The 54,593-nt window shown below is 33.3% G+C and carries 53 protein-coding genes, 35 tRNA genes and 2 riboswitches; of the genes, 13 read left to right on the forward strand and 75 right to left on the reverse strand.

All coding sequences use genetic code 11. The features are described 5' to 3' along the window. Positions 1-177: 177 nt before the first annotated feature. The 7 genes from ribH to KA878_RS01655 form a co-directional block, all read right to left on the reverse strand. Positions 178-636, reverse strand: a complete 459-nt coding sequence (gene ribH / locus KA878_RS01625) for a 6,7-dimethyl-8-ribityllumazine synthase (protein WP_053030536.1) — start codon at positions 634-636, stop codon at positions 178-180. 11 nt (positions 637-647) lie between these two features. Then, complete coding sequence (gene ribB / locus KA878_RS01630) at positions 648-1,829, reverse strand: 3,4-dihydroxy-2-butanone-4-phosphate synthase (protein WP_193839194.1); 1,182 nt, start codon at positions 1,827-1,829, stop codon at positions 648-650. 15 nt (positions 1,830-1,844) lie between these two features. Continuing rightward, positions 1,845-2,477, reverse strand: a complete 633-nt coding sequence (locus KA878_RS01635) for a riboflavin synthase (RefSeq protein ID WP_193839193.1) — start codon at positions 2,475-2,477, stop codon at positions 1,845-1,847. A 6-nt stretch (positions 2,478-2,483) separates the two neighbouring features. Continuing rightward, positions 2,484-3,527, reverse strand: coding sequence for a bifunctional diaminohydroxyphosphoribosylaminopyrimidine deaminase/5-amino-6-(5-phosphoribosylamino)uracil reductase RibD (ribD, locus tag KA878_RS01640; RefSeq protein WP_193839192.1), 1,044 nt, complete (start codon positions 3,525-3,527; stop codon positions 2,484-2,486). Between the two features lie 141 nt (positions 3,528-3,668). Continuing rightward, a riboswitch (FMN riboswitch) is annotated at positions 3,669-3,811 on the reverse strand. A gap of 153 nt (positions 3,812-3,964) precedes the next feature. Beyond that, the gene (locus KA878_RS01645; protein ID WP_193839191.1) at positions 3,965-5,455 is read right to left on the reverse strand and encodes an FAD/NAD(P)-binding protein; all 1,491 of its coding nucleotides are present in this window, start codon (positions 5,453-5,455) and stop codon (positions 3,965-3,967) included. 321 nt (positions 5,456-5,776) lie between these two features. Continuing rightward, complete coding sequence (sagB, locus tag KA878_RS01650) at positions 5,777-6,628, reverse strand: peptidoglycan release complex glucosaminidase SagB (protein WP_053030546.1); 852 nt, start codon at positions 6,626-6,628, stop codon at positions 5,777-5,779. A gap of 206 nt (positions 6,629-6,834) precedes the next feature. Beyond that, the gene (locus KA878_RS01655) at positions 6,835-7,056 is read right to left on the reverse strand and encodes a hypothetical protein (RefSeq protein WP_011275450.1); all 222 of its coding nucleotides are present in this window, start codon (positions 7,054-7,056) and stop codon (positions 6,835-6,837) included. A 257-nt stretch (positions 7,057-7,313) separates the two neighbouring features. On the opposite strand from KA878_RS01655, the gene KA878_RS01660 reads away from it, so the two are divergent. Beyond that, positions 7,314-7,790 (forward strand): sigma-70 family RNA polymerase sigma factor, encoded by a 477-nt coding sequence (locus KA878_RS01660; RefSeq protein ID WP_193839190.1) that lies wholly within the window; start codon positions 7,314-7,316, stop codon positions 7,788-7,790. A 1-nt stretch (position 7,791) separates the two neighbouring features. Then, complete coding sequence (locus KA878_RS01665; RefSeq protein ID WP_075109193.1) at positions 7,792-8,238, forward strand: competence protein ComK; 447 nt, start codon at positions 7,792-7,794, stop codon at positions 8,236-8,238. On the opposite strand, the gene KA878_RS01670 is transcribed toward KA878_RS01665, so the two are convergent. Both KA878_RS01670 and KA878_RS01675 read right to left on the reverse strand, forming a co-directional pair. Continuing rightward, a complete protein-coding gene (locus KA878_RS01670) occupies positions 8,222-8,692 on the reverse strand; it encodes a hypothetical protein (protein ID WP_075109192.1) in 471 nt (156 codons plus the stop codon). The genes KA878_RS01665 and KA878_RS01670 overlap by 17 nt on opposite strands. A gap of 226 nt (positions 8,693-8,918) precedes the next feature. Further along, positions 8,919-9,632: a transaldolase gene (locus KA878_RS01675; RefSeq protein ID WP_075109191.1), complete on the reverse strand. Its 714-nt coding sequence runs from the start codon at positions 9,630-9,632 to the stop codon at positions 8,919-8,921. A gap of 263 nt (positions 9,633-9,895) precedes the next feature. On the opposite strand from KA878_RS01675, the gene KA878_RS01680 reads away from it, so the two are divergent. The 3 genes from KA878_RS01680 to KA878_RS01690 all read left to right on the forward strand — a co-directional run bounded on the left by KA878_RS01680 (position 9,896) and on the right by KA878_RS01690 (position 10,978). Next, entirely contained in the window at positions 9,896-10,201 is a 306-nt protein-coding gene (locus tag KA878_RS01680; RefSeq protein WP_075109190.1) for a hypothetical protein, read from the forward strand. A 61-nt stretch (positions 10,202-10,262) separates the two neighbouring features. After that, positions 10,263-10,628, forward strand: a complete 366-nt coding sequence (crcB, locus tag KA878_RS01685) for a fluoride efflux transporter CrcB (protein ID WP_075109189.1) — start codon at positions 10,263-10,265, stop codon at positions 10,626-10,628. Further along, a complete protein-coding gene (locus tag KA878_RS01690; protein WP_193839189.1) occupies positions 10,625-10,978 on the forward strand; it encodes a fluoride efflux transporter FluC in 354 nt (117 codons plus the stop codon). The genes crcB and KA878_RS01690 overlap by 4 nt, the downstream gene beginning before the upstream one ends. A gap of 58 nt (positions 10,979-11,036) precedes the next feature. Here KA878_RS01690 and KA878_RS01695 read toward each other — a convergent pair whose 3' ends face one another. The 3 genes from KA878_RS01695 to metK form a co-directional block, all read right to left on the reverse strand. Beyond that, the gene (locus KA878_RS01695; protein WP_193839188.1) at positions 11,037-11,870 is read right to left on the reverse strand and encodes an aldo/keto reductase; all 834 of its coding nucleotides are present in this window, start codon (positions 11,868-11,870) and stop codon (positions 11,037-11,039) included. Positions 11,871-12,089: 219 nt separating this feature from the next. Next, entirely contained in the window at positions 12,090-12,998 is a 909-nt protein-coding gene (locus KA878_RS01700) for an NERD domain-containing protein (RefSeq protein ID WP_075109186.1), read from the reverse strand. 95 nt (positions 12,999-13,093) lie between these two features. Continuing rightward, positions 13,094-14,290, reverse strand: a complete 1,197-nt coding sequence (gene metK, locus KA878_RS01705; RefSeq protein WP_053030566.1) for a methionine adenosyltransferase — start codon at positions 14,288-14,290, stop codon at positions 13,094-13,096. Between the two features lie 115 nt (positions 14,291-14,405). Continuing rightward, a riboswitch (SAM riboswitch) is annotated at positions 14,406-14,516 on the reverse strand. Positions 14,517-14,681: 165 nt separating this feature from the next. On the opposite strand from metK, the gene pckA reads away from it, so the two are divergent. Next, positions 14,682-16,274, forward strand: coding sequence for a phosphoenolpyruvate carboxykinase (ATP) (pckA, locus tag KA878_RS01710; protein WP_193839187.1), 1,593 nt, complete (start codon positions 14,682-14,684; stop codon positions 16,272-16,274). Positions 16,275-16,335: 61 nt separating this feature from the next. On the opposite strand, the gene KA878_RS01715 is transcribed toward pckA, so the two are convergent. Then, positions 16,336-17,106: an alpha/beta hydrolase family protein gene (locus KA878_RS01715; RefSeq protein WP_193839186.1), complete on the reverse strand. Its 771-nt coding sequence runs from the start codon at positions 17,104-17,106 to the stop codon at positions 16,336-16,338. Then, positions 17,087-17,560: an RNA deprotection pyrophosphohydrolase gene (ytkD, locus tag KA878_RS01720; RefSeq protein ID WP_193839185.1), complete on the reverse strand. Its 474-nt coding sequence runs from the start codon at positions 17,558-17,560 to the stop codon at positions 17,087-17,089. The genes KA878_RS01715 and ytkD overlap by 20 nt, the downstream gene beginning before the upstream one ends. A gap of 66 nt (positions 17,561-17,626) precedes the next feature. Here ytkD and yidD point away from each other — a divergent pair, with 66 nt between their 5' ends. Continuing rightward, positions 17,627-17,875 (forward strand): membrane protein insertion efficiency factor YidD, encoded by a 249-nt coding sequence (yidD, locus tag KA878_RS01725; protein ID WP_075109182.1) that lies wholly within the window; start codon positions 17,627-17,629, stop codon positions 17,873-17,875. Here yidD and menC read toward each other — a convergent pair. The 15 genes from menC to hemE form a co-directional block, all read right to left on the reverse strand. Further along, positions 17,872-18,879, reverse strand: coding sequence for an o-succinylbenzoate synthase (gene menC, locus KA878_RS01730; protein WP_193839184.1), 1,008 nt, complete (start codon positions 18,877-18,879; stop codon positions 17,872-17,874). The genes yidD and menC overlap by 4 nt on opposite strands. A 10-nt stretch (positions 18,880-18,889) precedes the next feature. Beyond that, a complete protein-coding gene (menE, locus tag KA878_RS01735; protein WP_193839183.1) occupies positions 18,890-20,275 on the reverse strand; it encodes an o-succinylbenzoate--CoA ligase in 1,386 nt (461 codons plus the stop codon). Positions 20,276-20,634: 359 nt separating this feature from the next. Beyond that, the gene (locus KA878_RS01740) at positions 20,635-20,793 is read right to left on the reverse strand and encodes a hypothetical protein (protein WP_193839182.1); all 159 of its coding nucleotides are present in this window, start codon (positions 20,791-20,793) and stop codon (positions 20,635-20,637) included. A 513-nt stretch (positions 20,794-21,306) separates the two neighbouring features. Then, positions 21,307-21,396: transfer RNA gene (locus KA878_RS01745), tRNA-Ser, on the reverse strand. Positions 21,397-21,454: 58 nt separating this feature from the next. Next, positions 21,455-21,526, reverse strand: a tRNA-Glu gene (locus tag KA878_RS01750). Position 21,527: 1 nt separating this feature from the next. After that, positions 21,528-21,602: transfer RNA gene (locus KA878_RS01755), tRNA-Asn, on the reverse strand. A gap of 9 nt (positions 21,603-21,611) precedes the next feature. Beyond that, positions 21,612-21,685 (reverse strand) — tRNA-Gly (locus KA878_RS01760). A gap of 14 nt (positions 21,686-21,699) precedes the next feature. Next, positions 21,700-21,775: transfer RNA gene (locus KA878_RS01765), tRNA-His, on the reverse strand. Between the two features lie 13 nt (positions 21,776-21,788). Continuing rightward, a tRNA-Phe gene (locus tag KA878_RS01770) sits at positions 21,789-21,861 on the reverse strand. Between the two features lie 11 nt (positions 21,862-21,872). Beyond that, positions 21,873-21,948: transfer RNA gene (locus tag KA878_RS01775), tRNA-Asp, on the reverse strand. A gap of 15 nt (positions 21,949-21,963) precedes the next feature. Further along, positions 21,964-22,037, reverse strand: a tRNA-Met gene (locus tag KA878_RS01780). A 580-nt stretch (positions 22,038-22,617) separates the two neighbouring features. Further along, a complete protein-coding gene (locus KA878_RS01785; protein WP_193839181.1) occupies positions 22,618-23,178 on the reverse strand; it encodes an RBBP9/YdeN family alpha/beta hydrolase in 561 nt (186 codons plus the stop codon). A 96-nt stretch (positions 23,179-23,274) separates the two neighbouring features. Continuing rightward, positions 23,275-24,669, reverse strand: a complete 1,395-nt coding sequence (gene hemY, locus KA878_RS01790; protein WP_193839180.1) for a protoporphyrinogen oxidase — start codon at positions 24,667-24,669, stop codon at positions 23,275-23,277. Positions 24,670-24,687: 18 nt separating this feature from the next. After that, positions 24,688-25,611 (reverse strand): ferrochelatase, encoded by a 924-nt coding sequence (gene hemH, locus KA878_RS01795; RefSeq protein WP_075108986.1) that lies wholly within the window; start codon positions 25,609-25,611, stop codon positions 24,688-24,690. A gap of 39 nt (positions 25,612-25,650) precedes the next feature. Further along, a complete protein-coding gene (gene hemE, locus KA878_RS01800; protein WP_193839179.1) occupies positions 25,651-26,685 on the reverse strand; it encodes a uroporphyrinogen decarboxylase in 1,035 nt (344 codons plus the stop codon). Positions 26,686-26,972: 287 nt separating this feature from the next. Between hemE and KA878_RS01805 the strand changes: the two genes are divergently transcribed. Continuing rightward, on the forward strand, positions 26,973-27,473 hold the full coding sequence (locus KA878_RS01805) for a signal transduction protein TRAP (protein ID WP_193839178.1): 501 nt from the start codon (positions 26,973-26,975) through the stop codon (positions 27,471-27,473). A gap of 64 nt (positions 27,474-27,537) precedes the next feature. On the opposite strand, the gene ecsB is transcribed toward KA878_RS01805, so the two are convergent. After that, positions 27,538-28,761 carry an ABC transporter permease EcsB gene (gene ecsB / locus KA878_RS01810; protein WP_193839177.1) on the reverse strand — a complete coding sequence of 408 codons (1,224 nt, stop codon included), beginning with the start codon at positions 28,759-28,761 and terminating at the stop codon, positions 27,538-27,540. Beyond that, positions 28,754-29,494 carry an ABC transporter ATP-binding protein EcsA gene (ecsA, locus tag KA878_RS01815; protein WP_053030592.1) on the reverse strand — a complete coding sequence of 247 codons (741 nt, stop codon included), beginning with the start codon at positions 29,492-29,494 and terminating at the stop codon, positions 28,754-28,756. Before ecsA ends, ecsB begins: the two co-directional genes overlap by 8 nt. A 130-nt stretch (positions 29,495-29,624) precedes the next feature. Here ecsA and KA878_RS01820 point away from each other — a divergent pair, with 130 nt between their 5' ends. The 4 genes from KA878_RS01820 to prsA all read left to right on the forward strand — a co-directional run bounded on the left by KA878_RS01820 (position 29,625) and on the right by prsA (position 32,414). Next, positions 29,625-30,050 carry an HIT family protein gene (locus tag KA878_RS01820; RefSeq protein ID WP_075108982.1) on the forward strand — a complete coding sequence of 142 codons (426 nt, stop codon included), beginning with the start codon at positions 29,625-29,627 and terminating at the stop codon, positions 30,048-30,050. A 143-nt stretch (positions 30,051-30,193) separates the two neighbouring features. Then, positions 30,194-30,568, forward strand: coding sequence for a YtxH domain-containing protein (locus tag KA878_RS01825; RefSeq protein WP_193839176.1), 375 nt, complete (start codon positions 30,194-30,196; stop codon positions 30,566-30,568). Positions 30,569-30,710: 142 nt separating this feature from the next. Then, a complete protein-coding gene (locus KA878_RS01830; protein ID WP_193839175.1) occupies positions 30,711-31,268 on the forward strand; it encodes a DUF3267 domain-containing protein in 558 nt (185 codons plus the stop codon). A gap of 171 nt (positions 31,269-31,439) precedes the next feature. Beyond that, positions 31,440-32,414: a peptidylprolyl isomerase PrsA gene (prsA, locus tag KA878_RS01835; protein ID WP_193839174.1), complete on the forward strand. Its 975-nt coding sequence runs from the start codon at positions 31,440-31,442 to the stop codon at positions 32,412-32,414. A gap of 159 nt (positions 32,415-32,573) precedes the next feature. Here prsA and yhaM read toward each other — a convergent pair whose 3' ends face one another. The 8 genes from yhaM to KA878_RS01875 all read right to left on the reverse strand — a co-directional run bounded on the left by yhaM (position 32,574) and on the right by KA878_RS01875 (position 42,222). Next, positions 32,574-33,515: a 3'-5' exoribonuclease YhaM gene (gene yhaM, locus KA878_RS01840; RefSeq protein WP_075108979.1), complete on the reverse strand. Its 942-nt coding sequence runs from the start codon at positions 33,513-33,515 to the stop codon at positions 32,574-32,576. Then, complete coding sequence (locus tag KA878_RS01845) at positions 33,512-36,448, reverse strand: AAA family ATPase (RefSeq protein ID WP_193839173.1); 2,937 nt, start codon at positions 36,446-36,448, stop codon at positions 33,512-33,514. The genes yhaM and KA878_RS01845 overlap by 4 nt, the downstream gene beginning before the upstream one ends. Continuing rightward, positions 36,438-37,634: a metallophosphoesterase family protein gene (locus KA878_RS01850; RefSeq protein ID WP_075108977.1), complete on the reverse strand. Its 1,197-nt coding sequence runs from the start codon at positions 37,632-37,634 to the stop codon at positions 36,438-36,440. Before KA878_RS01850 ends, KA878_RS01845 begins: the two co-directional genes overlap by 11 nt. A gap of 262 nt (positions 37,635-37,896) precedes the next feature. Further along, positions 37,897-38,241, reverse strand: a complete 345-nt coding sequence (locus KA878_RS01855; protein WP_011275418.1) for a YlbF/YmcA family competence regulator — start codon at positions 38,239-38,241, stop codon at positions 37,897-37,899. Positions 38,242-38,310: 69 nt separating this feature from the next. After that, on the reverse strand, positions 38,311-39,441 hold the full coding sequence (locus KA878_RS01860) for a DUF445 domain-containing protein (protein WP_210142057.1): 1,131 nt from the start codon (positions 39,439-39,441) through the stop codon (positions 38,311-38,313). Between the two features lie 297 nt (positions 39,442-39,738). Beyond that, on the reverse strand, positions 39,739-40,203 hold the full coding sequence (xdrA, locus tag KA878_RS01865; protein ID WP_053030612.1) for an XRE family transcriptional regulator XdrA: 465 nt from the start codon (positions 40,201-40,203) through the stop codon (positions 39,739-39,741). A 263-nt stretch (positions 40,204-40,466) separates the two neighbouring features. After that, entirely contained in the window at positions 40,467-41,090 is a 624-nt protein-coding gene (locus tag KA878_RS01870; protein ID WP_053030614.1) for a response regulator, read from the reverse strand. 22 nt (positions 41,091-41,112) lie between these two features. Next, positions 41,113-42,222, reverse strand: a complete 1,110-nt coding sequence (locus tag KA878_RS01875; RefSeq protein ID WP_193839171.1) for a GAF domain-containing sensor histidine kinase — start codon at positions 42,220-42,222, stop codon at positions 41,113-41,115. 188 nt (positions 42,223-42,410) lie between these two features. Here KA878_RS01875 and KA878_RS01880 point away from each other — a divergent pair, with 188 nt between their 5' ends. Then, positions 42,411-43,235 (forward strand): RluA family pseudouridine synthase, encoded by an 825-nt coding sequence (locus tag KA878_RS01880; protein WP_210142058.1) that lies wholly within the window; start codon positions 42,411-42,413, stop codon positions 43,233-43,235. A 64-nt stretch (positions 43,236-43,299) separates the two neighbouring features. Here the strand turns inward: KA878_RS01880 and fumC are convergent, their stop codons facing one another. From fumC to KA878_RS02060, 36 genes are all read right to left on the reverse strand, one after another. Then, positions 43,300-44,685 (reverse strand): class II fumarate hydratase, encoded by a 1,386-nt coding sequence (fumC, locus tag KA878_RS01885; RefSeq protein ID WP_075108972.1) that lies wholly within the window; start codon positions 44,683-44,685, stop codon positions 43,300-43,302. A 192-nt stretch (positions 44,686-44,877) separates the two neighbouring features. Continuing rightward, positions 44,878-45,285, reverse strand: coding sequence for a hypothetical protein (locus KA878_RS01890; protein ID WP_193839169.1), 408 nt, complete (start codon positions 45,283-45,285; stop codon positions 44,878-44,880). A 194-nt stretch (positions 45,286-45,479) separates the two neighbouring features. Beyond that, on the reverse strand, positions 45,480-45,629 hold the full coding sequence (locus KA878_RS01895; RefSeq protein WP_142237138.1) for an SAS053 family DNA gyrase inhibitor: 150 nt from the start codon (positions 45,627-45,629) through the stop codon (positions 45,480-45,482). A gap of 22 nt (positions 45,630-45,651) precedes the next feature. Beyond that, a complete protein-coding gene (locus tag KA878_RS01900) occupies positions 45,652-46,251 on the reverse strand; it encodes a 6-phosphogluconolactonase (RefSeq protein ID WP_193839168.1) in 600 nt (199 codons plus the stop codon). A gap of 171 nt (positions 46,252-46,422) precedes the next feature. Beyond that, entirely contained in the window at positions 46,423-46,893 is a 471-nt protein-coding gene (gene trmL / locus KA878_RS01905) for a tRNA (uridine(34)/cytosine(34)/5-carboxymethylaminomethyluridine(34)-2'-O)-methyltransferase TrmL (protein ID WP_053030624.1), read from the reverse strand. Further along, positions 46,894-48,021: a tRNA epoxyqueuosine(34) reductase QueG gene (queG, locus tag KA878_RS01910; RefSeq protein ID WP_075108969.1), complete on the reverse strand. Its 1,128-nt coding sequence runs from the start codon at positions 48,019-48,021 to the stop codon at positions 46,894-46,896. Between the two features lie 154 nt (positions 48,022-48,175). Further along, positions 48,176-48,898, reverse strand: a complete 723-nt coding sequence (locus KA878_RS01915; RefSeq protein ID WP_053030628.1) for an amino acid ABC transporter ATP-binding protein — start codon at positions 48,896-48,898, stop codon at positions 48,176-48,178. Continuing rightward, entirely contained in the window at positions 48,891-50,345 is a 1,455-nt protein-coding gene (locus tag KA878_RS01920; protein WP_193839167.1) for an ABC transporter substrate-binding protein/permease, read from the reverse strand. Before KA878_RS01920 ends, KA878_RS01915 begins: the two co-directional genes overlap by 8 nt. 275 nt (positions 50,346-50,620) lie before the next feature. Further along, positions 50,621-51,679 (reverse strand): PTS sugar transporter subunit IIC, encoded by a 1,059-nt coding sequence (locus tag KA878_RS01925; RefSeq protein WP_193839166.1) that lies wholly within the window; start codon positions 51,677-51,679, stop codon positions 50,621-50,623. Positions 51,680-52,121: 442 nt separating this feature from the next. Then, positions 52,122-52,205: transfer RNA gene (locus KA878_RS01930), tRNA-Leu, on the reverse strand. A 44-nt stretch (positions 52,206-52,249) separates the two neighbouring features. Beyond that, positions 52,250-52,324, reverse strand: a tRNA-Gly gene (locus KA878_RS01935). Between the two features lie 12 nt (positions 52,325-52,336). Beyond that, positions 52,337-52,411 (reverse strand) — tRNA-Gly (locus tag KA878_RS01940). Positions 52,412-52,423: 12 nt separating this feature from the next. Next, positions 52,424-52,498, reverse strand: a tRNA-Gly gene (locus KA878_RS01945). A gap of 8 nt (positions 52,499-52,506) precedes the next feature. Further along, positions 52,507-52,580: transfer RNA gene (locus KA878_RS01950), tRNA-Cys, on the reverse strand. Positions 52,581-52,585: 5 nt separating this feature from the next. Next, positions 52,586-52,657, reverse strand: a tRNA-Gln gene (locus KA878_RS01955). A gap of 14 nt (positions 52,658-52,671) precedes the next feature. After that, positions 52,672-52,744: transfer RNA gene (locus KA878_RS01960), tRNA-His, on the reverse strand. Between the two features lie 2 nt (positions 52,745-52,746). Next, a tRNA-Trp gene (locus KA878_RS01965) sits at positions 52,747-52,820 on the reverse strand. 8 nt (positions 52,821-52,828) lie between these two features. Next, positions 52,829-52,912 (reverse strand) — tRNA-Tyr (locus KA878_RS01970). Between the two features lie 6 nt (positions 52,913-52,918). Further along, positions 52,919-52,994 (reverse strand) — tRNA-Thr (locus KA878_RS01975). A gap of 9 nt (positions 52,995-53,003) precedes the next feature. Further along, a tRNA-Phe gene (locus tag KA878_RS01980) sits at positions 53,004-53,076 on the reverse strand. A gap of 11 nt (positions 53,077-53,087) precedes the next feature. Continuing rightward, a tRNA-Asp gene (locus tag KA878_RS01985) sits at positions 53,088-53,163 on the reverse strand. A gap of 11 nt (positions 53,164-53,174) precedes the next feature. Next, a tRNA-Met gene (locus KA878_RS01990) sits at positions 53,175-53,248 on the reverse strand. Positions 53,249-53,259: 11 nt separating this feature from the next. Beyond that, a tRNA-Ser gene (locus KA878_RS01995) sits at positions 53,260-53,352 on the reverse strand. 35 nt (positions 53,353-53,387) lie between these two features. Beyond that, positions 53,388-53,463 (reverse strand) — tRNA-Asp (locus KA878_RS02000). Between the two features lie 9 nt (positions 53,464-53,472). Next, positions 53,473-53,562 (reverse strand) — tRNA-Ser (locus tag KA878_RS02005). 9 nt (positions 53,563-53,571) lie between these two features. Then, positions 53,572-53,645 (reverse strand) — tRNA-Ile (locus KA878_RS02010). A 28-nt stretch (positions 53,646-53,673) separates the two neighbouring features. Continuing rightward, positions 53,674-53,747: transfer RNA gene (locus KA878_RS02015), tRNA-Met, on the reverse strand. A 24-nt stretch (positions 53,748-53,771) separates the two neighbouring features. After that, positions 53,772-53,847, reverse strand: a tRNA-Ala gene (locus KA878_RS02020). Between the two features lie 25 nt (positions 53,848-53,872). Continuing rightward, positions 53,873-53,946, reverse strand: a tRNA-Pro gene (locus tag KA878_RS02025). A gap of 8 nt (positions 53,947-53,954) precedes the next feature. Next, positions 53,955-54,028: transfer RNA gene (locus KA878_RS02030), tRNA-Arg, on the reverse strand. Positions 54,029-54,039: 11 nt separating this feature from the next. Further along, positions 54,040-54,128, reverse strand: a tRNA-Leu gene (locus KA878_RS02035). Between the two features lie 14 nt (positions 54,129-54,142). Then, a tRNA-Gly gene (locus tag KA878_RS02040) sits at positions 54,143-54,217 on the reverse strand. Positions 54,218-54,220: 3 nt separating this feature from the next. Then, positions 54,221-54,302: transfer RNA gene (locus KA878_RS02045), tRNA-Leu, on the reverse strand. Between the two features lie 9 nt (positions 54,303-54,311). Continuing rightward, positions 54,312-54,384, reverse strand: a tRNA-Lys gene (locus KA878_RS02050). Between the two features lie 8 nt (positions 54,385-54,392). After that, positions 54,393-54,468 (reverse strand) — tRNA-Thr (locus tag KA878_RS02055). A gap of 20 nt (positions 54,469-54,488) precedes the next feature. Continuing rightward, positions 54,489-54,564 (reverse strand) — tRNA-Val (locus KA878_RS02060). Between the last annotated feature and the right edge of the window lie 29 nt (positions 54,565-54,593).

Below are 54,593 nucleotides of genomic sequence, written 5' to 3' on the forward strand. Positions count from 1 at the left end.
TTCGCAGTAGCTGACTGAACTGAGAAGGCGCTTAATTCAAGCTTTTCTCAGTTCTAGTCATAGTTGGGAGTCGGGGCCCCAGCAAAGAGAATTTCATCAAGAAATTCTACAAACAAAGCAAGCTGGGAGTGGACGACGAATTTAAAAGAATTCTGTCCCACTCCCTATCATTTCAAATTAAAACTGTTTTAATAAATTAGCCATTTCAATCGCACTCACTGCCGCTTCGGCACCTTTATTTCCTGCTTTAGTACCCGCTCTTTCAACTGCTTGTTCAATACTTTCTGTTGTTAATACACCAAATATAACTGGTGTATCACTCACGTCATTTGCCTTAGAAACACCTTTAGCTACCTCATTACATACATAATCATAATGAGATGTTGCGCCTCTTATAACACAACCTAAAGTTATAATTGCGTCATATGCACCTTTCTGGGCAAGTTTTTTTGAGACTAATGGAATCTCAAATGCACCAGGGACATATGCAACATCTATATTACTCTCTTCAACACCATGACGTACGAGTGTATCTTTCGCACCATCTAATAGACGATTGGTAATAAAATCATTAAAACGACTTACTACAATTGCTACTTTTAAATCTGTTCCTACTAATTTACCTTCAAAGTTCATATTTATTCCTCCTAAATTAAATGACCCATTTTGATTTTTTTAGTATTCATATACTCATGGTTATATTCAGTTTCTGCCACTATAATTGGTGTACGATCCGCAACTGTAATACCATATTCAGATAAACCTTCAAATTTTTTGGGATTATTACTTAACAAGTTCACTTGTTGTACATTAAAATAATTTAATATTTGTGCTGCAATGTGATAATCTCTCAAATCTTCATCAAAACCTAAAGCTAAGTTCGCTGTTACTGTATCATGACCCTGTTCAATCAATTCATATGCTCTTAGTTTATTTATTAACCCTATCCCTCTACCCTCTTGAGGTAAATAGATAATTAAGCCACCATGCGAATGAATATATTTCATTGCCGCTTCTAGTTGTGCACCACAATCGCATCTTTGACTATGGAAGATGTCACCTGTTAAACAAGCAGAGTGAATACGTACATTTTCAGTCGCACGCGGTTTACCCTTAGCAAGTACAACAATTTCTTCATTTGTTAATGGTGATTCAAATCCATACATTTCAAAAGAACCGTAATCTGTTGGCATATTTACCTTTGCTTTCAATTCAACATTAGCGTTTTTGTCCTTCTGGTATTTAACTAAACTTTTAATTGTAATCATTTTAAGGTCATGACGTTGTTTAAAAGCTTCAAGTTGTTCACCTTTAGCCATAGTGCCATCTTCGTTCATAATTTCGCATATTACACCAGCTGGCTTAGCTTGCGTAAGTTTGGCTAAATCAACAGCCGCTTCAGTATGACCGGTACGTTCTAATACACCCTTTTCCTTAGCAATGAGTGGAAATAGATGACCAGGTTTATGAAAATCCGACGGTGTAGATTCAGGATTAATTAAAGCACGTGCCGTTGCCATTCGGTCAAATGCACTTATACCAGTTGAAGTTGTTACATGATCGACACTAACTGTGAAATTCGTTCCAAAGTCATCCGTATTATGGTCAACCATCGTTGTTAGATTTAATCTTTGAGCTATATCTTTACTAATTGGTGCACAAATTAATCCTCTACCTTCTTTTGCCATAAAATTGATGGTATTATCATTCATCCATTGCGTAACAGCAACCAGGTCACCTTCATTTTCACGATCTTCATCGTCCACTACAATAATACTTTCACCACGTTGTAAAGCATTTAGTGCATCTTTTATCTCATCAAATTTCATTTTATCTTACGCCTCCTAAAATCCAAATGCTTTCAGCTTATCTAATGTAAGTTCTGATTCATTTCTACTCATCATTCGCTCAACGTATTTGAAAAGAACATCCGTTTCAAGATGAACTGAATCTCCTTTTTGCTTTGAAGATAAAATCGTTGAACGTCTCGTTTCAGGTATTAAATGAATATCAAAACTATCATTTCGAAGATCGAAAACAGTTAAGCTTACACCATCTACAGTGATAGAGCCTTGTTTAACCATTTGTTTAATAATCGTTGGCGATGCTTTAATCGAAACAATTCTTGAATTAGGTGTTTCGTTTACATGCGTAATCACACCTTTATCATCGACGTGACCTAAAACGAAATGACCTCCAAAGCGACCATCTCCTGGCATTGCGCGTTCTAAATTCACTTCATCATTTTGCTTAATTTGTGATAAGTATGTTTTATCTTCAGTACCTTTAATAACTTGTACCGAAAAAAAGTTACTTGTAAAATCAATCACCGTTAGACATGCACCATTCACACTAATAGAATCACCAATGTGCATGTCTTCTACAATCGTTTGACAAGCAATATCCAGTGTTCTAACTGATTGATGCGTACGAATATTCTTAACAGTACCAATTTCTTCAACGATACCTGTAAACATGAGTTGTCACTTCTTTCGCAAGATCATTTTTAAGTTTTGATTAATTAACTCAGTAGAAATAATTTCAAATTGCGTGGCGTGGTTTAAATCAATGACATCATTCGTTTGATAGAATTGATTTTTCCCAGAACCACCTATTATTTTCGGGGCGTAATAAATAATAAGTTGATTGATAAAATGTGTTTGGAGAAATTCTGAAGTTACACGAGGTCCAGCTTCTATTAATAACTTACCAATACCTCGCTTATAAATATCTTTTAAAATATCTTTTAAATTACATTCAGTTAAATAGATTATTTTGACATTTGAATTTGGACTTTTTAGATGCTCATTTTCTGTGTATATCCATACTTCGCTTGAAGAATCTTGGAACAATTGCTTTGTAAAGTCAATGTTGCCACTTCTTGATAAAACGATTCGAATTGGATGTTTACCGTTTGGAATACGTGTCGTATATTGGGGATTGTCAGCGATAATTGTGCCATTACCCGTTAATACAGCATCATGCGTATGTCTTAAATGATAAACATCTTGTTTCACATCTGAATTTGTAATCCATTTGCTTTGACCCATATCAGTAGCCTGTTTACCATCTAATGATACAGACACTTTCATCGTGATTTCAGGTAATTGTTCTGACTTAGCTTTGAAAAAGTCACGATACAACGCAGCTGCATCTTCAGAGTATTGATATTCAACTTCAATGCCAGCTTGTTCTAATATAGCATCCCCTTCAGAAGGTAATGTTGTATCTTTAACAGCGTAAACAACTTTACTTAGTCCAAATTCTATAATTTTATTCACACATGGTGGAGTGGAGCCAAAGTGCGTACAAGGTTCTAACGAAATGTAAATCGTTCCACCTTTTGCATTTTCTCCAGCCATATCAAGTGCTTGTACTTCCGCGTGTTTATCACCTTGTTTAAGATGTGCACCCAGTCCGACAATTCTACCGTCATTGACTACGACAGCACCCACTGGCGGGTTAACACCCGTTTGACCTTCAACCATTTGTGCGAGTTGTATTGCATAATTCATAAAATAACTCAATTCATCACCTCAAAATAAAAATTCCCTATACCAATAAAACAATTACAGGCATAGGGAAATTAAATATATGTTCAAATAAGCTTACAACATTTCTTAAATGTGTATGCTAAATAAGCGTCATTAAAACTTAAATTGACGTCTCGATTCTTTCTCCCATCCAGACTTTCACTGTCGGCTCTAGACTTTCACTAGATCAGCCATCAAAGTAGTTAACCATATACTTTGACAGGTCGCAGGCTTAATTTACTGCCGGTTGGGAATTGCACCCCGCCCCGAAAGAATTCATATGAAATTGTGATTATTAGAGTTAATGTAGTTTGATTACTACACTAATCATCATACGCTTATTGTTTAAAAATTACAAACCGTCTACGCTATATAATATTAAACAGTGTAACCATTGATGCAATTTAGTCATTTAAGTGTAAACATGCACTTTAAGCATCGAAGTGATCAAACTTACTTTGATTGTCGTACATATAGTTGACAGAACTCACTGCTTGATCAACGATCATCTTTACACCATTTCTTAACTTGTTAACACCGTTCGTCACTTGTCCAATGGCAATCATATTATTTAATGTTCCATATCTTGGGCTAATGACTTGATTCGTTTCTGGAATAATTTGAATACCGCCCATTGGGTGCGGCTGAACGATTTGTCGATTTTGAAGGTTCAGTATAAGCTGATCTTCATCATCTAAATCTGACAAATGTGTTTTGGATCCAGTTGAATTGATTATGACATCATATGGTTTAGGTTGTCGCTCATCTTTAAATTTTAATAAATAACCGTCATCTGTATGTTTAATATCCTCTAATCCTCTTTTAATAATAAGTGATTGATTACGTATGAGTTTAATAATTAATTCTGCTGTACGTGGTGGCATTGGATTTGAATTTAATTGAATATGTTTCGAAAATCGCTTATCAAAGGCTTGCTGATCTTCTCGACTGAAACTATTCCATATCCAATTCAAATTCTCTTTAACATTTTCAATCAAACTTTGAAATACTCCGATTTCATTTGCACGTTCGAGATCATATTGTAAATCTTTAATTGTATTACCGGTACGTCTATGTATTAATTTATCTAACTCTATATTACGGTCTTCACATTCTTGTTGAAATAATTCAAAAGCAATTTCTAATGGAACATTTCCAAAATGTTTTCCTTTTAGCTCATTAAACTTTTGTTTAGTTAAATATTTGAATTCAATATCAACCATATTCCCTCTTACACTTGGCAGATGTGCTGAACGACTCGTCATAGTAATTGGCAACTTAGGATGATGTGTAGCGACATACCTAACAACATCTAAACTAGCTAATCCAGTTCCAATTATGGCTATATCATCTGATTCTGAAACTTCATCCAATGTATTATATGTAGGATAAGGTGTTTGAATATATCCTTTTTTACCTTTTAATTGATACGGATCATGATAAGCGAAAGTACCTGTCGTTAAGAAGATATAGTCGTATTCTTTCCATTCACTCATATCTTCTGATGTACATACATAATATTTTAATGTCGTCTCATCTATTTCTGAATTTGTAAAAATCTCACGAACTGGACGCTTGATAACGGAAAGATTATCAAATAATAAGTCAAAGTTAGATAGATAAGATTTCATATAATGACCAAACACAAATCGAGGTAAGTACTTAGGATTATCAAATTTAAACTCTGATTGTTCTTGATACCAATTCCAGAATTCTTCATCATCATCTAAATTTAAACTCATCTGCTTTGTTGGCAAATTGATGAGTAACTGACTACTGTCATTTTGAAATGGCACACCTTGTCCCATATTCTTTTCATTATCATAGACATCTACCTCTAAATATTTAAATGCTTCATTTTTGACTAACTGCCTTAAAACACTCACACCAGCTGTACCCATTCCAATTATAGCTACACGCATATATCATCATCCTTCTTTATTACTCTAAAAAGACTTTTTAATATATCTATTATATCAATATCATAAATCGCTTAAAATAATTTATACTTATATGTTATTCTCATCATTTTTCTATTAATTCAGCAATTATGGTAGTATTAAGGTATTGAGGTGAACAAAAATGAAATTTATTTTAAAAGTTTTTGTCGTAATGATTATAGCCTTTAGTTGGTTAACTAAGAAAAATAAAGCAGAATAAATAAATCTATTTTTTATCCTAAAAAGCCAACGTCAACACTAATTCACACAAGTGTCGACGTTGGCTTTTACTAAATAATAATTTTATTTTTGATGTTTATTGTCATCTTTATATACGTATAATTTAAAATATTTACCTTCAGTTTTCATTTCTTTATAAAAATCAGCAATGATTTCAGCATTACTTTCTGCCCATTTTATATCAGTAGCATATTGATGTTCACCTGGATTCTTAGGATTCCATCTCATACTGTAGAGCGTATTTTGATCTTCGTGAGATAAGAAATGTTGGTGAATAAAGTCAGCGCCACCTTTGATTGCTTTTTCAGGTGTGTCCCAACCATGTTTTTTTGCGTACTCTGAACCCGTTTTAATTGGATCACTATCTAACGCGCCTACACCGTAGAAGTTATAATACTTCTTACCGTCAATTTCTACCCCGTTGGCTAATTCACTTTTAACTGAACCTGTTTCTAATAAAGCATGTGAAATTAAATATACTTCGTTAACATGCTTTTCTTTGGCAGCACTAATGAAAGCGTCAGTATGTTTCAATAACATTGGTCGGTCGAATAACATACGTTTAATACGATTTTCATCAATGCCTTGATATTTAGATAAATCTAAAAATTGATACTTTTGTTTGTCATCATCAATGAACTTACTACTGTCCATTGCAGCTTTTATTTCACTATCTGAAGCATCTCTCCAAGCAGTATTATTCTTGTTAGAGACTTGTTGGCTTGTGTAATTATCAATTTGTTTATTCGCAGCTTTATTTAATGTTACATCTAAATGTTCTACGCGTTCTTCTTCATTAACATGCTTAAAGAATATTTGATCTGAAATCATATTAAAGAATATAAAACCTGCTGCAACTAAAACAATCAATAACCCCACTAGGCTAATAATTGAGCCTTTTTTGTGCTTCGTCATATTCACACCTCTTAGGTCAATGTTGTTTTTATTTAAAATCTTTTATGATAATAAAGTTTAACATTATTAATTCTTATAAACAATTTTATACTTGCAATGTTACATATTCATAAAATAAAAGTAATCAAAATGAAACTTTGCAAAATAAAAAGTAATGAAACATATAGAATTTCATTACTTGATTCTCACCAGAAGTACTTTATCTATCAATTATCTTTACGATAATCCATCATAATAAAACTCGCTGCTTGAGATCTATTCTTGTAATAATATTGATTTAAATCAACTGTTCCTTCTATTTCACCATCTCGATACATCATTTCATTTGTAAAATTATTAATCATTACAAATTCAGAACGATCTCTTATAATGTCTAAATCATCATTTCTTGCGAAGAAATGCTCAAGATTTAAATGTGCGTAATCCAACTTTATACCTCCCATGTTACAAATTGACTAAAATTTAAATATATTGATGAATGTAAGGTATGTCCATAATGATTTTGTCGTATTGCTAAGTTATATGCGTCTTTAGACATGATTTTACAGTTTATAGTTAATCTATGCTTACTATTTAACACCCTTTTGTTAAATTACGCAAATGATAATTTAAATAAATTACTTTAAATTATATATATCCGGAAATTTCATTTAAGTACTTAAATTAGGAGCGAATCTCTGAAGTATTGAATTTTAATGACATATATCATAAACATCATAAAATGATTCACTATTTGTTAAAGCATTATAACGTCAAGTATAATTATGATGAATTTTATCAATTATTACTCATAAAACTGTGGCAATTATCTAAGAATTACAATGATAATTCAAATGTAAGTTTATCCTCGTTTCTCTACCAACGACTCAATTTTTATTTAATTGATTTATTCAGAAAAGAAAGTTTAAGACCTGACATGGTCGACGTTGACATCTCAACCTCCCCACACCTTATCTCCGCTTCAATAGAAACATCAATCTTTAATAATAATGATATGACACAATTGTTAAATCCTAGAGAACTTGAATGGTATAACTATTTCATTCAAGGTTATAAACAGTTTGAAATTGCCGAATTAATGCATGTGTCTGTATCTAGTATTAAAAACTATAAAGCTTCTTCTATAAAAAAACTCAACAACTATTATGTCAAAGGTGAGTAATATGATACCACACAACACACACCATCTTCTTTATCTCCAAACTTTGCAGGCTAATACGCATAAAACGACATGTTGTTTTTCAACATATAATATGGTTTTACCTTTTCCAATAAAAAAAGTACTGATTTATTATTTTGAACAGCATAATCAATCGTATTCACAAAGATTAAAGGTAGCGAAACGATTGTTAGCGATTCATAAACTCGTACCTTTATATATATCTGACAAAGCCGTACTGTTCCCTATTAAACATCAACGTGCACCCTTGCAAACCTATATTAATGCATTGAACATTATAGGGTTAACATCAAGTAAAGATGGCGTAATCATAACGTTTGATAATAATATCCAATTACGTGTTGATGAGCCCTACACTTTAATTTATAAAAAGTGGCAAGAGAGTACTTTATTATTTCATTTAATGCATAAAACTATGCAGATTTATTAAATTTGTATTCAAGTAACTTTTTAGTGAAAAATGCAGTAACTGATTTAATCAGCATTAAACTTACGATTGCCAATAGTATTGCACCTATTAAAATTAAGACGACATTCAATATTGGCATTGATACCTGTGGATTGATAAAATAATTGACTGCAGTTAAACTCGTAATAAATCCTGTTAAAAATAAGCCAAGTAAGAAAGCGTAAATAAGCACCATACTAATGAGTAAAAGAAGCAATGTAGTACTTGCTACTTCTTTTTGTTGAAACACATTATTCTTCAAGAATTGATTCGCAAAATGAATAGGTTTACGATACTGCTTCGTCTGAATTTCCCCTTCTTGACGCTCAACTTCATGGCGATATTCCACTAAACTATCATGTAATTGCTTTTTTTCTTTCTTATTCAAAAACCACAATTGTTTTTTTACTTTCTCTTCAAAATCTGTTCGTTTCATACTTTGTGGTTATCTCCTTTTTAAGTTATTTCTTTTTAAAATTTTAACGACGTTGACATTTAGAAACAAGTTGGAATAGTATCTCTTATTAATATAAAAATACCCCGTAGCTATGTTGCTGATATTGTTAATATCATTCTACATTCTAATACGTTTATACCAGTGACTTATAGAATGTCTTAACACTATCTAATGCTACGGAGTCAGTTGTTAAATTTAATTATGCTTAAAGAATAGATAGCCCTGAGCTTTGAATATCTTTAGCAAATCCTTTAACCGTATCTACTGATAATTCATTAATATCTCGCCCTAAATTCGTATTCACTTTCTTCACTACATCGGCAGGACATGTAATTATGTCGGCACCAATTTCATCAGCTTGAATGACGTTAAATAGTTCACGGCAACTTGCCCATAATAATAATACGCCTTCTTTACTGTGGGCAACGTCAACTGATTCTTTCATTAATGGTAATGGATCTACACCTGTATCAGCAATTCTTCCAGCAAACACTGAAATATATGTAGGTACACCTGCAGTGACTGCTTCTGTAATTTCTTTAACTTGTTCAATCGTGTATACCGCTGTTACGTTTAGACGCACATTGTTAGCAGATAACTTTTTAATTAATGGGATAGTTGATTCACCTTTTGTGTTAACCACTGGAATTTTAACAAATACATTTTCGCCGTATTGTTTTAAAATTTCAGCTTCTTTCTCCATTGTTTCTAAATCATCTGCGAACACTTCAAATGAAATTGATGCATCTGGAATCGCTTTAACTGCTTCTTCTGCAAATGTTTTGTAATCCGTTACACCTGCTTTCGCCATTAAACTAGGATTTGTAGTGAAACCATCTACTTCTTTATTCTTATAAGCTGCTTTCATTTGTTCAATGTCTGCACCATCTGCAAATACTTGTACATTTAATTTTGTCATTGTATTTCTTCCTCCTTTAATTTCGATTACGATGATAGTTAAGTTACATCACAATGGAATTTATATGTATGTACGCATGTTCTTATGATGATTATACTATGCCGTAACAATAAAATATTTATAAATTATTTATATCATTCTTAGAATTACTAAGCGAATGTTTTGCCTTTTTATGAAAATAAAATTCAAAATTGACGAGTCACTATTAAATTATAATTAAAATGTGGTAATATGATTAAATGAAATTAGGTAGGAGGAACACAATGTCTAAGCCAAAAAAATACTTCTATATCTCAGTGATTTTACTTATAATAAGCTTTTATTTTAATACATTTAATCCACTATTAAGTCAGCAAATTAATTCTGTTAAATATTTACTCATTGCCTGTAGTATTGTTAATGTTATTGTTTTAATTGCTTCGATTATCTTTTCAGATAAAGCAATCAAACATTTAGGCGATAAACAAGGCTGGATTAGAATTGCTAGTAAAATTTTACCAATCATTATTTTATTCGTAATTGTATTCCATATCTTTGCTTCAATCAAAACGTTTGGCATTCTTTCGTAATCGAGTGGATATGACAGAATAATGATTTAATTGTAATAAAACAAGAAATAGGTGTGACAAAATGCAATATTTATTTGTGTTTATCGGTGGTATGGTTGGTGCATTATTGAGATACATCTTATCAACATTGAATACGGGCTCTGGCTTACCTATTGGGACGTTAGTCGCAAATTTAGTTGGTGCATTATTAATGGGATATTTGTCATCTCTAACCATACAATTTTTCAAACATAAACCCATGCTTAAAAAAGGATTAACTACGGGGCTATTAGGTGCGTTAACTACCTTCTCAACCTTCCAATTCGAGTTAGTGACTATGTTTCATGATCATCGTTTCATATTGCTATGTTTATACGGATTATTAAGTTACGTTGGAGGCATCTTATGCTGCTGGTTAGGCGTTAAATTAGGAGGGGCACGTGTATGATTAATTTAGTGCTCGTTATGGTTGGCGGAGGTTTAGGTGCTGTCGTGAGAGCTTGGCTATCAGATTTCTTTAATAGTAAGGTTTCTTCACCCATACCCGTTGCTACGTTAATTGTCAATATTGTAGGCAGTTTTTTAATCGGGTTCGTATTCGGAATCGCTCTGAATCATCAGTGGTTTTCAATGTTGTTTATCACTGGCTTTCTTGGTGGTTTAACAACTTTTTCAACCCTGTCACATGAACTTGTCCAATTATTGTATCCACATTTTAAACCGATTCGTTTTTTGAGTTATTCCATTTTACAATTTATCGTAGGATTTATATCATGCTATGTAGGTTTCATATTATAAAACACTTCATTGTTAAAAGTTTAAAAGCTTTTAACAATGAAGTGTTTTTAGTTAATTATTAGCCCTCGAATGTTTCTGGATCAGGACCAATACGTTGGTCTTTATTTAAATTGTCAATTCGTTCCATTTGTTCATCAGTTAATTCAAAGTCAAAGACATTGATATTCTCTTCTATTCTTTGTGGCGTGACTGATTTAGGAATCACGATAACACCATGTTGTATATTCCATCGTATCACGACTTGAGCTGCAGTTTTATTCACTTCTTTACCAATTTGGTTCAACGTTTCATCATCTAAAATTTGAGCATTCATAAATGGTGACCATGACTCCATGTAAATATTTTGCACTTCTAAATATTTACGTAATGCCTTTTGCGTGAAATATGGATGAAATTCCACTTGGTTGATCACAGGTTTGATAGAAACTTGAGCTAGTAATGCTTCAAAGTGTTCTGCATTAAAATTACTTACGCCAATATTTTTAACCTTATCATCTTTATATAAATCTTCCATACCTTTCCAAGTATCTATCATGATTGCCTCATTCGTACCAGGCCAATGCACAAGGTATAAGTCTAAATAATCCAAGCCTAGCTTGTTGATGCTTGTTTCATAGGCTTTTGCTACATTTTCTCGACCAAAATCTTCAAAATATAGTTTAGATGTAATAAATAAGTCTTTACGTTCTAGACCTGTAGCAACTAAACCATCCTGGATTCCTAAACCGACTTGTTCTTCATTACCATAAACTTTAGCTGTATCAATACTACGATAACCAGAAACGATTGCGTGTTTAACTGCTTCTCTACATTCATCATTATTTTCTACTCTAAACGTTCCAATACCAACTTTAGGCATTGTGTGACCATTGTAAAATTCAATTGTTTCCATTCACGGTACCCCTTTTCTTTAAAATATGTATTATCTTATTCCCTTATTTAAACCATTTAAAAACGGGAATGGAACAGAATTCTTTTTAAATTCGTCGCTCCACTCCCGCAAGAATAACAATAATCGAGAAGCGCTTAATTTAAGCGTCTTTTCAGTTCAATCAGTTACTGCGAATTTGCAAAGTAGCTGATTGATATGTTTGTTATATCAGATTAGAAATTAATTAAATGATTCAATTTTGTCCATAACATCTTGTAATTCATCCACATTATATTGAATACGTCCATGGAACACAAACTTATTGAAGAACTCATCTAATTGATCAGGTCCTACGAGTACTTTAACACTTGAACTTTGTGCATAATTTGAAATTGTGACGTCTCCATCATGTTTCGGATTGAAATATAAAATCGCTGTTGGCGTATATTTCGCACCCAACTGAGTTTGTAAATCTGACGCTAATTTCTCTATCGCAGCAAGCTGTTCAGAATAATTAACGAATGACAATGACGCTTTATCCTCATTTTGATCAAGTACTAACGTTTGTGGTGACTTAGCATCTAAATCTAACGTGTTAAAGATTTGTTCCATCATTGGTAATTCGTTAAATTGATTACCACTTATGCCTTGATATACATGTCCTTTTAATAATTGCGAATCTATAATATATAGACCAGTACGTGTAAGTACAAGGTGACTAATACGTTCAATATCATTAAACTCATTACTTGGAAGGAAGATATTTGCCATGATATGCATATCTTCAGGTCTGATACGTTTTTCTTTTACTAAACGCTCTCTAATACCAATTAAACGCATATCTGTCACATATTCACTTTTATTCTTAGAGAATAGTTTTAAGGCATCAATTTCACGGTCTTTACCGCTGACAGTTGCATCAAAATCTTCTTTTTGTTTAGTAACTTGCTTTTTATTTTGTATGCGCTCTTTTTCAAGTGCTTCGTCATGAGACGCTTTCATTTGTTTTTCTTTGAGATCATATTCTTCTTTTGTCTTTTGTTTAATATTATTTTTACTTTTAAGTGTAACTAAAAATAGAATTAAACAAATCGCTGCAACTACAATAGCTATGATTAAACCAATTTCAATTGGTCCAAGTGAATTCATTAAATCAACGCTCCTTTAATCTATCAGTATGTCTAATTATAATAGAAACAGTCCTTAATTTCGACAATTTCTTATAATATTATTTAAAGCGTTTATTAACTTTGAACAGCATCTTTTAATACGTTCACTTTGTCTAATTTTTCCCAAGGTAATAGTACATCAGTTCTACCAAAGTGACCATATGCTGCTGTTTGTTTATATATAGGATGTTTTAAATCTAACATTTTAATGATACCTGCTGGTCGTAAATCAAAGTTTGCTCTAACCGCTTCAACAAGTTGTGCTTCTGAAACTTTACCTGTCTTGAATGTATCGATTGAAATTGAAACTGGTTCAGCAACTCCAATTGCATATGCAAGTTGTACTTCACATTGATCTGCCAGTCCTGCAGCAACGATATTTTTCGCTACATATCTCGCTGCATAAGCTGCTGAGCGGTCTACTTTAGTTGGATCTTTACCACTGAAGCAACCACCACCGTGACGTGCATAACCACCATAAGTATCAACGATGATTTTACGTCCTGTTAACCCTGCATCGCCTTGTGGTCCACCGATAACAAATCTTCCTGTTGGATTGATAAAGAATTTAGTTTCACTATCAATTAAACCTTCTGGTACTGTTGGATAAATGACATGTTCTTTAATATCACTTTGGATTTGCTCTAATTCAACATCATCCGCATGTTGAGATGATACAACAATCGTATCAATACGTTTAGGTTTATCATCTTCATCGTATTCTACTGTAACTTGAACCTTACCATCAGGTCTTAAATAATCTAGAATACCATCTTTACGCACATCTGATAAACGCTTCGCTAATTGATGTGATAAAAAGATTGGTAACGGCATATATGTTTCTGTCTCATTAGTCGCATAACCAAACATTAAGCCTTGGTCACCCGCACCTGTAGCTTCAATTTCTTCTTCAGAAATATCATTTCTATATTCAAGTGCTTTGTCAACACCTTGCGCAATATCCGGTGACTGTTCATCGATTGCAGTTAATACTGCCATTGTTTGGTAATCATAGCCAAATTTAGCACGCGTATAGCCAATACCTTTAATTGTTTCTCGTACGACTTTGGGAATATCTACATAAGTAGAAGTTGATATTTCACCTGAAATGAGCGCCATTCCAGTTGTTACAGTTGTTTCACAAGCGACACGTGCATTGGGATCATCTTTCAAGATTTCATCTAAGATAGCATCAGACACTTGGTCAGCAATCTTGTCAGGATGTCCTTCTGTTACTGATTCTGAAGTAAATAAACGTTTATTGTAAGTCATGATTTGCTCCTTTTACCATTGTATTTACGAAAATTCTCTTTAAAATGTGAGCTCAAAAATAAAAGAGCCTTCTTCACTATTCAAGACAGAGAGAAGGCTCTTAAACGTCCATTCGCTCTTATCGTTCAGACGATTATATGTCTGCAAACGGTTTGGCACCTTTCTTTTAAAAAAGAGGTTGCTGGGTTTCATTGGGTCCATGTCCCTCCACCACTCAGGATAAGAGAATCCGTTAAGAACTATACTACCTAATTCACCAATTAATGTCAATTTTGTTTTTACATGTTTTTTTGTCTTTTCCAGGTGGAATAATTATGGCATTATGTTATACTATTTTCATGTAAAGGCTTACAATATTGAATTTCTATAACACACGCTGGAGGGATTGGGTATGTCAGTAGATACATACAGCGAAACACCTAAAATTAAAAAATTATTAGAAAAAGAAAGCTCTCTTTTTCAACTCTCAACAACTCAACTTTATTACAAAATAATGGGTAATAAAGAAGGAGAATTAACTGAACTTGGTGCGATTAATGCGAGCACTGGTAAATACACTGGACGTTCTCCAAAAGATAAATTTATCGTTACAGAACCTTCTTATAAAGATAATATTCATTGGGGAGATATTAACCAACCTATCGATGAAGAAACTTTCTTAAATCTTTACGCTAAAGTTTTAGACTATCTTGATACAAAAGATGAACTTTACGTTTTTAATGGCTATGCAGGTAGTGACAAAGATACACAATTGAAACTTACAGTTATTAACGAACTTGCATGGCACAACCTTTTTGCACAAAATATGTTTATTCGCCCAGATTCTAAAGAAGAAGCAAGTAATATTAAACCTAATTTCACTATTGTTTCTGCACCTCATTTTAAAGCTGACCCTGAAGTTGATGGTACTAAATCAGAAACATTTGTTATCATTTCATTCAAACATAAAACGATTTTAATTGGTGGTACTGAATATGCTGGCGAAATGAAAAAAGGTATCTTCTCAGTAATGAACTATTTACTACCAATGCAAGACATTATGAGTATGCATTGTTCTGCTAACGTTGGAGATAAAGGGGACGTTGCTTTATTCTTCGGATTATCAGGTACAGGTAAAACAACGTTATCTGCAGCACCAGATAGAAAATTAATTGGTGATGATGAGCATGGTTGGAATAAAAATGGTATTTTCAACATCGAAGGTGGTTGTTACGCTAAAGCAATCAATCTTTCTAAAGAAAAAGAACCGCAAATTTATAACGCGATTCAATACGGCACTATTCTTGAAAATACTGTAGTTAACGAGCGTGGCGCCGTTGACTTTGATGATAATTCATATACTGAGAATACCCGTGCAGCTTATCCAATTCATCACATTGATAACATTGTTCTACCATCTAAAGCAGCTCATCCTAATACAATCATTTTCTTAACAGCTGACGCATTCGGTGTATTACCACCAATTGCTAAATTAACTAAATCACAAGCGATGTACCACTTCTTAAGCGGCTTTACATCTAAATTAGCTGGAACTGAGCGTGGCGTTACAGAGCCTGAACCTTCATTCTCTACATGTTTTGGTGCACCATTCTTACCACTTAATCCTATTAAGTATGCAGATTTACTAGGTGAACTTATTGATAAACATGACGTTGATGTATACTTAGTTAACACTGGCTGGACAGGTGGTAAATACGGTGTAGGTAGACGTATCAGCTTACATTACACTCGCTATATGGTAGATCAAGCGATTAAAGGTAAATTGAAAAACGCTAAATTTACTAAAGATGAAAAATTCGGTTTAAGCATTCCTACAGAAATGGAAGACGTACCTAAAACAATACTCAACCCAATTAATGCTTGGAGTGATTCAGACAAATATCGCGCTCAAGCCGACGACTTAATTAAACGTTTTGAAGAAAACTTCAAAAAATTCGGTCCAGAAGTTGAAGAAATTGCTAATACAGGTGGCTTTAATAAATAATTAAATGGTCACATTCAAAAGGCAACGTACTTGGTAAAATTAACCAAGGTACGTTGCCTTTTTATTTACCCTCACATTTCGACATCCAATGATGTACATAGTTAAGTGCTTTTTTCATAGCTGGTGGTCTAGGCACATGACCTTCATCTATTTGATAAAACGTATCAAAGTCGACACCTTTAGAACTCAATTGCTTCTCTAAATAATAAGCATGGTGAATACCTACCTGTTTATCTTTACCCCCATGTACAATTAGGATTGGCGGACTATGCGCATCAATTAATTTTATAGCATCTCTTTTGTCATAGGCGTCTTTATGTTTATCAGGATGACCAACCATACGACGTAACATGCCACGTAAATCAACACGTTCCTCATACATTAAATGCATATCAGAAACCCCACCCCAGATAATATAACTATCTACCGGATAATCTTGATAAGTTAAGAGACCTTGTATTCCCCCTCTTGAGAATCCAATCATATGTACATAAGCATTTGGATATCGTTGTTTAAGTATTCTAATAAGGTACGTTACATCTTTTAAATCAGCGTTAGCAAACTCATCACGACCTTCACTGCCATTACTACCTCGATAGTAAGGTCCTATCACTAAAGTATCATCATTTGCAAACTGCATTAATCTGGCTGCACGTACACGACCAACTTGTCCCTTACCTCCTCGCAAGTACACCACAATTCTATTTACTGCTTTCTTTAGAGGACACATCTGTAATGCTTTTACTTTTAAGCCATCAACTGTATAAGTCATTTCATCAAATTGATGCGTTCTCGATGCTATAGGCATTTTCTTAGTCGCGATAATATCCAAGGTCTATCATCCTTTCGACACACTTCAGAATTGCGTCATCTTGAATTAAGTAACTTTGCATATCCAACGGAACATCACTAATATGCTTAAACAACAATGGACCTGTCGTTTCTAAATAATCACTTTTCTCTTTAATTGATTTGATTCTCACTATATATACATCTTTTTTGAAAATAGCGTTATCCAACGTGTGAACTTGATATTGTGCTATATAGTTAATCGTTTCAGGTATACCTCCAGTTTCTTCAAAAAGCTCTCTCTTGATTGCTTGTATACTTTGTTCTCCCTTTTCAACCTTACCACCTGGAAACTCAATGCCACGCATTTTGTGCTGAGTAAAAAGTAACTGGTTCTTATATAGTGGAATAGCTAAAACATGATTACCATCAGGACAGTCGTTGTTCGTTTTGTAACTCATTGTAACACGTCTATTATCTTTATCTAGAAACTCCATGTTCTATACTACTCCCTTCAATATGTTAAACTAATTTATAATCGTATTACTGGTTGGAGGCCTATAATGTTAAAAAAATTATTTCTTGGAATAATCCATATCTATCAACGCTATATTTCACCTATGACGCCACCTACATGCAGATTTTATCCTACGTGCTCAGAATATACACGAGAAGCGATTGAAGTTTATGGCCCACTCAAAGGTGGCTATATGGGAATTCGTCGCATTCTTAAATGTCATCCACTTCATAAAGGTGGATTTGATCCAGTTCCTTTAAAAAAGGATAAGGATAAGCATAAACATAGACACTAGTTTAATTTATATAATTTTGATTTATCGATTTGAGGAGGATGGAATAAAATCATCCCCTCTTTTAATTTGCCAACACCTTCCGTAAAATCGTCAGTAAAATAATAACCATCTGGGGTGACATCCCCTGGATAATCACCTTCTCGCGCTAACATTGCGGTAAAATATCTACTCAGTCCATATTCATACATGCCACCGATAACTACTTTAATATCATTAGATTTTAATTCACGTATCAATGATTGCACGCTATCAATACCACCCACTCTAAAAGGTTTAACAATCACTACTTTAATCGGGAATCGCTTAACAATTGACATAATACGATTGATATCAGTTGCTTTTTCGTCTATCGCAATCGCAGGATATTGCGTATGATCAATGTGTAAAATTGAAGACAACGATTTGAATGGCTCTTCTATATAAAGTATGTTTTGTGTCTCTATGGCTTCTAATTTCTGAAAATCTGACACATCCAGTGACTCATTAGCATCTAAAGCTAATTCATAATCAAAAGGCAATGCGTCATTTAACAGTGAAATATCATTATTCAATTGACTTGTCCATTTTAATTTAATGCGTTTAGGTTGCGTTTGTACTAAATCATCAAGTTGTTGTGCACTAATACCACTAATGGTTGCACCATATTCTACTTTAAACGTCGGTAAGTCATGATACATCTGGTAAATCGCCATAGCTACAGCACTTCTTGATGCAGGTTGATTGTCAAGCATGGCTAAATAAGGATTCCAATCTTCATATACCTGAAATGACTTATGAATGACACTTTCCGCCCATTGAGAAAGTGTTTCTTTAACTGTATCAATCGTCTCTGCGGCATACCAATCTGATTCAAACGCATTACATTCACCGAAATAAGATTGCTCATCATCACTTAAAAATTCAACAATAAGCGCTTTACGATGCGTCATTTTAACTTTTGGTGTCACAATTGGATTTATAAATTCATGATTATAAAGATAAAAATTTACTGCTTTAATCCACATATTAATGCCCTCAATTTATCATTTTACTACGCTGCAGTTTACCAGTTGATGTATAAGGCAAACGTTCAACTTGATGAAACGCTTTAGGTATTTTATATTTAGCTAAATGAGATTTAAAATAGTTTATTAACGCCGTATCAGAAATGGGACAATCAGCAACGTAATAGAGTACTGGCACTTGTCCCCATGTCACATCCTCTTGTGCAACACATACAGCGTCATTAATATCTGAATGCATTTTAGCAATGGTTTCTATCTCATAAGGATAAATATTTTCTCCACCACTAATGATCAAATCTTTGCGACGATCATAGACCATTACAAATCCTTCCTCATCAATTTCTGCTATATCACCCGTTTTAAAGTAACCGTCTTCAAATGTATCGCTTAAGCCTGTTGGATATAAATAACCATTCATCACATTGTCACCTTTGATAAGAAGTTCGCCATGACCTTCACTATTAGGATGTTTGATACGCACTTTAACGTTTTCGCTTGGTTTACCAACAGTGTCATATCGTTGTGCAAGCATCTCAGGTGTAGCAGTCAGAAATTGAGAACATGTTTCTGTCATTCCAAAAGAATTGTATATTGGGAGGTGATTATTTAGCGCTTCATCAATTAAGGTAGATGATAATTTGGCGCCTCCTAGTAAGATTTTTTCAAGTGAGAAAGGTTGATTCAATCCTGCATCCATAAGCCATTTAAGTGTTTGTGGCACTAAAGATACATGTGTAGGTCTTTCTTCTTTAATAATCGTTAACATCGTTTGCGTATTATATTTTTCCAGTATACGTACCGTAAAGCCCTCGATTATAGAACGTAACAACACACTGAGCCCTGAAATATGATATATCGGTAAAACAGATAACCATTTCGTAGTTTCATCATATCCTAAACTTTTTTTACAACCAATCGCACTTGCATAATGATTTTTAAATGTTTGTGGTACTGCTTTTTGAGGCCCTGTCGTACCTGATGTAAACATGATTGATGCAATACGTTCATCATTAAATGTTTCGTCATTGGCATGACTTGGATATTGTTCTAATTCAGATAAATGTATCACATTGAAATGCGACAAATAAAAAGGTTGCGTCGTAAATATAGTTGTAATATTAATGGAATTCATTTGATTTATCATTTCAGTTTCTGTTAATCGCGTGTTTAACATTGCTATTTCAACATTAGCTAACCAACACGCGTTTATAAGCGTAATAGACTCAATATCATTCTTAATGTACAATCCTACTCTATTCAAATTCAAAGAAAGGATATGTTCTGAAATTGAAAGTGCTTTATCATATAATTCTTTAAATGTTATAGAATGTTTTCCATCTGTAACTGCAATTTTATTTCTATTTTTAATACTTTGCTCTTTTAACCAAAAATCCACGATTCATTCCTCCATCTAGATACATTCTAATTATAACGATATTTGAGTTAGTTAGCATTGGTTGTGTTTAAGAAGCAACATATTTTAATGCCATTAACTTATAACTATAAAGATTTAAAGTGTATTTTAACTATTAAATAATAAGCTACTTTTATTTTAAAAAATAAAAAGAGTTTAAAGTGATGTTTACCACTTCAAACTCTGATAAGCTATGATATTCAATTATTGCCTAGCCTCATAGTAGGCTGGCTACTGGTTTCAATGTATTTCGCTTTATAAGCTCCACGCATTGTCGTTAACATAAATATATTATAATATTTTTATATAATAAAGTCAATATAAATTTTATCTACTAATTCTTACATTTCACCTTCAATTGATAATTGAATAATGCGATCATGATTGTAAATTAAAGATATTCTAGTTTTAAATCTATCAGTATTTTTAATTTGATATAAAAAGAGAGCTAGAGTACCCATTACTCTAACTCCTTTTTCTGCTTGTGTTGAAATTTTCATTTCAAATCCTCGAAAATCAATGTATTTCGTTTTATAAGCTCCACGCATTGTCGTTGAACTAAATATATTATAATGTTTTTATATAATAAAATCAATATAAATTTTAAACTAAATATTTACATCTTATCTCATTGGGAGTGGGACATAAATAATATGATGATGCTATTTGCAAATTCGCAGTAGCTGACTAAACTGAAAATGCGCTTAAATCAAGCTTATTTCAATTCTAGTCATCTTTGCGGGCGGGGCCCCAACACAAAAAATCACGAAAGTGATTTTACAAGCTAAGCAAGTTGGGGTTCGGGGCCCCAGCAAAGAGAATTTCATAAAGAAATTCTACAAGCAAAGCAAGCTGGGAGCGGACGACGAATTTAAAAAGAATTCTGTCCCACTCCCCTATACATTACAACTTACTAACAATAAAAAAGCAAGGTCAACGTGTCAGAGAATTATATTCTTGACACTTTTTTGACACTTGCTAGCTTGAAACCCTATTGTATAGGGCTTAACTTATGGAGAGCAAGGGATTCGAACCCTTGAAACGCTTATGGCGCTTACACACTTTCCAGGCGTGCTCCTTCGGCCAAACTCGGACAGCTCTCCTCAATATTAGTTATATAATACATAAAAAAACAGAAGCGATATTTCACTTCTGTTTGTATGACTCCTACGGGACTCGAACCCGTGTTACCGCCGTGAAAGGGCGGTGTCTTAACCGCTTGACCAAGGAGCCATGGCTCCGCAGGTAGGATTCGAACCTACGACCGATCGGTTAACAGCCGATAGCTCTACCACTGAGCTACTGCGGAATAATATGATGGAGCGGGTGATGGGAATCGAACCCACAACATCAGCTTGGAAGGCTGAGGTTTTGCCATTAAACTACACCCGCGTAGTAAACGATTATGGGGCGGTTGAAGGGAATCGAACCCTCGAATGTCGGAACCACAATCCGATGCGTTAACCACTTCGCCACAACCGCCAAAATGATTGAATGGTTCAGGACAGAGTCGAACTGCCGACACATGGAGCTTCAATCCATTGCTCTACCAACTGAGCTACTGAACCGTAATAAGTAATGGCGGTCTCGACGGGAATCGAACCCGCAATCTCCTGCGTGACAGGCAGGCGTGTTAACCGCTACACTACGAGACCTATTAAAATGGTGTATTGCGGGAGGCGGATTTGAACCACCGACCTTCGGGTTATGAGCCCGACGAGCTACCGAACTGCTCCATCCCGCGCTAATATTATTTGCGTCTCAAAAATCAGTACTTATTAAGTATATCATTTAACATTATTGAATGTCAATAACTTTTTTAAATAAATTTTACATTTAATTCATTGAATCTTCATATTAAAATGCGATAATTAATTAATGGTCATCGCCTTTCGAATACTTTATTAGTATATATAGTATCATTAACTTAGTCAATAACAATTCTAAAGTAATTTGTGTAAAAAAACGCTACATTTAAAATATTTTAATTTAAGATACGAATTGGATATTCAATTGTTGAATGAATGGTCTAAATACATGTGATTTTTTATATTAAAATCAAAAACAGTCTGGGATATAAATAATATAATGAAGCTATTTTGCAAATTCGCAGTAGCTGACTGAACTGAGAAGACGCTTCAATCAAGCTTTTCTCAGTTCTAGTCATTCTTGCGGGCGGGCCCCAGCAAAGAGAATTTCACTAAGAAATTCAACAAGCAAAGCAAGTAGGGAGTGAGACGATGAATTTAAAAGAATTCAGTCCCACTCCCTACTTTGATTAAATTTAATTATTTAAACATTTTTATTATAAATGACACTAACACTTATCTCGTCATGTAATGTTGCATTTTTTCTTGTAACTCAGTGAAGGAAACAAAGCCCTCTTCTTCTAAAAAGTGCCCTCCTTCATCAACAATTTTAGTTTTACCACCCAATTCATTAATTAGTTTTTGTGTTTCTAAATATGACACATAGGCATCGTCTCTTGAAGCAAGTCCGTAGAAATGCTTCACTTTTGATTTAACGTTATCATAATCGATACTAAAATCCCCTACTTTAATGGAATCATCAATTTTTACCGCATCTTCTTTAAACCCTGCTATACTGAAAAAGCCTTCAAAGCAGCCATCAACTGATAGGTCTTCAATATATTTTAAAGTAGCTATTGAGCCATATCCATGTGTTACAAAATAAGTATCTGTAGACAAAATATCAATTTGTTGATGTAATTCATGAACCCAGTTGTCTATATCATCATTTTTATTTTCATCTAAATGAAATAATTGAACATCATAACCTTCTAATTCTAAATTGTGTTGTAACCATGCATACCAATGGTTATGCGAATCCCCTATCTGTGAATGAACGATAACTACATTAGTCATTAACGTATGTCCTCCTTAAAATACTAAATTAGGTTAATTGATATAACAAAACACTTTTAAAGAGATGCCCTGACCTCTGAAAAAGTGTTTAAAACATTATATTTCATCCAATAATTCTTCTACGGCGTTTTTACCTTGTTGAATACAGTCTGGTAGACCAACCGCTTCAAAAGGTGCACCAGTAATTCTAAGTGCTGGATAAGTCTGTTTAACATGTTGTTGAATTTTACGAATTTGACTCATATGTCCAATATGATATTGTGGCATACTTTTAGTCAAACGATTGACAATTGTAAATTCAGGATTGCCTTTAAAGGTCATCATTTTATTTAAATCGCGACGGGCGATTGTTGCTATTTCTTCATCTGTATGATCTTCAACGACAGTATCACCTGGTTTACCTACATACGCTCTAATCAATACTTTACCTTTAGGCGTAGTGAAAGGCCATTTTTTAGTAGTCCAAGTACATGCTGTAATATCCGTCTTACTCGTTCTAGCAATAACAAAACCAGTACCATTATATGTGTTTTCAATATCCTTTTCATCGAATGCAAATACCACTGTTGCTACTGAAGTAGAATCCATTTGATTAAAGTATTTAAATGCTTCGTCATGATTAAACCATTTCATAAATGTTTGATGTGGCGTTGTAATTAAAACCCCATCAAATTGTTCACTACCTTGATCAGTCACAATTTCATAATTATCTTTATTAATATGGATATCATTGACAGGTGATTGATATCGAATCGTAACGCCTTTACTTTCTATATTCTCAGCTAACGCTTCAATAAATGAACTTAAACCATGTCGGAATTGCTTAAACTGACCTTTAGGTGCGCCAGGGTATAATTGACGTTGCTTAATACGTTGAGCCTTTTCATGTTGCATACCTTTAATTAAACTGCCATGTGTTTCTTCTTGTTCTTTGAAATTAGGAAATGTACTCATCAAACTTAATCGATCGATATCCGTGCCGTATATCCCCCCCATAAGAGGCTCTATTAAATTCTCAAGTATTTCATTCCCTAATCGTCTTCTAAAGAATTCCCCAACAGATATATCATCATCAATTTGTATAGGTGGTATAACTAAATCAAGTCCGGCTCTTAGCTTACCAAATGGCGATATGAGTTTCGTTTTGAGAAACGGTTTAATATCAGTCGGAATCCCCATAATTGACCCACCTGGTATGGGATACAATTTATTTTTAGCGTAAATATAAGATTGGCCTGTCTCATTCGTAATCAAATCATCTCCCAGACCAATATCTTTAGCTATGTCAGTCATAATCGTTTTACGTCCAAGATATGATTCAGGACCAAGCTCAATTGTATAACCTTCATTACGATATGTTTGAATCTTTCCTCCAGGTCGATTAGTCGCTTCAAAAATGGTTACATCTACATCTGGTTTATAATGTTTTAAATAATATGCACTTGCAAGTCCAGTTATACCTGCACCAATGATTGCCACTTTTTTACTCACAATGAGTCCCTTCCTTTATTAAAAAACTGTTTTGATTTCATCCACAATTGCATGGATAAATAATGGATCCGTATTAGGCATTTTTGGACGATAATAATTTGCACCTATCTCATCACATACGACTTTACATTCATAGTCATTATCATACAGTACTTCCAAATGTTCACATACAAATCCTACTGGTGTATAAATAAAATGTTTATAGTGATGGTCATTGTACAATGCTCTAGTTAAATCTTGCACGTCCGGTCCTAACCATGGTGTTCCAGTATTCCCCTCGGATTGCCAACCTTGAGCAACGTGTTTAATATTCGAAGCTGCTTGTAATCGGTTCATTGTATCCTTTAATTCATTAGGATATGGATCATTATTTTTCTCAATTAAACCTTTAGGCAAACTGTGTGCAGAAACAACCAAGATGGTCTCATCGTGTTCATCTTGTGGGATTTGCGCTAACGTTTCATTAATTTTATTTGTCCAATACTCGATAAATTTAGGTTGGTGATAATAATGTTCAACATGGTGTAGCTTAATGCCATACTTATCCGCTTCCTCTTTAGCACGTTTATTATATGAACCAACCGAGAAGCTAGAGTAATGTGGTGCCAACACTACAGTTACTGCTTCTTCAATACCGTCATTGTGCATTTTTTCAACAGCTTCTTCAATATATGGAGAAATATGTTTCAATCCTAAATACAATTGAAATTCAACATCTTCATATGATTCATTTAACGCATGCGTCAACGCTTCAGCTTGTCGATCAGTTGTGCCAGCTAAAGGAGAAAGTCCTCCTATAAATTCATAACGATCTTTTAGATCTTGCAACTCTTCTTCAGTTGGTCTCTTACCATGTCTTATATCTGTGTAATATGGTTCAATATCGCTTTCTTTATATGGTGTCCCATATGCCATAACTAATAAGCCTATTGTCTTAGTCATTAAATAAAACCTTCCTTAATCTTTTTTGAATTCTATGTGTTATTTACTTGTATAATCATGAACAAATTGGGTTACACGTTTTAATGTTTCTGGTTTAACTTCAGGGAAAACACCATGTCCTAAATTAAAAATGTGTTTCCCTCTCTCCATACCTTCGTCGAGAATAGCACGGATTCTCTTTTCTAATACATCCCAAGGCGCAAGTAAAAGTGATGGATCTAAATTACCTTGTAGTGTTTTATTGACGCCCATATTTGTCGCTGTCGTAATAGACGTACGCCAATCTAGTCCTAATACATCGATTGATAAGTCATTCCATTCATTAATAAGATGACTTGCTCCTACCCCAAACATAATGATAGGTACATCATATTGCGCTTTTATGCCATTGATTAACTTATTCATAGACGGTTTAATGTAATAGCGATAATCCTCGATATTTAATGCGCCTACCCATGAATCAAAGATTTGAATAAGTTCTGCACCTGCTTCAATTTGAGCTACTACGTAATCAATTGAAACTTGTACAAGATGGTCCATTAAGGCAAACCAAGTTGCTTCATCCCCGTACATCATTGCTTTCGTAAAATTATAATTTTTTGAAGGACCACCCTCAATCATATAAGAAGCCAACGTAAATGGTGCACCTGTAAAGCCAATTAGAGGTACGTTCAACTTCTCTTGTGTTAGCAATTGAATCGTTTCAAGTACATATGGCACATCTCTTTGGGGATCAATTTGCGTGAGTTTTTCAACATCAGATACAGATTTAATTGGATTACTGATAACTGGTCCAATGCCTGATTTGATGTCGACATCCACGCCAATTGGTTTCAAAGGTGTCATGATATCTTTATATAAAACCGCTGCGTCAGTATTATAATTATCTACTGGTAATTGCGTTACATAAGCACATAATTCAGGTTGGTGAGTAATGTCAAACAATGAGTATTTTTCTTTTAATTTTCGATATTCTGGTTGTGATCGGCCGGCTTGGCGCATAAACCATACAGGTGTATGAGATGTTTTTTCACCTTTTATTGTTTGTAAAATTGTCTTATTTTTATTATGCACCTTATAGTCCTCCTAAATTAAAATCATTCTTATCTATAATATCATATGCTAATATAATTATCGTTTATGTACACTTAAATGTCATAAAAAAGACAAAGCATAAATGTACATTTCAATTCATTAAATTATAATAATTTATTAATCTTAATTATAGTATATTTAAGCATTTAAAAATATCCCTCAAACAGACTAATTCGTTTTCAAAATTTTTTAAATATTACATTCATTTAGTATAGCTAGACTTATGAATTAATCGTATAATATAAGCAACAAAGGAGGTATGAGTCATGAACATATATACAACATATGGGACTTATGGTTACTTAAATCAAATTAGAACTAAAAATACTGAAAGAAATCTGTTTTTATTTTCAACAGACGATTCTTCAGTCATTATTGAAGAAACAGATGACAAATCTATTTTAAAACATCCAACGGTTTATACAACGGTTAAAGCAATTAACGATTTAGATCAAACACATTTTTATTCGGCAATATTTATTCCATCATCTGATGATCATGTACATCAGTTAGAAAAACGTATTGCAAATTTAGAGTTGAATTTTGATAACGTTGCTGGGTTTAAGAGCTATCGCTTTTTAAAACCTGTACAAGGAACAACTTATAAGGTTTATTTTGGCTTCGCTAACCGACAAACATACGAAGACTTTAAAGAAACTGACACGTTTAAGGACTATTTTTCAAAAGATGCCTTAAGACATTATTTCGGTTCGAGCAGTCAACATTCAAGTTATTTCGAAAGATATTTATACCCAATTAAAGATTAGTAAATCAAAAAGTTGCCTTTTAACTAGTAACATTTGAATATGTGCTAGCTAAAGGCAACTTTTATTAATCTTTGAGCAGTGATTCTTGATATTGTAATTTTTTAATTGTACTTCTAATCGTTAACCACCCTACTATAAAGAAAATAAGCGCGAAAAAGAAATACTGCGGATAAATACTAATAAATGTAATTGAAAAAATAAGTCCTATGATTAACATTAGTCGATATAAAAACTTTTCGTACCCTTTTATCACTTCAACATCTGACACTGGCCAAACTTGAGGCCATAATCCATAGGCTTGTTGTGTATAAAATTGGGACATTTGTAATAATGTTATATACATGAATAAACATCCAATAATCACAGAAACGATTGGGAAAGATAACCAAATCATTAATACTAATGCAATTATAATTAAACGCAGAATAATACTAAATGCATCTCTTCCACGAACAAAACTTCGAGTGAAAAGGTAAAGATACATATTTTTCGAATTAAATTTACGACCTTTAGGTGTTGGTAAAAAAACATCTAAATATCTACGTCGAACTGCTGTTTCTTTTAAGTGCTTAACATCTGTGAACATATTTACAAATTTATAGTAATTCGTATGATGTCTCTCTTCTATGCTAATCATTCGCTCCCAAGGATATAAATTTGAATGGTTAGCTTTAGGAAGTAGAAACGTTGCACTTAATAAAATAAGTGTAAGGACGATTCCCCAATACATTTGATAGCCTAGGACTAAGTCAAAGGTTACTAAATTAAATAGAAATAGAATGATACTGATGCTCCAACTTGATTTTCTGATTTGATACCATTGCCATCTCAATTTCAACCCTAGCCAAGGATGGATTAAAGTTAAAATACTAAAAATAATATAAGGTGTTAGTACATGATCATCTAATTTAGAAAATAATGGGAACAAGATAATGAGTAATACGATTTGAATAGCAATTCTATTAAAATAACTATATCGTAAACTCAACTTCATATAGTCCTTCATGTGTGTTTCAAACGGAAGTAAAAATATTCTATCTGCATCTTTCAAAAATGTTCGTATCGGAAAGATAGATGTCAAGGCTAACAATACGCTCGCACACAATGCATAATCAATATCGTTAGGAATATGTTGTAACCATTGACCATATCCTAATATAAACGCTCCTAATAAAATTAAAAGAAACACTGAAAAATGACCATTGAAAATAAACTTATTATAATAGCTTTTTTCTTTTCGAATTGCATCTAATCTCGTTCTAAATAAAGACGTAGCTGATTTATCCATCTGCTTGACCACCTTGTGTGACATGTATATAGATGTCATCAAGTGTGCGACCATGTAAACCAGTTTGTTCGCGAAGTTCCTCTAAATCCCCAAATGCAACCACTTTCCCTTTATCTAAAATGATAAAGCGATCACAATATCGTTCTGCAGTCGCTAAAATATGAGTACTCATCAAAACCGTACGCCCTTCGTTTTTCTTTTCAACCATCAAATCTAACATTGATTGAATCCCTAATGGATCGAGACCTAAAAATGGTTCATCTATAATATATAATTCCGGGTTCACTATGAAAGCACAGATAATCATTACCTTTTGCTTCATTCCTTTAGAGAAGTGGCTTGGGAATACTTTCAACTCATTCTCTAATCGAAAAGTTTTAAGTAATGGACGTGCACGTTTCATTGCTTCTTCTTCACTTATTTGATAAGCCATTGCTGTCATGGCGATATGCTCTTCCAATGTTAATTCTTCATATATGATGGGTGACTCAGGAATATAAGATAACTTCTTGCGATACACTTCGATATCATCGGTAATCTCAGTATTTGAGATAGAAAGTTTACCTTCTGTTGGCGTTAGTAAGCCTAACATATGTTTAATGGTTGTACTCTTACCTGCACCATTTAATCCAATTAAACCAACAATTTCTCCTGCTTTTAATTCAAAATTTATATCTTCAATAACAGGACGTTTTCCGTAACCTCCTGTCAAATGTTCAACTTTGACTGTCATATGGCACCTCCATGACTATCATTGTACCAAAATTAGCTTTTAACTACTAAAATTACAATTACTTCATTAACGAAATTTTTAATGAGTAATGCTATAATAAGCTATAAATACGTAAAAGGAGTGCATTCAAATGGCTGAAACAGTATTTAGTAAAATTTTATCTGGAGAAATTCCAAGCTTCAAAGTTTATGAAGATGAATTTGTTTATGCATTTTTAGATATTTCTCAAGTAACTAAAGGACATACGTTACTTATTCCTAAAAAAGCATCACCTAATATCTTTGAAACAGATGAAGAGACAATGGCACATATTGGTGCAGCCTTACCTAGAGTCGCTAACGCAATTAAAAAAGCCTTCAATCCTGATGGTTTAAATATCATTCAAAACAATGGTGAGTTTGCAGATCAATCTGTATTCCATATTCATTTTCATTTTCTACCACGTTACGAAAATGATATCGACGGCTTCGGCTATCATTGGGAAACGCATGAAAATGAAATCAATGATGAACAAAAACAAGCTATCGCTAATCAAATCAAAGCTCAATTTGAATAATTCTGCATATTGAATGTCATTTTAGGGTAATATACAATTAAAATTAGCTTGTCGACATATGTTTGATATAGAAATAGAAATTGTTATGATTTCACTATTCTATTATTATCCGATAACGACATAACAAGTGAGGAGAATAAAACATGAAAGTATCACGCGTATTATTTGGTATTACTGTGGGAGTGGCATCTGGAATCGCTGTTTCATGGTTAAACCGTGATGATCAAAGTGTAAAAAACAACACAATTGATGCAAAAGAACCTACTGGATCTCGTTCTGAACTAGAACGTGAGATAGCATCACTTAAACGTAATTTTTATAATATTATAGATTATGCGAAACAAGTTAAGAATGATGGTGTCTCTTATGGTAGTGACATTGGTGATGAATTTAAAACACTCATTGGTGATTTTAAATCTGACATTAATCTAAACATTGAAAAACTACAATCCCACATTGAGAACTTACAAAACCGTGGCGAAGAAATAAGTAATACTTTTTCTAAAGATAATAAATAATGTACGAAATTAGAGTGGTGTAAGATTCATTTTGAATTAACACCACTCCTTTTATATTTATAGCAAATTGGACTTGACTGTTTACATTGATAGTTAGATAATACGTAGCGTATATAATTAAGACCTATTAAGAGGTGTCCTTATGTTCCTATGTAAACGTCAAATTGACATTCATGCACGGTTTGGTGTGCCAAGAATCGCATTTTTAAGTTTTACGATTACTATCATCGCGTTTTTAATAAGTTATGAAATCATGTACTATTTTGTGAATACACCTTTATCAGATCGTCATTTTATGATTTTATTAGTATTCGCTGTATTGATGTACCCTATTCATAAATCAATCCACTTGCTCTTTTTCTTGCCTTGTATGAATTCATTTAGAATTCATAAATTAAATAAGAAGCGGTGGTTACCTTATTTCAACACTTATGTAAGCACGCCAGTCCATAAACTATATTTTTGTATTAACTTGATTTTACCTTTCATATTAATCACTTTTATTTTAATTGTATTAACGATGCATTTCCCACAATATGGCCACTATTTTATGATTTTATTGGCTTTAAATTTTGGCATATCTGTAACGGATTTTTTATATCTTAAAATTATTATTTTTTCAAATGAAGGTCATTTTATAGAGGAACATCAAACAGGTATTAATATTTTAAATAAAGTGCCCTACCAATCATTTCATTAAAACAAACCATATCGAACTTAAAGCATGTCGCATGTTTCAGGTTCGATATTTTTTAATACTTAAGTCCGATTAAATCTCGTACTTTAGCAGTATCTCGCCTATTTCTAATTGGTGATGCTTTCATAATATGTTATAGTAACTTTGTTATTAATGTAAAAGGAGCTATCAACCATGAAAATTATGAATAAATTAATTGTTCCAGTAACTGCAAGTGCTTTACTTTTAGGTGCTTGTGGATCAAATGCAACAGATTCTGAAAGTAATACATTAATCTCTTCCAAAGCTGGAGATGTAAAAGTTAAAGATGTAATGAATAAAATTGGTGATGAACAAATTGCAAGTACATCATTTAGCATTGCATTAAATAAAATTTTAGAAGATAAATACAAGGATAAAGTCGATACAAAAGATATCGATGATGAAATAAAAAAAGAGCAAAAACAGTATGGTGGTAAAGATCAATTTGAAAGCATGCTTAAACAACAAGGTATGACTTTAAATGATTATAAAGAGCAGAAAAAACTTGCTGCATACCAAAAACAATTACTTGCTGATAAAGTTAAAGTGTCTGATAAAGAAATCAAAGATAACACTAAAAAAGCTTCTCACATTTTAATTAAAGTGAAATCAAATAGTGATGATAAAGAAGGTTTATCAGATAAAAAAGCAAAAGAAAAAGCTGAGAAAATTCAAAAAGAAGTTGAAAAAAATCCAGAAAAATTCGGTGAAATTGCTAAGAAAGAATCTATGGACGCTTCAAGTGCCAAGAAAAATGGTTCTTTAGGTTATGTTGTCAAAGGACAAATGGTAAGCAAATTTGAAAAAGCTTTATTCAAATTAAAAGAAGGTCAAGTTTCAGATGTAGTTAAAACCGACTACGGTTACCATATTATTAAAGCTGATAAAGAAAACGACTTTGATAAACAAAAATCTAAATTGAAAGCTAAACTAATAGAACAAAAAGTAAAAAAAAATCCAGAAATTTTAACTGATGCTTATAAAGATTTATTAAAAGAATATGATGTTGATTATAAAGATAGTGATATTAAAAAAGCTGTAGAAAACACTATCCTAAATCCTGATAAACTTAAACAACAACAATCGTCTTCAGATAGTTCTTCATCAGCATCAAGCTTATCTTCATAATTTTCAAAGATACTAATTAAAAATGAAAGCGCAAGTTAGACCACATCATAAAGTCTAGCTTGCGCCTTTTATTTAGTCATAACAATTTATAAAATAAGCGTTTTTACTTTCCATCGTAAATTGACTTTACATAATGGATAAAGTAAAAACGCTTTTTTATTAATCTAATTTTTCTGGATTGTAGAACTGTCGATTTTCCATACCAAAAATACGTTCGGTAAATTGACCTTTATCTGTTTTCTTAAATGCTTTTTCAAACATATTCATCTTCGCGTCAATATTATCAATAAAGAATAATATTTCTGCTTCTTTTAAGTGTGGTAACTTAGGTGAACCAAATTCCATTTTACCATGATGGGCTAAAATCATATGTCGAAGTAACATGACTTCTTCACCATCAATTCCTAGTTCCCTAGCTGCGTCCGCAACTTCATCACTCGCTATCGAAATATGACCTAGTAAATTACCTTCAACCGTATACGTTGTTGCTACAGGTCCACTTAGTTCCCTTACTTTACCTAGATCATGTAAAATAATTGAACTATATAATAAGCTACGATTTAACAATGGATAAATATCACATAATGATTTGGCTATTTCTAACATGGTTAGCACGTGATAACTCAATCCGCTGGCAAAATTGTGATGATGTGAGCTTGCAGCTGGATACGTAAAGAATTTATCTTGGTACTTTTTCAATAGATGACGTGTGATACGCTGTAAGTTTGCATTTTCAATATCTAAAATATAGTGTGAAATGTTCTCTTGGATTTCGTCAGGTGTCAAAGGTGCACCATCTACAAAATCTTGTGTCTTTAAGCCATCTTCAGGTTTAGCTAATCTAAACTGATTGACTTTCATTTGTTTGCGACCTCGATAGTTAATGACATCGCCTTTAACCCAAACAATCGTCTCTGGTTTAAGTATTTGCATATCTTCTTTACTCACTGTCCATAGTTTGGCTTCAATGTCACCACTTTTATCTTGTAAGAATAATGTCATATAATCTTTTCCTTGAGCAGTAACACCTTGTGTAGCTCTATGGATTAAGAAGAAATTATCAACCGAATCTCCTGGATTTAGCTTTTCTACATTTCTCATCGTTTTCCGCCTTCCTCTACTTTATTTAATATGAGCATCTCTTTAGAAGGAATTGCAGTATCTTTCATACAAGTGAAGTACAATACTTGATAGTCTTTAGCTAATTCTCTTAAATAGTTTAACATCATTGATTTTCTTTGTTTATCAAAATGAACAAATGCATCATCTATAATGATTGGGAATGGATAATATGGTCTTAATATCTTAATCAAACTAATTCTAAGTGCAATATATAATAATTCTTTCGTTGATTGACTTAGTTCAAGTGGGTGATACATTTGACCATTATTATGTTTAACCATTATTGTGTCATTTTCGTAGGTAATCAAATTATAATTACCTTGTGTGAGTGATGTGAAAATATTGACAGCTTCATTGATCACTTGTGGTAAACGCTTGTCCTTGATTTGCTTAATATGTTCATTAATAAGTGCTTCTAGATAACTTAAACTTGCCCAATCTTTAGCTAAATCATTCATTCTATTTTTTAAGTTATAGTATTCGTGTCTTAACTTAGATAATGTTTTGTCTGTTTCCATATAATTAATTTGAGCGGTCAAGTCACTGACTTCTGTTTGTTTATCTAAATATTGGTCATTATAGTCATCTACTTGTTTCGCAAGCGTAGCGTCTTCTTCTTCTAATTGCGCAGTTGTCTTTTCGCTTAAATCTGAACTATCTTCATATGAGAAATCTTGGTTCTCAAGATATAATGTTAAATCATTAAATCTAGTCAATTGTTGATGATAAAGTTGATATTGCTCATACGATTGATAGTATGCCTCTTCACTTGAAACTTCGATATAGTTAAATAATGTATCAATTGTATGCTCATTTTCTTCAAGTTGTTCTTTCAATTGTTTTAATTCATTACTTAATAGCTCGATTTGATTTTTAAGTTGTTCTTTTTTCTCTCTTTTACTTTCATAATTAGAAATCCAATTTTTTAAATCCGTAAATAATGAAGCTTTATTGAATGGACTAATTTCATGTTCAGTATATTCATGTGCAGTTTGATAAAATTGATCCAATTTTTGATTTACTTCTTGATGTTGATGCTTTAATTTATTGCGATAACTATCATTTGATTTCAGTTGATTCATTGTTTTGAAGCTATCAAGCAATAAATCATCTGTCATGTTATTCGGCAATTTCAAATTGGCTTTAACTTCATCTAATTGATGCGTAAGCGTATTGATTTGTTCTTCTGTTTTTTGTAGTAAACTTTCTTGATGATTTAATTTATTTGCTAAGACGCTCTTATTATTACTTGCGTTACTCCAACGCTCGCGAAGTTGAAATTGTTGATCTAAATCGAAGTTTAAATCATATTCAGATTCTAAATCATTTATTTGTTGTTCTAAATCATTTATTTCTTCACTAATTGATTCACTATAATCAATTTCCTTCGTTCTTACTAAGAAAATACCAATAATAAAGACTACTGTTAAAATCGCAAAGATAATACCAAATATAAGGTTCTGCGTTACAAATGAGAAAATGGTTAAACCTAATCCGATGACTGAAAGCACTATGAAACTTAGTCTTAACCACCAATTTCTTTGTTGTTTTCTTTCTTTATCGGAATTAAATGTATCTTTGAGTTTGTTATACAGGTTTTCTTTTTCGTGTAATTCGAGTTTTTGTTGATTATATTGCTTTTTCTTATCTAAAGCGTCTTCAGGGACTAATTCTTTTTCTAAATGATCAATTTCTTGTGTCAGTGCATTTTGTTCGATTTGATTTTCATCAATGGATCTTTCGATTTGTTGTTTCAATACGTTCTGTTCATTACGCGCTTTAATCGTTTCGCTAACATAGTTTTTCTTGGCGTCTGATGTGTCAGTATCGTGATGAACTTCTTGCCAACCAATGCTGGATTTCAAATCTACTTCTTGACGTTCATAATCATCGATGTCTTGTTCGAGTGCAGAAGATTTCAGTTCAGCCTGTTGCATTTCATTTTCGTCACGTGTTAAATCATAAATATGTTTAGCAGTAGTTTCATTAGAAACTACAATTGCATTATATTCATGCTCTAATTGCTTTAATTTCTCTTCTCGCAAGCTTATATCTCTAGTTAATGATTGTTTGTAATTTGAAGCTGTTTCATAGCGTTCAATCCCCTTCTCAGGAAAACGCAATGGCTCGATATTTAATCTCTGTTCTAGATCTTTCCATTCTTGGGCTTGCTCATGTATAGCGAGTTGCTTCTGTTTACTTTCATGCATTTTAGATAATTGGTTTAAATTGGCTTTTAAATGTTCCAAATGACGTTGTGACTTATCTCTATCATCTACTAAACGATGATACTCATCCACCTTCGCCTCTTCTTCTCTAATTTGCGCTTCCAACTGTTTCAGTTCCTCAAGTTGTTGATTAAGTATTGGATTTTTACCCGCTTTTTTATACAATGTTGTTTTCTTTTGACTGACCATTTTATTCATCATAGTAAATTCTGATGAACCGAGTGCGCCAGCTTCAAGTAAATAACTTTGTAATTGATCTTCATCTAAATTACGGTGAATATCTTGTAATCCAAGCACATTAAATGAGAAGATACCTTGATATGTTTTTTTAGAAATATAGTTTAATTTTTTCTTGAGCCATGCTTCATCACGAATTAAGCCATTTTCCAAATAAACTTTCACATCACCTGAAACGCTACCTTTAACGCGCTCAACAACAATTTCTGATTGGTCATCTAGAATAAGCGTCAGTTTACCCCCATACTGATTTCCCATACGAGGTTCTAATCGAGGCTCTTTTTCTTTTTTAGAAGGGAAGCCAAATAAAATGGAATGGATGAAAGCTTGAATCGTTGATTTACCCGCTTCATTCTCTCCAAAAATCTCAGTAAATTCACGATTAAATTCAATCTTACGATGTACAAATTGTCCATAACCATAGATTTCTAAAGATTTAATGATCATCACTTTCACCTCTCATATCTGCTTTTAAAATATTTTCAGCACGATTAACCAGTTCAACCTTATCAAAATCAGTATAGTCTTCTAAATATTTAGAAGCTCTAGGATTTAAATACAATTCCGTCATTGCTGCTTCAAATACTTTATTATCTTTGATTAAATCAGCTGAAAATTCCCTGACAAGAGGTGTTTCATCCATTTGGATATAATTAAATGTTAGCGATTCTATCATTACAAAATGGTGTTCATTCTCTTCGTAATCGTCAATCATTTCCTTAATCTGACTAATATCATGAGAAGATAATGGCTTATCACTATCTAAATTAACCGTTAATCTATAAAACGCTTTTCCATTAGAACGAACGCTTTCTTTGAATGATTGAATTGCTTCATAAATCCCTTGTTTAGAAACTTTATCTGTGTTAATTGTTGCTTCTTCAAATCGAATTTGCTGCGTTGGAATAAATGTTGCATTTAATCTTAAATGATCACCCTCAACTAATAAACAACCTTTAGGCCCTTGTTCGCCAAAGTGACGTCCTTGTATGTTACCCGGATAATGTATTGGGGGCATGTCGCTTAATTCTTGTCTTTCATGAATATGACCTAGCGCCCAATAATGATATAATTTCTGATTTAAATCCTCTAAAATAAATTCAGTGTATCGATCTTTAGTTGACGATTTACTGTATGTACCATGCAGCATGCCAATATGGATTCCTTTTTTACCTTGACTCGATGGAAATTCATCAATCTTATTCTCATAACTTGTATCATGTTGATAACTAAAACCATGGATAAAAATGGTTTCTCCATCTTTAGTAATAGCTTGATAAGTTTCTACTCTATTAGAGAATACTGAAACATTATCTGGCCAATCGTTCGTAATTTTTTCAGTTAATGGGTCATGATTACCATGACTTATATACACAAAAATTTGCTCTTTTTCTAATCGTTTAAATTGTTCTTTCAAAAATACTTCAGCACGCAATGTGCGATTCTCACTATCAAATAAATCTCCAACGATGAGAACAAAATCAACTTCTTCTTTCAATGCAGTATCGACAATCTTCTTAAAGCTTTCATACGCACTGTTTTGAACATCTTCAAAAATGGATGGCGCCAAATGACTTTTAGATTTAAAGGGGCTGTCGAGATGCAAATCCGCACAGTGAATAAATTTTATCATTGATATTAGCTCCTTAATAGCATGTTCATATATCTTTATGTATTCCTATATTTTACCATAATTTGATTACTCGGGTCGAAGAACTTATGTATTAAAAAAAGGAGCGGGACAGAATTCTTTTTGAATTCGTCCCACCCCCGCAAGGATGACTAGAACTGAGAAAAGCTTGATTTAAGCGCCTTCTCAGTTCAGTCAGCTACTGCGAATTTGCTAAATAGCATGATTATATTATTTATGTCCCAGACTGCTCAAATGCTAACAATTAGTCAGCATAAATTTCATCTAAAGGTTTAACAATAATTTGGTTAATTTCTTGGAATACTTGGCTCATTTTTTGCTCAGCTTGCATTAATTCAGAAATATTTTCATCTTTTTCAATAGCTTGAGCTTGTTCTTGAGCTTTTGCTAAATCTTCTTCAGGAATTTCTTCACCTTGCATTTGTTTTTGTTGGAAACTTAATTGTGTTTCACGGAATTCATCAAATAATTTTTTTGATTCTTCGTTATCTTTAACTTTAGAAAAAGCGTCTTTAATAGCTTTATACTCATCGCTATCTCTTAATGCTTGTTCTAGTTGATTTGCATAATCATATAAATTTACTGCCATATCTGTTTGCACTCCTTAGTGTAAAGTAATTTTTGACAACTCTTAATAACCATAACATATTATTTATAGTTAGACAAAGATTGCGACTAAACCTTGGAAAAATCCAATGATACCACCTAAAATAAAACCTAATGACATAATCAGTTTTAACTCTTTATTCGCAATTTCAATGATTAATTTTTCAATGTAATCTAAATCGAATGTATTAATTTGATCTTCAACCATTTGGCGTAAATTAATTTTAGTCATAATGGTTGAAAGGTGATTTGATGCCTGTTTAATAATTAAATCAGTCATTGTACTTGCTACCCCAGCTTGAAGATGTTCAATTAACGTTGGTGCTAAATTCTTTAATGGCATATCCACTTTTTGATTTAATTGTAAATTCGTAGTAATTAAGTGCACGACTGACTCAGTAATATGAGTGAATTGCTCTTCCTTTACAACTTGGCTTAAAGGCTGAGATTTAAGTGTTTCATATTCATCTCGAATCACTTTATCAATAATCACTTTAGCTTTTGGATGTCTGGTCAAACGTATTAATTCATGTTGAATTCGATCAGCAATACTTTCTTTAGTCATAAACATTTGTAATAACCCGACGATTTTACCTTTTTCAGTGAAGGAGGTATCTAACATGTCATAGATATCTCTCGCACCTTTATCTGATGAAAGATAATGACGTGCACGTTCTCTAATTAAATCACCCGCTTGTTCTAACTTCTCATCAGCCATGGTGATCACTTCTGCCGGCAATATTTCATTAATTGAGGTATCTTGTTTATCATAATAATACGAATTTAATTTATTTAATACTACGCGATTCATCTTATTATTAATTAGATCATCTATATCAAAATTAAATTGTTGTGCAAACTTTCGGATAGTTGCATCATCTTTTCTTAAATTGGATAGTTGCTTACTTACCAAATCATTGATAGCATCACGCGTTTGAGGTTCGTTTAACTTATGCTTAATAACAGACTCCGTAATTAAATGTTCCTCTATCACTTGCCCTATTTTAGTAGCAATCTCTTCTCTTCTTTTTGGGATCAACCCTGGCGTGAAGGGTACACGCATTTTAAATAGATAGTATGGTTTAAAGGGATGAAATAACATCCTAATCGCAATAACGTTTGTTACGCCACCAATAACAGCCCCTACTACCACCATAAATAGGATAACTAAAAAAGCCTGCATCTTAATTTCTCCTTAAAATTATTGTTACAATATGATGATTATATCACTTTGTAATTGATGATTCCTTTAATTTACACTTCATTTAAATAGATTATGCATTACAGAAAGAAAATTAAAAACGAGCCATGATATCAATATCACAGGCTCGCCTTAAAATTAGCAATCAAATCAAACTCAAGTTAAATTTGAACTTGCTAGTTATTTTAGATTTATAAATAAAAATATTACTCGGAAGTGATTAAATCGATGAAGATTCTTCTATCACTTTCATACTGAATAATAATGATTTAACTATAATTAAACGTGCATTAGTTCTTCTTTCGCATTTCTATTGAAGTATGTTTCAGCTTCTCTTAATTTTGAAGTACCAAAGATTGGTTGTTTTTCAGAATTTAACACTCTATAGATATTACTTACTTTATTACTTTGCAAAATGAAGCCGTTACGCGTTTCAATTGTATTCCAATAAATATCACTTGTTGTTGAATGATTTGGATATGCACAATGATTACGAGAAATAGTTTGTACAATTTCCAAAGGATCACAACCAAATGTATTATTTAGTACATCTGAATCTCTAAATAATGCACAAATTGATACACATGTCGTCCAGTTAGGTAACACACGTTCTTTCTCAATTTGAACTAACGTTTTTTTTGAAAGGCCAATTGTTTGAGCCATTGTATCTTGCGTATAGCCCGCTTCAATACGAACCATTTTAAATTTTGTTTGAATTAAATCTGTGAAACTCTGTCTATCCATATTTTATTCTCTACCTTTCTAATAGGGGTTAATTTATCCGGACACAAGAAATTGCAATAATACACATTTCTTGAAACACAAATTACATCTTAATATATTTTCAATAAAATGAAAAGAGGAATTTTTGTTTTTGTAGACAATTTTATTAATGCCAAAATTATCAAAATAATTAAATTAATCGATTTTCGAACTTATTTGTCATATTTAACCACATTTAGATGGCAATTGAAATCTATGACCCTATACATTTATAAAATACGATTTTATACAAGTCGATTTTCAATTGCATAAATAGCTGCTTGAGTACGATCAGTCACATTTAATTTATTAAAAATATGACTCACGTGTGTTTTAATCGTTTTTTCTGACACGAACAAAGTATTTGCGATTTCTTTATTTGTTTTACCTTTAACCATTTCTGCTAATACTTCTATTTCGCGTTTAGACAGCTTATTAGTGTTATGTGGTTTTGATGAAACTGTATCTAATACACTTTGAGCATCTGGATGAATAATACGTTTGTCATTCAATACGTCATGTATTGTTTCTATCAATTTTTGAGGTTCAACATCTTTCATTTCATATCCATCAGCTCCCTTATTAATTGCTGATATAACATGTTCATCATCCACATAACTCGTTAATACCAACACTTTAATATCTGGATAGTGTTGTTTCACATACTCTGTCACCTCAATACCATTCATTTCAGGCATAACCAAATCTAGTAGTATAATATCTGGTATATCATGTTCATTTAAATAATTAATTAGAGATTGACCATCTGCTAAACTAGCTAATACTTCTAAATCATTTACAGTTGATAATAGAAACTCAAGTCCTTGTCTTACAATATGATGGTCGTCAATTAGTATGACTGTTGCCACAATGATGACTCCTTTCACCTATTTATAAAGGGATACTGAATCGTAATGTTGTTCCTTTATTTAGCTTTGAATCAATTTTAAACTGCCCGTTTAATGCATAGATACGTTGATTTATATTCCTTAAACCCTGTGATGATTTGTTGATTGCTTTATTCATATCGAAACCAACACCATCATCTTCAACAGAAATCATCAACCGCTCTTTTTCTTGTTTTAAAATAATATGTATTGCTTTGGTTTGAGCATGCTTTTTAGTATTGTTGATACATTCTTGTAAAATTCTATAAACGTGTTCTTCTAAGATGTTAGATAAGTCAATCAACCCATCAACATCGATAGTTACATTCATATTTAGAATTTGGGCATATTGCTTTAACGCGTGCACTAATCCATGCTCAAGCCCTACTGGTTTTAGTTGCCAAATTAATGAACGCATTTCATTAACAGCACTTTGACTTGTTTCTTCAATCGTCTTAAAGGCTTTTTTTGCCATTTCATCAGTTGTTATATCATGTGCTGCATGGGCTGTTAATTTTAAAGAAAATAATAGTTGGTTAACTGAGTCATGTAAATCTCTTGCTAAACGATTTCGCTCATTTATTCTAGCTGCCTCTTTTTCTTGATCCGTTAAATATATACGTTTAATGGCAGAACCTATTTGTAATGCTACAGATTCTAATAAAGCTAAATCCTCTTCACTATAATGTGTTGTATAAGGTGATGCAACATTAAGTAACCCATATTGTTCCGTTCCAGACCGTAATGGCACTGTTGCATGATGGGTCACACCTTCTGTTTCTGCTTTATATGTCTGATTCGCTATATTTATTCTAGAACAGTTAATAATATTAGATGCAGTTGTTAAACGACCATGATGGTATGCAGTTACGCACCAACAAGACCCTTCTTTCATATAACGACAATGATTTCTTTTTAATGCACCTGGAAGATCGACATCAGCAACGATTTCATGTTCTCCATCATCATCTATAAAGAATATCCATCCAGTCGTAAAGTTGCTTCCTTTGATTAAATAATTTAGAGCGCCATGCATCATGTCATATAATTCCGTTTCTTCATTGAGATATTCTGCTATCTCTTTTAATAATGCTAAACGTGTCGGTTTTTCCATCAAATCGCTCCAATTACTCAAATTTGCATTAGTATTATTATACAGTGAGATTTAAATTTTTAAAAATATAAAAATATTTAAGTTACATTTCGTTCTACGTAATGGTGATTTTCATATAAATATGTTTAAGTACATCAATAGCAACTGAAGATATGATATGATAAATGCGAATGCTATAGGAGGAAATTATGAAGTTTAAAATACCTGAGAATTATAATCAAAATACATTGAGAGAAATCTTTCAATCATTGAAATTACCTAAAAAAGATTTACACCAATTAAATATGTCAAAAGAAATAATGATTAATCATCAGCCTGCTAAATTAACAGACAAAGTGGTTACTGGTGATGACGTTTTTATCCCTACTCCTGAAGAAAAAAGTAATTATTTACCTAGTTATCGTTATGCACAAATTAGTTATGAAGATGACGATTTAGCGATTGTAATGAAACCTAAAGGTGTTAAGACACACCCGAATGATTTAAAAGAAAGTAATACGCTAATGAATCACGTTATTTACACCCTAGATAGTGATTATGTAGAACCTATCCATCGGTTAGACCGAGAAACAGTTGGTTTACTTATTGTGGCGAAGAACCCTTTGATGAAAAAAATTCTAGATCGTATGTTAGAAGAAAATGAAATTACTAGAATATATAAAGCGAATGTTAAATCTTTGTTACCTATTAAACCTCAAACGATTGATAGTCCTATAGGTAAAGATAAATTCCATCCTAATAAACGTCGAATTTCAAACACTGGTCAACGCGCAATTACACATATACTATCTTCTAAAATGATAAAAGAAGGCGTATGCCAATTAGATATTAAATTAGATACTGGTCGTACGCATCAAATTCGAGTTCATTTAGCTGAAATTGGTCACCCTGTAATTGGAGATCCTTTATATGGCGATTCAACATTACGTCAGTTAGAACTTAATAGTCATAAAATTGAATTTAGACATCCATTAACTCAAGCACTCATCTCTGTTAGCCTAGATGATGAATAAAAAAATGAGAGTAACTGTCGATATCAGTCGACAGTTACTCCCTTATTTATTTTATGCGTTTTTATTAATGTGGATCTACCATATCTTCAGGTTTAATCCATTCTTTAAATTGTTCTTCTGTCACATGACCAGATTGGATAGCAGATTCTTTTAAAGTTAATCCTTCTTTATGTGCTTTTTTAGCAATTTGAGCCGCTTTTTCATAACCAATATGCGGATTTAAAGCAGTTACTAACATTAATGATTGATTTAAATAATTATTAATATTTTCTTCAATTGGTTCAATGCCTACCGCACAGTTATCATTGAATGTTTGCATACCATCAGCTAGTAAATAGATTGACTGTAATGTGTTATGAAGTATCACTGGTTTAAATACATTCAGTTCAAAATTACCTTGTGAGCTTGCAATACCTACTGTTGTATCATTACCCATAACTTGAACTGCAACCATTGTAAGCATTTCGCATTGTGTCGGATTTACTTTACCAGGCATAATTGATGATCCTGGTTCATTTTCAGGAATTGAAATTTCTGCAAGTCCCGCTCTCGGACCAGACGCTAACCATCTAATATCATTTGCGATTTTCATCAAGTCTGCTGCTAACGCTTTTAACGTACCATGTAATTGAACAACTTCATCATGAGATGTCAATGCATGGAATTTATTGTCAGATGATACAAAGTTATATCCAGTATTATCTGAGATAAATTTAGCAACCTTATTACCAAATTCTGGATGCGCATTAATACCTGTACCAACAGCAGTTCCACCGATAGCTAAGCTTAAGATATGTTTTTTTGATTCTGCTAATAATTCTTCACATTTATCTAACATATAACGCCAACCACTGATTTCTTGTCCTAATTTAATTGGTGTCGCATCTTGTAAATGTGTTCTACCAATCTTAATAATTGATTGATACTTATCCTCTTTTTCTTTAAAAGTATCACGAAGATGTTTTAAAGCGGGTTCAAGTTTTGTTTCCACTTCATGATATAACGCAACATGCATTGCTGTTGGGAATGTATCATTTGAACTTTGAGATTTATTCACATCATCATTAGGATGAATTGATTCGTCAATACCTTGCTCTTTTAAATATTTATTTGCTACAAAGCTAACAACTTCATTAACGTTCATATTACTTTGAGTACCGCTTCCTGTTTGCCAAACAACAAGTGGGAAATGTTCATCTAATTCCCCTTTTAAGATTAAATCACAAGCGTAAATGATGGCATCTTTTTTAGCATCACTTAATTTTCCTAATTCATGATTGGCTAATGCTGCACCTCTTTTTAATTGGGCAAATCCATAAACCACTTCAATTGGCATACGTTCTTTACCTACTGGAAAGTTTCGTTTACTTCTCTCCGTTTGAGCACCCCAATATTTATCTCCGGGTACTTCAATTTCTCCGAATGTATCGTGTTCAATTCTTACTGACATGCGAAAATCTCCCCTTATACAATTATTTAACCATAGTATAGCATTATTTAAAATAAAGGGGCAACGCATTATTAAAGCGGTTTCAACAAATTAAATTAAAGCTCAAATAAAAAAATAACGGTTAGAATATGGATGCATTATTCTAATCGTTATTTTTGATACACTATTCAATTGTTCTTCACCGAATTAACCTTATTCATGCTTGTTATAACCATATTTAACTTTAACTGCTTTAATAACTGCTAAAGCGCTTAAAATATATAACACCACACTAATGATCAATGTAAAAGGACTTAATTGAATTAGAAAGCCTATAAATCCCGTGAGTTGTGCATAAAAATCATTTAATGAATACATTAAAATACCAGTTATTAAAATACAACATAACACACTTATGAATACACCTGTTTGATTACTTTTGATGAAAGGTTGCGCACTTATATTTTCAATTAAACCGTTGGATAAGTTTAATTGCAATTTAATAATTTTAAACAATATAGGTAGATAAAGTGCACCAAATGCGATTGGGAATCCTTTAATTGAAAGTAAACTAATCAAAATAGTGGCAATCGTTAGTGGAAGCCAATATTTATGTAACATTTTACGCTCTCCTTATATTTAATGATTGAAATATATTTTACCATATTTCATAATGCATTAAATTGTATTCAGCCATTAAACTAGTAAAAATTTACATTTACTTAGTATGCTTGTTTCCTAAAAAAATAAACTCGAGACATCTTTAAAGGTCTCAAGTTTATATGAATCAAAAGTATTCGTTTTAAAGCTATCATCTATTCATGCGATTGATTTAATTTGTCCTCATCATTTTCTTCAGAAATTTGTTCCATCTCTTTGCCTAAGGTTTTTAAATCATCTAAATCTTGCACCATCGCATTTTCTTCTTCACGATAATTTAGTTCCGAATCTTTATTTTCAGTCATTTGTCAAACCTCACTTTTAAATTTAAGCAAATCTAGCAGTGAAATATTCTTTAACATCTTCAGGTAGACCTTCAGCAGCCGCTCTATCTAACACTACTGTTACCATTCTATGTGCTTTAAGATCAGAAGGTTCAAAGCTTGATTTACCATTTTCTTTATAAAGTTTTTTAACAACTTCACGTTTATTTGCACCAGTCACAACTAAAACAACTTCACGTGATTTTAATAAACCTTGTCTTACGTTTACATTTAAACTACCCGCTTCATCAATAGATGTAACTTGTAGAATTAATTTTCCTTTATTCTCTTTCGTCTTGATTTTATCATCAATTAAAGACTCCGCATCATCATCAAAATTAATTGGATAAATTTGGCTAGCAGGTACGCCTAACGCCTCATAATATGAACGATTATCATCATAATCCAAAATATTTATTTGACTAAAATCGACTGCATGATGATCAACATCTTTCTTTAGTTCATCTAATACTGGTGCCGCATCTTTAGTTAAATGAATGCCAGCAATCGTTGTAGGATTGTTATTAAATTGCTTTCTAATGATATCTGCTGTGTATTCAGCTACGTGTTCTACATCATTAAATACTTTAAAGTTCATTGCCATTGTCTTTACACTCCTCTTAGTTCATCAATGTCTTATAAATAACGTATTATTTATTAGAATACCCTGGTAGACATTAAATCAAACTATTTTAAAAATGTTATATTAAATCACTAATAAATATAACATTTTTTAATAAAAAGATGCATTGAATTTCAACTTTCGAATTAATGTTTACGATAAACCAGGAAAGTTTTGTTGTCGTAACGCTTCATAGATTAACAATGCTGCTGTATTAGATAAATTCAATGATCTAATATTCTCACTCATAGGAATTCTTAATGCTGTATCCGCGTATTTCTCTTTAACCCAATCAGGTAATCCAGTTGTTTCCCTACCAAATATAAAATAATAATCTGTATTCTCTTTAGCGAAATTAAAATCGCTATAAGTTTGTTTACCAAATTTAGTTAATAAATAATATTCACCATTTGTAATATCAAAGAAGTCTTCAATACTTTCATGATAGGTAATATTAACGTGTTCCCAATAATCAAGACCAGCTCGTTTTAACATTTTATCATCCGTACTAAACCCTAATGGTTTAATCAAATGCAAATGTGTATTTGTCCCTGCACAAGTACGAGCGATATTACCTGTATTAGCAGGAATTTCTGGTTGAAATAAAACAATATGATTTGTCATTTAAAGTTTCCTCATTTCTAATCCTTTTATCATTTCATTTTGAACTTCTTCAAGTTCATGTTCATAGTTTTCGTCTATGAATTCACGTGCTTCTTCTCCTAGAATTTGGCCAATTGCCCAGTACGCAGTTCCCCTAATCATTGGCCTTGGATCATTTAATGCTACTTCTTTAAGTTCAGGTATAGCGGCAACTTCATTAAAGTGTGCTAATGCAATAATAGCGTTACGTTGAATTGGTTTTTTTCCACGCCAAGCACCTGCTAAATGACCATAAGTTTGTTTGAATTCTTTATTGCTCATTTGTAATAATGGTACTAATCGTGGTTTCAATATCTCAGGTTCTAGTATAATATCATCATGTGTCGTGTTTATTCCTTTATTTTTAGGACAAACTTGTTGACATGTATCACATCCATATAAACGATTACCTATTTTATATCTATATTCATCTTGTAGGTATCCTTTCGTTTGTGTTAAAAAGCTAATACACTTTTGAGCGTTTAATTGACCGTTTCCAACAAGTGCTCCCGTAGGACACCTATCAACGCATATCGTACAGTCACCACAGCTATCAAGAATTGGATCATCTGGCTCAAATGGTATACTCACTAACATTTCTCCTAAGTAAGTCCAGGTACCTAAATCGGGGTTAATAATAAATCCATTTCGACCTGCAAATCCAAGTCCAGCTCGCTCTGCAACTGCCCTATCGGATAACACGCCAGTATCAACCATACTCTGTATTTCTACTTCGGGCACTTTAGATTGTATAAAATCCGCAAGTTTATCTAAACGCTTTCGCATAATTGAGTGATAATCTTGTCCCCAAGAAGCGCGTGCAAACATCCCGCGACGATCACCTCTAACACTTTTAGGTGCACCTTTAAGTTTATTAGGATATCCAACAGCTATTGCTATAATTGAACGTGCAGTAGGCAAACTTAATTTTGGCTCAGTTCGTAATGCAATATCTGATTCTTCAAACCCTGAAGCATAGCCTTTTGCGTGATAATCTTCTAATTTCTTTTTAAGTTCATCAAATGGATCAGCTGTAGTAAAACCAATGCTATCTATGCCTATTGAATATGCATAATCGATAATTTCTTCTTTAAGCCAATTATAATCCAATACATTTGCCTCCTTAAAAATGATACATATGACATTTTAACACAATCCTCTTAAAGAAATCGTTAATTATTTATGGACTATTTAAGTATCTTTACATTTTAATAGGAGTCTGAAACGTATATGTCTCAGACTCCTTAATCAGTCATTATTATTTCTATAGTACTCTAGATAAAAAGTTTTGTGTTCTTTTATGCTTCGGTGACTGAAATAGTTGTTGAGGTGAACCTTCTTCTACAACGTATCCATCAGCCATAAAAATAACTTTATCACTTACATCTCTCGCAAATCCCATTTCATGAGTCACAACAACCATTGTCATACCCTCTTTAGCTAGATCTTTCATGACATTGAGCACATCGTATACAACTTCGGGATCTAATGCAGATGTAGGTTCATCAAATAATATGATATCTGGATGCATAGCCAATGCCCTAGCTATCGCAACTCTTTGCTTTTGCCCGCCGGATAATTGTGAAGGATAAACATCAGCTTTATCTTCAAGTCCCACTTTTTTAAGTAATGCAAGTGCCTCTTGTTTCAATTGATTTAAATCGTTCATATTTAGTAACTTAGGTGCCAAAACGATGTTATCCAAGACTGTTTTATGTGGAAATAAATTAAAATTTTGGAATACCATTCCCATTTTTTGACGTAATTTATTTAAATTATTATTCTGATGAGTCAGTTCAGTTCCCTCAAAAATAACCTTTCCACTAGTTGGTGTCTCTAACAAATTTATACATCTTAGCAATGTGCTTTTACCACTTCCAGATGGTCCGATGATGGCTAAAACTTCACCTTTATTTATTTCCAAATTAATATCTTTAAGTACTTCAATTTTATCAAATTTTTTAGTTAGATTTTCTATTTTAATCACTTGCTTTCATTCTCCCTTCAATTAAACTCATAACGCTTGATAATGAGAAAGTTAATATAAAGTACATACATGCAGCTATGATTAATGGTGTGAAAGGATCAAATGATATACCTTGTACAACTTGAGCGTTGAACATAATTTCACCAACACCAATTGTAGATATAATAGATGACTCTTTTATTAAAGTTACAAATTCGTTTCCTAAAGCTGGTAATATATTTTTAAATGCTTGAGGTAATACAATGTGAATCATTGTTTTTGAATAATTTAAACCTAAGCATTGCGCAGCTTCAGTTTGACCTTTATCAACGGCATTAATTCCAGCTCTAATTATTTCTGCAATATAGGCAGAAGAGTTTATGACTAATGCAATCGTTCCACAAATAAGTGCAGAAATATCTAACCCTAAGAGTGCAGTTGTTCCAAAAAAGACTATAAAAACTTGCACTAACATTGGTGTTCCTCTCAAAAATGCGATATAAATTGACGCTGGCCATGAAAGAATTTTAAATTTACTAAGTTTTGCAAGTGCAATAAATGATCCAATAATTGCTCCACAAACTACACCGATTAAAGAAATAAGTACAGTATTTTGCAATCCTTTAACGAAGAAAGTCCCATACTTTTGAATAAAACTACCATCGTCAACCATTTGTTCTGAAGCTATGTTCATATATTTATTGATTAAATTATGATCTTTAACATTTTTGATTGACTCATTTAAATGTTGTAATAAAATAGGTGAGTCTTTAGGTAAAGCAATGACTGTAGGTTTTTTCTCCTCATTAAATGAGACATTGGCAATTTTTAAATCTTTATTTTGCTTAGCGTAGGCTTCAGCTACTGGCTTTTCAATAACTAATCCATCAATTTTTTTACTTTTCAAAGCTAAAATTGCATCTGGTAAACGATTGAGTGAACTTAATTGTGCATTTTCTATTTCTTGCTGCGCAATTTTTTCTTGCTCACTGCCTTTTTGAGCGCCTATTCTTTTATTTTTAAAATCATTTAACGTATGAAATACATCACTATTATTTTCTCTAATTAACATTACATTACCTGTTTCCATGTATGGCTCTGAAAAGTCTACTTCTTTTTTCCTTTCAGGTGTAGACGTCATACCAGATATTATAATGTCTATTTTTCCAGTTTTTAAAGCGCCAAGTAGACTATCAAATTGCATATTAACAATTTTTAATTTTAAATGATTATCTTTTGCAATTTTTTTAGCTAATTCAATATCTACACCCACATATTCTGTCTTACCATTTTTTGTTTTTTCAAATTCCAGTGGTGCATAATCGGCTGATAGTCCTACTCTTAATTCACCTCTTTCTTTAATTTTATTCCAAGTTGCATCTTCATCAGCTAATACCATTGGTTGTATGTATATCAATGTCAAACTAATTAAGATTGCTATAGTTAGTACTTTAGTAATTATTTTCATAAGCAACCTCCTTTAATTAATTCATTATTATACATATAAACGTATTAATATACAATAGTATATTTAAAAAAAGGAGTTAGACAGAATTCTTTTTAAATTCATTGTCCAACTCCCAGCTTGCTTAGCTTGTAGAATGTCTTTATAAAATTTTTTATTGACCACACGCAAGGATGACTATACTGAAAAAAACTTTAGTGTCTTAACAGTTCAGTCACCTACTGCGAATTTGTATAATAACTTCAATATTAAATATATTCCTGGCTCGTAAGCAAGCTTTATTGCTTAGGTATTTCAAATTTATAAATACCATCATGATAACTAGGAATTAATTTTTTGCATATTTCATGAATAATAAATGCACTCACAAATGGAATTACCAAGTAACCAAAAATAAGCAAAATAATATTCATTGTTGCATCACCAGGCATCCTATTAAAGGCATTGATTGGTCCAACTAAACCTGTGTATCCAAATCCAGCAGATAATGGTGTACCTTTAATTCCAATGGCGTATGCTAATACGCCTGATACGATACCATTTAAAGTTAGAGGAACCGCAATGATTAAATGCTTTAAATATACAGGTATCATCATTTTTGCAGCACCAATGAGTAATACAATATTAACACCCATTGAATTAACTCGTATTGATCCAAATATGAAAGTAACACAAGCAGCTACAATTCCCATATTGGCTGCACCACTTCCTAAACCAGTTAAGCTTATAGCTGTGGCAATAGCAACTAATGAAATCGGTGTAACCATCAATAATGAGAACGTTACACTAATCAAAATTGACATAATGAGTGGATTCAAAGCTGTAAATGAATTTACCATATGACCAAGACCATTAGTTATGGTTTGTACATAAGGTAATGTTAAAAGTCCTATTAAACCACTTGCAACAGGAATTAAGACTGGTAATATAATCATTTCAAGTGATCCTAATTTCCCTTGCAAAAGCATATATAATGCACACGCTATAATGACCACTAAAATAATATTAATAATATCACCAATGCCCTTTAATGCAATACCTTGAGAGGTAAATTGTACCGCTCCAGATCCAAGCATAGCCGCTACACCAATCATACATGAGCCTGAACCATTAAACTTAAATTGATGTGCTGCTAAAACTCCAATAATAAATGCCATAAATGATTGAATAATAATCACTAAATGGAATACTAATTGAAGTAATGGATGATTATCCATAAATAATTTTAAAAATTCTCCCAACAATGCATTTGGCAATAAAGCAATGACAACTCCAGCGCCTACAGCATTGAGAATATTACTAAAAAAATACTTTAAACTTATGCGTTGTTTACTCATAGTAGCCTCCGATTTTAAACATTAGCTTTATATTAGTACAATCTACCGTGTTTAACAATATGAACAAATAAGTTTTAATCAAAAATTAATGTTGATACTAACAATACAAACCATTAAAAAAGTTATTTAAAAATTATTATCAAATAAAGTTTTAAATTGTTTTATCATATCCAAAAGTCTAAGCCATTTTCTATTGATATAACAATGCAAGATTAAGGCCATTATCTAAAAGAAACTTATGAAAAAGATAATAAGAAAGCACTTAACATCATTAATGAGTTGTGATATAACTTGTGACATAAATTTTTAATTTAGTCCCCTCTCGTGACATAGATGTGACATAAAAATAGTTTTTAAAAGTGTCTAAAAGCATAAAAAAAGAGCGAAAACATTGATTTAACAACATTTTCACTCTAAAAATTCCTAACAGAATTTAAAAGTATACCGGCGGTCGGGGTCGAACCGACACTCCAATACAGGAACGGGATTTTGAGTCCCGCGCGTCTGCCAATTCCGCCACGCCGGCTCAATTTTTGATAAATAAAAAACTTCCATTTGGAAGCAAAAACTTGGAGCGGAAGATAGGATTTGCACCTATATCTCGTTCCGGGAAGGAACGTATTCTAAAAATTGAAATACTCCCGCATTACTAAAATATGGAGCGGAAGATAGGATTTACACCTATATCTCGTTCCGGGAAGGAACGTATTCTAAGAGTTGAACTACTCCCGCATTATTAAAATATGGAGCGGAAGATAGGATTTGCACCTATATCTCATTCCGGGAAGGAATGTGTTCTAAAAGTTGAACTACTCCCGCATCGTGCATGGAGGCGGCAACCGGATTTGAACCGGTGATAAAGGTTTTGCAGACCTCTGCCTTACCACTTGGCTATGCCGCCAATAACTGGGCTAGCTGGATTCGAACCAGCGCGTGACGGAGTCAAAGTCCGTTGCCTTACCGCTTGGCTATAGCCCATTAATATTATTAAGGGCGGTTGAAGGGAATCGAACCCTCGAGTGTCGGAACCACAATCCGATGCGTTAACCACTTCGCCACAACCGCCATGGCAGGGACAGTAGGAATCGAACCCACATCAAAGGTTTTGGAGACCTCTATTCTACCGTTGAACTATGTCCCTATTATAGATGGTGGAGGGGGGCAGATTCGAACTGCCGAACCCGAAGGAGCGGATTTACAGTCCGCCGCGTTTAGCCACTTCGCTACCCCTCCAAGAGATGGTGCCGGCCAGAGGACTTGAACCCCCAACCTACTGATTACAAGTCAGTTGCTCTACCAATTGAGCTAGGCCGGCATAGTGAAATGGTTCAGGACAGAGTCGAACTGCCGACACATGGAGCTTCAATCCATTGCTCTACCAACTGAGCTACTGAACCATAATTTGTAATGGCGGTCTCGACGGGAATCGAACCCGCGATCTCCTGCGTGACAGGCAGGCGTGTTAACCGCTACACTACGAGACCTAAAAATGTAATTGCGGGAGGCGGATTTGAACCACCGACCTTCGGGTTATGAGCCCGACGAGCTACCGAACTGCTCCATCCCGCGATAATAATTAATGGCGGAGGAAGAGGGATTCGAACCCCCGCGGCCCGTTAAGGCCCTGTCGGTTTTCAAGACCGATCCCTTCAGCCGGACTTGGGTATTCCTCCACTAATTAAATGTAAATTACTATAAAATTGATAAATGGCGGTCTCGACGGGAATCGAACCCGCGATCTCCTGCGTGACAGGCAGGCGTGTTAACCGCTACACTACGAGACCATTAAAATACGGAGGAAGAGGGATTCGAACCCCCGCGAGCCGTTAAGCCCCTGTCGGTTTTCAAGACCGATCCCTTCAGCCGGACTTGGGTATTCCTCCAAAATTATATGGACCTTGCAGGACTCGAACCTGCGACCGAACGGTTATGAGCCGTTAGCTCTAACCAACTGAGCTAAAGGTCCAAATTATAATTCTACAACTAATAAGTAGTGGCGGTGGAGGGGATCGAACCCCCGACCTCACGGGTATGAACCGTACGCTCTAGCCAGCTGAGCTACACCGCCGTTATCTAGTTTGTAAATGTAATATGGTGGAGACTAGCGGGATCGAACCGCTGACCTCCTGCGTGCAAAGCAGGCGCTCTCCCAGCTGAGCTAAGCCCCCATATTGTATTTAAATAAAGTTCCTATCGGGAAGACAGGATTCGAACCTGCGACCCCTTGGTCCCAAACCAAGTGCTCTACCAAGCTGAGCTACTTCCCGTAAGAGAACGCGCCCGATAGGAGTCGAACCCATAACCTCTTGATCCGTAGTCAAACGCTCTATCCAATTGAGCTACGGGCGCAAAATTATATATGGTGCCGAGGACCGGAATCGAACCGGTACGGTGATCTCTCACCGCAGGATTTTAAGTCCTGTGCGTCTGCCAGTTCCGCCACCCCGGCACTATATTAAATAATGGAGCGGAAGACGGGATTCGAACCCGCGACCCCCACCTTGGCAAGGTGGTGTTCTACCACTGAACTACTTCCGCGTATGCGGGTGAAGGGAGTCGAACCCCCACGCCGTAAGGCGCTAGATCCTAAGTCTAGTGCGTCTGCCAATTCCGCCACACCCGCGTATACATGTGAGCCATAGAGGATTCGAACCTCTGACCCTCTGATTAAAAGTCAGATGCTCTACCAACTGAGCTAATGGCTCAAAATAGATGGTGCCGGCCAGAGGACTTGAACCCCCAACCTACTGATTACAAGTCAGTTGCTCTACCAATTGAGCTAGGCCGGCTATTTAGTTTTAAGTTTAAATGGTGGAGAATGACGGGTTCGAACCGCCGACCCTCTGCTTGTAAGGCAGATGCTCTCCCAGCTGAGCTAATTCTCCATTACTATATGCCTGGCAACGTCCTACTC

It is taken from the genome of Staphylococcus sp. GDY8P57P, from assembly GCF_017892585.1.
In the GTDB taxonomy this organism is placed as follows: Bacteria; Bacillota; Bacilli; order Staphylococcales; family Staphylococcaceae; genus Staphylococcus; species Staphylococcus borealis.

Excerpts from the sequence above, each read along its gene's own strand:
- KA878_RS01830 (WP_193839175.1), top strand. The coding sequence starts at position 30,711 with ATGTTCCTATGTAAACGTCAAATTGACATTCATGCACGGTTTGGTGTG.
- yhaM (WP_075108979.1), bottom strand. The coding sequence starts at position 33,515 with ATGAGAAATGTAGAAAAGCTAAATCCAGGAGATTCGGTTGATAATTTC.
- ytkD (WP_193839185.1), bottom strand. The coding sequence starts at position 17,560 with ATGGAGTTTCTAGATAAAGATAATAGACGTGTTACAATGAGTTACAAA.
- pckA (WP_193839187.1), top strand. The coding sequence starts at position 14,682 with ATGTCAGTAGATACATACAGCGAAACACCTAAAATTAAAAAATTATTA.
- ecsA (WP_053030592.1), bottom strand. The coding sequence starts at position 29,494 with ATGACAGTCAAAGTTGAACATTTGACAGGAGGTTACGGAAAACGTCCT.
- KA878_RS01925 (WP_193839166.1), bottom strand. The coding sequence starts at position 51,679 with ATGAGTAAACAACGCATAAGTTTAAAGTATTTTTTTAGTAATATTCTC.
- prsA (WP_193839174.1), top strand. The coding sequence starts at position 31,440 with ATGAAAATTATGAATAAATTAATTGTTCCAGTAACTGCAAGTGCTTTA.
- KA878_RS01920 (WP_193839167.1), bottom strand. The coding sequence starts at position 50,345 with ATGAAAATAATTACTAAAGTACTAACTATAGCAATCTTAATTAGTTTG.
- yidD (WP_075109182.1), top strand. The coding sequence starts at position 17,627 with ATGTTAAAAAAATTATTTCTTGGAATAATCCATATCTATCAACGCTAT.
- KA878_RS01700 (WP_075109186.1), bottom strand. The coding sequence starts at position 12,998 with ATGAATTCACTTGGACCAATTGAAATTGGTTTAATCATAGCTATTGTA.
- KA878_RS01785 (WP_193839181.1), bottom strand. The coding sequence starts at position 23,178 with ATGACTAATGTAGTTATCGTTCATTCACAGATAGGGGATTCGCATAAC.
- KA878_RS01820 (WP_075108982.1), top strand. The coding sequence starts at position 29,625 with ATGGCTGAAACAGTATTTAGTAAAATTTTATCTGGAGAAATTCCAAGC.
- KA878_RS01880 (WP_210142058.1), top strand. The coding sequence starts at position 42,411 with ATGAAGTTTAAAATACCTGAGAATTATAATCAAAATACATTGAGAGAA.
- KA878_RS01670 (WP_075109192.1), bottom strand. The coding sequence starts at position 8,692 with ATGAAACGAACAGATTTTGAAGAGAAAGTAAAAAAACAATTGTGGTTT.
- menC (WP_193839184.1), bottom strand. The coding sequence starts at position 18,879 with ATGTGGATTAAAGCAGTAAATTTTTATCTTTATAATCATGAATTTATA.
- KA878_RS01740 (WP_193839182.1), bottom strand. The coding sequence starts at position 20,793 with ATGAAAATTTCAACACAAGCAGAAAAAGGAGTTAGAGTAATGGGTACT.
- KA878_RS01855 (WP_011275418.1), bottom strand. The coding sequence starts at position 38,241 with ATGGCAGTAAATTTATATGATTATGCAAATCAACTAGAACAAGCATTA.
- sagB (WP_053030546.1), bottom strand. The coding sequence starts at position 6,628 with ATGACGAAGCACAAAAAAGGCTCAATTATTAGCCTAGTGGGGTTATTG.
- KA878_RS01695 (WP_193839188.1), bottom strand. The coding sequence starts at position 11,870 with ATGGAAACAATTGAATTTTACAATGGTCACACAATGCCTAAAGTTGGT.
- ribB (WP_193839194.1), bottom strand. The coding sequence starts at position 1,829 with ATGAAATTTGATGAGATAAAAGATGCACTAAATGCTTTACAACGTGGT.
- KA878_RS01665 (WP_075109193.1), top strand. The coding sequence starts at position 7,792 with ATGATACCACACAACACACACCATCTTCTTTATCTCCAAACTTTGCAG.
- KA878_RS01850 (WP_075108977.1), bottom strand. The coding sequence starts at position 37,634 with ATGATAAAATTTATTCACTGTGCGGATTTGCATCTCGACAGCCCCTTT.
- KA878_RS01645 (WP_193839191.1), bottom strand. The coding sequence starts at position 5,455 with ATGCGTGTAGCTATAATTGGAATGGGTACAGCTGGTGTGAGTGTTTTA.
- ribH (WP_053030536.1), bottom strand. The coding sequence starts at position 636 with ATGAACTTTGAAGGTAAATTAGTAGGAACAGATTTAAAAGTAGCAATT.
- crcB (WP_075109189.1), top strand. The coding sequence starts at position 10,263 with ATGCAATATTTATTTGTGTTTATCGGTGGTATGGTTGGTGCATTATTG.
- KA878_RS01805 (WP_193839178.1), top strand. The coding sequence starts at position 26,973 with ATGAACATATATACAACATATGGGACTTATGGTTACTTAAATCAAATT.
- KA878_RS01900 (WP_193839168.1), bottom strand. The coding sequence starts at position 46,251 with ATGGCAATGAACTTTAAAGTATTTAATGATGTAGAACACGTAGCTGAA.
- hemH (WP_075108986.1), bottom strand. The coding sequence starts at position 25,611 with ATGACTAAGACAATAGGCTTATTAGTTATGGCATATGGGACACCATAT.
- xdrA (WP_053030612.1), bottom strand. The coding sequence starts at position 40,203 with ATGGATAGACAGAGTTTCACAGATTTAATTCAAACAAAATTTAAAATG.
- KA878_RS01860 (WP_210142057.1), bottom strand. The coding sequence starts at position 39,441 with ATGCAGGCTTTTTTAGTTATCCTATTTATGGTGGTAGTAGGGGCTGTT.
- KA878_RS01875 (WP_193839171.1), bottom strand. The coding sequence starts at position 42,222 with ATGGAAAAACCGACACGTTTAGCATTATTAAAAGAGATAGCAGAATAT.
- KA878_RS01675 (WP_075109191.1), bottom strand. The coding sequence starts at position 9,632 with ATGACAAAATTAAATGTACAAGTATTTGCAGATGGTGCAGACATTGAA.
- KA878_RS01890 (WP_193839169.1), bottom strand. The coding sequence starts at position 45,285 with ATGTTACATAAATATTGGCTTCCACTAACGATTGCCACTATTTTGATT.
- KA878_RS01845 (WP_193839173.1), bottom strand. The coding sequence starts at position 36,448 with ATGATCATTAAATCTTTAGAAATCTATGGTTATGGACAATTTGTACAT.
- fumC (WP_075108972.1), bottom strand. The coding sequence starts at position 44,685 with ATGTCAGTAAGAATTGAACACGATACATTCGGAGAAATTGAAGTACCC.
- KA878_RS01825 (WP_193839176.1), top strand. The coding sequence starts at position 30,194 with ATGAAAGTATCACGCGTATTATTTGGTATTACTGTGGGAGTGGCATCT.
- metK (WP_053030566.1), bottom strand. The coding sequence starts at position 14,290 with ATGACTTACAATAAACGTTTATTTACTTCAGAATCAGTAACAGAAGGA.
- KA878_RS01690 (WP_193839189.1), top strand. The coding sequence starts at position 10,625 with ATGATTAATTTAGTGCTCGTTATGGTTGGCGGAGGTTTAGGTGCTGTC.
- KA878_RS01680 (WP_075109190.1), top strand. The coding sequence starts at position 9,896 with ATGTCTAAGCCAAAAAAATACTTCTATATCTCAGTGATTTTACTTATA.
- trmL (WP_053030624.1), bottom strand. The coding sequence starts at position 46,893 with ATGACAAATCATATTGTTTTATTTCAACCAGAAATTCCTGCTAATACA.
- ecsB (WP_193839177.1), bottom strand. The coding sequence starts at position 28,761 with ATGGATAAATCAGCTACGTCTTTATTTAGAACGAGATTAGATGCAATT.
- KA878_RS01635 (WP_193839193.1), bottom strand. The coding sequence starts at position 2,477 with ATGTTTACAGGTATCGTTGAAGAAATTGGTACTGTTAAGAATATTCGT.
- KA878_RS01895 (WP_142237138.1), bottom strand. The coding sequence starts at position 45,629 with ATGACTGAAAATAAAGATTCGGAACTAAATTATCGTGAAGAAGAAAAT.